This window comes from Segatella copri, from assembly GCF_949820605.1.
GTDB lineage: Bacteria > Bacteroidota > Bacteroidia > Bacteroidales > Bacteroidaceae > Prevotella.
The window spans coordinates 910,172-967,842 of the sequence record NZ_CATKVU010000006.1 but is presented as its reverse complement, the minus strand read 5'-3'; the positions used below and the strand labels follow the sequence as shown (position 1 = coordinate 967,842).

The 57,671-nt window shown below is 45.0% G+C and carries 52 protein-coding genes, 2 tRNA genes and 1 riboswitch (2 of these 55 running past the window's edge); of the genes, 25 read left to right on the top strand and 29 right to left on the bottom strand.

The features are described from left to right. From rsxC to RCO84_RS05055, 3 genes are all read right to left on the bottom strand, one after another. Window positions 1–1,248, bottom strand: partial view of an electron transport complex subunit RsxC gene (gene rsxC, locus RCO84_RS05065; protein ID WP_317584172.1) — the 5' portion only. It extends 105 nt beyond the left edge of the window; the window shows 1,248 of its 1,353 coding nt (coding positions 1–1,248); it begins with the start codon at window positions 1,246–1,248; its stop codon lies beyond the left edge, outside the window. 2 nt (window positions 1,249–1,250) lie between these two features. After that, window positions 1,251–2,093, bottom strand: a complete 843-nt coding sequence (locus RCO84_RS05060; protein WP_287837435.1) for a Fe-S cluster domain-containing protein — start codon at window positions 2,091–2,093, stop codon at window positions 1,251–1,253. An 84-nt stretch (window positions 2,094–2,177) separates the two neighbouring features. Continuing rightward, window positions 2,178–2,606 (bottom strand): SoxR reducing system RseC family protein, encoded by a 429-nt coding sequence (locus RCO84_RS05055; protein WP_317584170.1) that lies wholly within the window; start codon window positions 2,604–2,606, stop codon window positions 2,178–2,180. A 215-nt stretch (window positions 2,607–2,821) separates the two neighbouring features. Between RCO84_RS05055 and RCO84_RS05050 the strand changes: the two genes are divergently transcribed. Next, entirely contained in the window at window positions 2,822–3,271 is a 450-nt protein-coding gene (locus RCO84_RS05050) for a hypothetical protein (protein WP_117585988.1), read from the top strand. Window positions 3,272–3,399: 128 nt separating this feature from the next. Here RCO84_RS05050 and RCO84_RS05045 read toward each other — a convergent pair whose 3' ends face one another. From RCO84_RS05045 to RCO84_RS05035, 3 genes are all read right to left on the bottom strand, one after another. Further along, on the bottom strand, window positions 3,400–4,908 hold the full coding sequence (locus RCO84_RS05045) for a glycoside hydrolase family 10 protein (protein ID WP_317584168.1): 1,509 nt from the start codon (window positions 4,906–4,908) through the stop codon (window positions 3,400–3,402). Window positions 4,909–4,945: 37 nt separating this feature from the next. Next, a complete protein-coding gene (locus RCO84_RS05040) occupies window positions 4,946–5,593 on the bottom strand; it encodes a trimeric intracellular cation channel family protein (protein ID WP_144151588.1) in 648 nt (215 codons plus the stop codon). Window positions 5,594–5,661: 68 nt separating this feature from the next. Continuing rightward, complete coding sequence (locus RCO84_RS05035; RefSeq protein ID WP_287829012.1) at window positions 5,662–6,936, bottom strand: replication-associated recombination protein A; 1,275 nt, start codon at window positions 6,934–6,936, stop codon at window positions 5,662–5,664. A 130-nt stretch (window positions 6,937–7,066) separates the two neighbouring features. On the opposite strand from RCO84_RS05035, the gene RCO84_RS05030 reads away from it, so the two are divergent. From RCO84_RS05030 to RCO84_RS05020, 3 genes are all read left to right on the top strand, one after another. Beyond that, on the top strand, window positions 7,067–7,879 hold the full coding sequence (locus RCO84_RS05030; protein ID WP_144151505.1) for a hypothetical protein: 813 nt from the start codon (window positions 7,067–7,069) through the stop codon (window positions 7,877–7,879). 33 nt (window positions 7,880–7,912) lie between these two features. Beyond that, complete coding sequence (locus RCO84_RS05025) at window positions 7,913–8,134, top strand: hypothetical protein (protein WP_287819512.1); 222 nt, start codon at window positions 7,913–7,915, stop codon at window positions 8,132–8,134. A 416-nt stretch (window positions 8,135–8,550) separates the two neighbouring features. Further along, a tRNA-Cys gene (locus RCO84_RS05020) sits at window positions 8,551–8,621 on the top strand. 372 nt (window positions 8,622–8,993) lie between these two features. Here the strand turns inward: RCO84_RS05020 and RCO84_RS05015 are convergent. The 7 genes from RCO84_RS05015 to RCO84_RS04985 all read right to left on the bottom strand — a co-directional run bounded on the left by RCO84_RS05015 (window position 8,994) and on the right by RCO84_RS04985 (window position 15,477). Then, the gene (locus tag RCO84_RS05015) at window positions 8,994–9,986 is read right to left on the bottom strand and encodes a rhamnogalacturonan acetylesterase (protein WP_215652165.1); all 993 of its coding nucleotides are present in this window, start codon (window positions 9,984–9,986) and stop codon (window positions 8,994–8,996) included. 124 nt (window positions 9,987–10,110) lie between these two features. Next, window positions 10,111–11,475 (bottom strand): histidine--tRNA ligase, encoded by a 1,365-nt coding sequence (gene hisS, locus RCO84_RS05010; RefSeq protein WP_317584165.1) that lies wholly within the window; start codon window positions 11,473–11,475, stop codon window positions 10,111–10,113. A 98-nt stretch (window positions 11,476–11,573) separates the two neighbouring features. Next, the gene (locus tag RCO84_RS05005; RefSeq protein WP_317584162.1) at window positions 11,574–12,848 is read right to left on the bottom strand and encodes an adenylosuccinate synthase; all 1,275 of its coding nucleotides are present in this window, start codon (window positions 12,846–12,848) and stop codon (window positions 11,574–11,576) included. 23 nt (window positions 12,849–12,871) lie between these two features. Further along, the gene (locus RCO84_RS05000) at window positions 12,872–13,336 is read right to left on the bottom strand and encodes a Fur family transcriptional regulator (protein ID WP_022121879.1); all 465 of its coding nucleotides are present in this window, start codon (window positions 13,334–13,336) and stop codon (window positions 12,872–12,874) included. 76 nt (window positions 13,337–13,412) lie between these two features. Then, window positions 13,413–14,042: a Maf-like protein gene (locus RCO84_RS04995; RefSeq protein WP_117727678.1), complete on the bottom strand. Its 630-nt coding sequence runs from the start codon at window positions 14,040–14,042 to the stop codon at window positions 13,413–13,415. An 86-nt stretch (window positions 14,043–14,128) separates the two neighbouring features. Further along, window positions 14,129–14,647, bottom strand: a complete 519-nt coding sequence (locus tag RCO84_RS04990; protein WP_287893956.1) for a KdsC family phosphatase — start codon at window positions 14,645–14,647, stop codon at window positions 14,129–14,131. A 59-nt stretch (window positions 14,648–14,706) separates the two neighbouring features. After that, entirely contained in the window at window positions 14,707–15,477 is a 771-nt protein-coding gene (locus RCO84_RS04985; protein WP_287829021.1) for a Rossmann-like and DUF2520 domain-containing protein, read from the bottom strand. Window positions 15,478–16,073: 596 nt separating this feature from the next. Here RCO84_RS04985 and RCO84_RS04980 point away from each other — a divergent pair. Beyond that, window positions 16,074–16,559, top strand: coding sequence for a GNAT family N-acetyltransferase (locus tag RCO84_RS04980; protein ID WP_254973191.1), 486 nt, complete (start codon window positions 16,074–16,076; stop codon window positions 16,557–16,559). A gap of 113 nt (window positions 16,560–16,672) precedes the next feature. Here the strand turns inward: RCO84_RS04980 and RCO84_RS04975 are convergent, their stop codons facing one another. Further along, window positions 16,673–17,290 (bottom strand): TetR/AcrR family transcriptional regulator, encoded by a 618-nt coding sequence (locus RCO84_RS04975; protein WP_144151520.1) that lies wholly within the window; start codon window positions 17,288–17,290, stop codon window positions 16,673–16,675. Between the two features lie 159 nt (window positions 17,291–17,449). On the opposite strand from RCO84_RS04975, the gene RCO84_RS04970 reads away from it, so the two are divergent. The 5 genes from RCO84_RS04970 to RCO84_RS04950 all read left to right on the top strand — a co-directional run bounded on the left by RCO84_RS04970 (window position 17,450) and on the right by RCO84_RS04950 (window position 25,474). Continuing rightward, on the top strand, window positions 17,450–19,738 hold the full coding sequence (locus RCO84_RS04970) for an NADP-dependent malic enzyme (RefSeq protein WP_144151522.1): 2,289 nt from the start codon (window positions 17,450–17,452) through the stop codon (window positions 19,736–19,738). 1,006 nt (window positions 19,739–20,744) lie between these two features. Then, the gene (gene rplU / locus RCO84_RS04965; protein ID WP_006848683.1) at window positions 20,745–21,062 is read left to right on the top strand and encodes a 50S ribosomal protein L21; all 318 of its coding nucleotides are present in this window, start codon (window positions 20,745–20,747) and stop codon (window positions 21,060–21,062) included. 19 nt (window positions 21,063–21,081) lie between these two features. Beyond that, on the top strand, window positions 21,082–21,372 hold the full coding sequence (gene rpmA / locus RCO84_RS04960; RefSeq protein ID WP_006848684.1) for a 50S ribosomal protein L27: 291 nt from the start codon (window positions 21,082–21,084) through the stop codon (window positions 21,370–21,372). Between the two features lie 255 nt (window positions 21,373–21,627). Next, window positions 21,628–22,920, top strand: coding sequence for a serine--tRNA ligase (gene serS, locus RCO84_RS04955; RefSeq protein ID WP_006848685.1), 1,293 nt, complete (start codon window positions 21,628–21,630; stop codon window positions 22,918–22,920). Between the two features lie 205 nt (window positions 22,921–23,125). Beyond that, complete coding sequence (locus tag RCO84_RS04950) at window positions 23,126–25,474, top strand: bifunctional dihydroorotate dehydrogenase B NAD binding subunit/NADPH-dependent glutamate synthase (RefSeq protein ID WP_317584159.1); 2,349 nt, start codon at window positions 23,126–23,128, stop codon at window positions 25,472–25,474. A gap of 123 nt (window positions 25,475–25,597) precedes the next feature. Here the strand turns inward: RCO84_RS04950 and RCO84_RS04945 are convergent, their stop codons facing one another. The 5 genes from RCO84_RS04945 to mazG all read right to left on the bottom strand — a co-directional run bounded on the left by RCO84_RS04945 (window position 25,598) and on the right by mazG (window position 30,218). Next, window positions 25,598–26,956, bottom strand: coding sequence for a hypothetical protein (locus RCO84_RS04945; RefSeq protein ID WP_317584158.1), 1,359 nt, complete (start codon window positions 26,954–26,956; stop codon window positions 25,598–25,600). Then, the gene (locus RCO84_RS04940; RefSeq protein WP_186292210.1) at window positions 26,949–27,542 is read right to left on the bottom strand and encodes an RNA polymerase sigma factor; all 594 of its coding nucleotides are present in this window, start codon (window positions 27,540–27,542) and stop codon (window positions 26,949–26,951) included. Before RCO84_RS04940 ends, RCO84_RS04945 begins: the two co-directional genes overlap by 8 nt. 148 nt (window positions 27,543–27,690) lie before the next feature. Next, the gene (locus tag RCO84_RS04935; protein WP_144151528.1) at window positions 27,691–28,608 is read right to left on the bottom strand and encodes a ribonuclease Z; all 918 of its coding nucleotides are present in this window, start codon (window positions 28,606–28,608) and stop codon (window positions 27,691–27,693) included. Between the two features lie 36 nt (window positions 28,609–28,644). Then, a complete protein-coding gene (locus RCO84_RS04930; RefSeq protein ID WP_144151530.1) occupies window positions 28,645–29,205 on the bottom strand; it encodes a lipocalin family protein in 561 nt (186 codons plus the stop codon). Window positions 29,206–29,261: 56 nt separating this feature from the next. Next, window positions 29,262–30,218: a nucleoside triphosphate pyrophosphohydrolase gene (mazG, locus tag RCO84_RS04925; protein ID WP_264910138.1), complete on the bottom strand. Its 957-nt coding sequence runs from the start codon at window positions 30,216–30,218 to the stop codon at window positions 29,262–29,264. 120 nt (window positions 30,219–30,338) lie between these two features. Here mazG and RCO84_RS04920 point away from each other — a divergent pair, with 120 nt between their 5' ends. The 8 genes from RCO84_RS04920 to thiH all read left to right on the top strand — a co-directional run bounded on the left by RCO84_RS04920 (window position 30,339) and on the right by thiH (window position 40,992). Next, window positions 30,339–33,020 (top strand): valine--tRNA ligase, encoded by a 2,682-nt coding sequence (locus RCO84_RS04920; RefSeq protein ID WP_317584157.1) that lies wholly within the window; start codon window positions 30,339–30,341, stop codon window positions 33,018–33,020. Between the two features lie 112 nt (window positions 33,021–33,132). Continuing rightward, the gene (locus RCO84_RS04915; RefSeq protein WP_317584156.1) at window positions 33,133–34,416 is read left to right on the top strand and encodes a clostripain-related cysteine peptidase; all 1,284 of its coding nucleotides are present in this window, start codon (window positions 33,133–33,135) and stop codon (window positions 34,414–34,416) included. A gap of 65 nt (window positions 34,417–34,481) precedes the next feature. Further along, entirely contained in the window at window positions 34,482–35,492 is a 1,011-nt protein-coding gene (locus RCO84_RS04910; protein ID WP_317584154.1) for a GYF domain-containing protein, read from the top strand. 701 nt (window positions 35,493–36,193) lie between these two features. Next, window positions 36,194–36,619 (top strand): Fur family transcriptional regulator, encoded by a 426-nt coding sequence (locus tag RCO84_RS04905; protein WP_006848696.1) that lies wholly within the window; start codon window positions 36,194–36,196, stop codon window positions 36,617–36,619. An 83-nt stretch (window positions 36,620–36,702) separates the two neighbouring features. Then, a riboswitch (TPP riboswitch) is annotated at window positions 36,703–36,797 on the top strand. A gap of 197 nt (window positions 36,798–36,994) precedes the next feature. Then, the gene (gene thiS, locus RCO84_RS04900) at window positions 36,995–37,192 is read left to right on the top strand and encodes a sulfur carrier protein ThiS (protein WP_006848697.1); all 198 of its coding nucleotides are present in this window, start codon (window positions 36,995–36,997) and stop codon (window positions 37,190–37,192) included. Between the two features lie 87 nt (window positions 37,193–37,279). Next, window positions 37,280–38,053, top strand: a complete 774-nt coding sequence (locus RCO84_RS04895) for a thiazole synthase (protein WP_022121898.1) — start codon at window positions 37,280–37,282, stop codon at window positions 38,051–38,053. A gap of 100 nt (window positions 38,054–38,153) precedes the next feature. After that, window positions 38,154–39,848 carry a phosphomethylpyrimidine synthase ThiC gene (thiC, locus tag RCO84_RS04890; protein ID WP_264900076.1) on the top strand — a complete coding sequence of 565 codons (1,695 nt, stop codon included), beginning with the start codon at window positions 38,154–38,156 and terminating at the stop codon, window positions 39,846–39,848. Between the two features lie 4 nt (window positions 39,849–39,852). Continuing rightward, window positions 39,853–40,992 carry a 2-iminoacetate synthase ThiH gene (gene thiH / locus RCO84_RS04885; RefSeq protein WP_006848700.1) on the top strand — a complete coding sequence of 380 codons (1,140 nt, stop codon included), beginning with the start codon at window positions 39,853–39,855 and terminating at the stop codon, window positions 40,990–40,992. Between the two features lie 263 nt (window positions 40,993–41,255). Here thiH and RCO84_RS04880 read toward each other — a convergent pair whose 3' ends face one another. From RCO84_RS04880 to RCO84_RS04865, 4 genes are all read right to left on the bottom strand, one after another. After that, window positions 41,256–41,522: a hypothetical protein gene (locus RCO84_RS04880; RefSeq protein ID WP_317584153.1), complete on the bottom strand. Its 267-nt coding sequence runs from the start codon at window positions 41,520–41,522 to the stop codon at window positions 41,256–41,258. 97 nt (window positions 41,523–41,619) lie between these two features. After that, window positions 41,620–41,692 (bottom strand) — tRNA-Lys (locus RCO84_RS04875). A gap of 128 nt (window positions 41,693–41,820) precedes the next feature. Beyond that, complete coding sequence (locus RCO84_RS04870) at window positions 41,821–43,125, bottom strand: S28 family serine protease (protein WP_153082535.1); 1,305 nt, start codon at window positions 43,123–43,125, stop codon at window positions 41,821–41,823. 152 nt (window positions 43,126–43,277) lie between these two features. After that, complete coding sequence (locus RCO84_RS04865) at window positions 43,278–45,515, bottom strand: patatin-like phospholipase family protein (RefSeq protein ID WP_317584152.1); 2,238 nt, start codon at window positions 45,513–45,515, stop codon at window positions 43,278–43,280. Window positions 45,516–45,803: 288 nt separating this feature from the next. On the opposite strand from RCO84_RS04865, the gene RCO84_RS04860 reads away from it, so the two are divergent. After that, window positions 45,804–47,390 carry an ATP-binding protein gene (locus RCO84_RS04860; protein ID WP_317584150.1) on the top strand — a complete coding sequence of 529 codons (1,587 nt, stop codon included), beginning with the start codon at window positions 45,804–45,806 and terminating at the stop codon, window positions 47,388–47,390. Between the two features lie 91 nt (window positions 47,391–47,481). Here the strand turns inward: RCO84_RS04860 and RCO84_RS04855 are convergent, their stop codons facing one another. The 3 genes from RCO84_RS04855 to RCO84_RS04845 all read right to left on the bottom strand — a co-directional run bounded on the left by RCO84_RS04855 (window position 47,482) and on the right by RCO84_RS04845 (window position 50,807). Beyond that, window positions 47,482–47,823 carry a hypothetical protein gene (locus tag RCO84_RS04855; RefSeq protein WP_144151554.1) on the bottom strand — a complete coding sequence of 114 codons (342 nt, stop codon included), beginning with the start codon at window positions 47,821–47,823 and terminating at the stop codon, window positions 47,482–47,484. Continuing rightward, on the bottom strand, window positions 47,814–48,086 hold the full coding sequence (locus RCO84_RS04850) for a hypothetical protein (RefSeq protein WP_144151557.1): 273 nt from the start codon (window positions 48,084–48,086) through the stop codon (window positions 47,814–47,816). The genes RCO84_RS04855 and RCO84_RS04850 overlap by 10 nt, the downstream gene beginning before the upstream one ends. Before the next feature lie 207 nt (window positions 48,087–48,293). After that, window positions 48,294–50,807 carry a DEAD/DEAH box helicase family protein gene (locus RCO84_RS04845; protein WP_317584148.1) on the bottom strand — a complete coding sequence of 838 codons (2,514 nt, stop codon included), beginning with the start codon at window positions 50,805–50,807 and terminating at the stop codon, window positions 48,294–48,296. Window positions 50,808–50,991: 184 nt separating this feature from the next. Between RCO84_RS04845 and RCO84_RS04840 the strand changes: the two genes are divergently transcribed. Then, entirely contained in the window at window positions 50,992–51,216 is a 225-nt protein-coding gene (locus RCO84_RS04840; protein ID WP_117727701.1) for a dephospho-CoA kinase, read from the top strand. A 7-nt stretch (window positions 51,217–51,223) separates the two neighbouring features. After that, on the top strand, window positions 51,224–51,649 hold the full coding sequence (locus RCO84_RS04835) for a putative toxin-antitoxin system toxin component, PIN family (RefSeq protein ID WP_144151563.1): 426 nt from the start codon (window positions 51,224–51,226) through the stop codon (window positions 51,647–51,649). A 15-nt stretch (window positions 51,650–51,664) separates the two neighbouring features. Here RCO84_RS04835 and RCO84_RS04830 read toward each other — a convergent pair whose 3' ends face one another. Further along, window positions 51,665–51,853 (bottom strand): hypothetical protein, encoded by a 189-nt coding sequence (locus RCO84_RS04830; protein WP_317584146.1) that lies wholly within the window; start codon window positions 51,851–51,853, stop codon window positions 51,665–51,667. 471 nt (window positions 51,854–52,324) lie between these two features. Between RCO84_RS04830 and RCO84_RS04825 the strand changes: the two genes are divergently transcribed. After that, window positions 52,325–52,693 carry a DMT family protein gene (locus tag RCO84_RS04825; protein ID WP_040553814.1) on the top strand — a complete coding sequence of 123 codons (369 nt, stop codon included), beginning with the start codon at window positions 52,325–52,327 and terminating at the stop codon, window positions 52,691–52,693. Window positions 52,694–52,756: 63 nt separating this feature from the next. Here the strand turns inward: RCO84_RS04825 and RCO84_RS04820 are convergent, their stop codons facing one another. After that, a complete protein-coding gene (locus tag RCO84_RS04820; RefSeq protein WP_317584144.1) occupies window positions 52,757–53,560 on the bottom strand; it encodes an MBL fold metallo-hydrolase in 804 nt (267 codons plus the stop codon). 113 nt (window positions 53,561–53,673) lie between these two features. Between RCO84_RS04820 and RCO84_RS04815 the strand changes: the two genes are divergently transcribed. Then, window positions 53,674–54,129, top strand: a complete 456-nt coding sequence (locus RCO84_RS04815; protein ID WP_287796821.1) for a hypothetical protein — start codon at window positions 53,674–53,676, stop codon at window positions 54,127–54,129. A gap of 101 nt (window positions 54,130–54,230) precedes the next feature. On the opposite strand, the gene tamL is transcribed toward RCO84_RS04815, so the two are convergent. Next, complete coding sequence (tamL, locus tag RCO84_RS04810) at window positions 54,231–56,411, bottom strand: translocation and assembly module lipoprotein TamL (RefSeq protein WP_445081693.1); 2,181 nt, start codon at window positions 56,409–56,411, stop codon at window positions 54,231–54,233. A gap of 124 nt (window positions 56,412–56,535) precedes the next feature. Here tamL and RCO84_RS04805 point away from each other — a divergent pair, with 124 nt between their 5' ends. Then, window positions 56,536–57,285, top strand: coding sequence for an RNA methyltransferase (locus RCO84_RS04805; RefSeq protein WP_317584143.1), 750 nt, complete (start codon window positions 56,536–56,538; stop codon window positions 57,283–57,285). A 55-nt stretch (window positions 57,286–57,340) separates the two neighbouring features. Next, window positions 57,341–57,671 carry the 5' portion of a hypothetical protein gene (locus RCO84_RS04800; RefSeq protein ID WP_287618116.1) on the top strand. Its footprint extends 347 nt past the window's final position, so only the first 331 of its 678 coding nucleotides appear in the window; it begins with the start codon at window positions 57,341–57,343; the stop codon falls past the right edge of the window.

Genomic DNA, 57,671 nt, shown 5'->3' with positions numbered 1-57,671 from the left:
ACCGCAGGCGATGCAGGATGTTACCTCCTCTGCCTCCAGGCGCTCATAATCCTTCACTACGCTCAGGGTAGCGAGCAAGTATGGCTCCAGGCCCATTGGGCAGGCATCCACACACTTGGCACAGCGGATACATGGCTGAGCCTTCTTGCGATGAGCATCAGCATCGGTCAATACGGTGATGGAGTTGGTACCCTTGGTTACCGGTACATCGAGGCTGATTACAGCCTTACCCATCATCGGACCACCAGCCAGCACCTTGTTGTCACCCTCAGGCAAACCTCCGCAATTCTCAATCATCTGAGAGAATGGAGTACCCATACGTACGAGGAAGTTGCCTGGGTTCTTCACCTGCTTACCGGTTACGGTAGTATAGCGTTCGAAGAGAGGTTTATTCTTCATAACTGCCTGATAAACAGCGAAGGCAGTACCTACATTCTGAACAATTGCTCCAACGTTGACAGGAATAGCTGGAGGAGCAGGAACCTGACGGCGGATAACGGCATCCACCAACTGCTTCTCACCTCCCTGAGGGTACTTCTTAGCCAGAGGTACAATCTCGACACGAGCGTCATTAGCAGTCTTATCCTCGAAGAGTTTGATGGCAGCAGGTTTGTTATCCTCGATACCGATGTAGCCCTTCTCTACCTTAGCCGCCTTCATCAGGAGGTTCAAGCCAACGAGAATCTCATCGGCATGCTCCATCATCAGGCGATAGTCGGCTGTGATATAAGGCTCACACTCTACACCGTTGATGATGACGCACTCAGCCTTGGCTCCTGGAGGAGGACAAAGCTTGATGAAGGTAGGAAAACCGGCACCACCCATACCGGTGACACCAGCCACCTTGATGCGGTTTACGATTTCCTCTGGAGTAAGCTCAGTATGAGCCTCAAGCGTCTCGAGTTTATCAGAGCGTTCGATACTCTCCTCCCACTCATCGCCTTCTACATTAATAATGATGCAAGGCTTGCGATAACCGGTAGCATCAATAGATGTATCTACCTTGAACACAGTTCCTGATACGGAACTGTAAATAGGAGCACTCACAAAGCCACCAGCCTCAGCAATGAGTGTACCCACCTTCACCTTGTCGCCCTTGGCAACTACAGGCTTGGCAGGAGCACCGATGTGCTGACCAAGTGGGAAAATCGCCTGCTTAGGGAGAGGAGCTACCTGAGTAGCCATCTCGGCAGTAATTTTATTCTCTTCTGGGTGAACTCCACCAATTCTAAAAGTTCTCAAATTCATGATTATTCCTCCTTTTTCTTAACTGGGAAATTAACTTTTACGAGAGCACCTGTTGGGCATTCGTCAACACACTTGGTACACATGCGGCACTTATTGAAGTCAACATAAGCCACATTATTCTCAATGGTGATAGCATCAAACTTGCAGACCTTCTGACATTTACCGCATCCGATGCAAGCAACGCTACAAGCCTTCTTGGCAACAGCACCCTTGTCGTGGTTTACGCACTGAACGTAAACTCTACGGCCCTTAGGACCCTTCTTGCGGAGCTCGATGATATGACGTGGACAAGCGTTGGCGCAAGCACCACAACCCGTACACTTCTCTTCATCAACCTCAGGAATGCCAGTTTCAGGATTGATAGAGATTGCGCCAAACTGGCAGGCAGCCACGCAATCACCACAACCCAGACAGCCGAATCCGCAGCCTGTTTCGCCAGCGCCACATGAATTCATAGCTGCACAAGTGTGCAAACCATCATACTCGGCAATGCGAGGACGATTCTCGCAAGTACCATTACAACGAACCACAGCCACCTTTGGCTCGGTATTGGCTACTGCTATACCTAAAAGGTCGGCTACCTTGCCCATCACGTCGGCACCACCTACCGGACACATCAGTCCATCGATAGAACCGGCATCAGCACCCTTCACCAGAGCTGCAGCCATACCGGAACATCCGGCAAAACCGCAACCTCCACAGTTGGCACCTGGCAGAATCTCTCCTACCTGGCCCAAGCGAGGGTCTTCTTCGACGGCAAACTTCTTAGATACTCCGAAGAGAACCAGCGCTGCAATCAGCGCGATTGCTCCGAGAACCAAGACAGCAATCAAAATAAAATTCATAATTTTTTGTGTTTTGTTTTGTTATTTTTTCTTTGTTTTAAAACAAGAGTTCTCCATTAAAACTACAGAAGCACATCACGTACCCTATGATTCAATCGAGAAGCTCAGTTTGTTTTTAAGTTTGTTTCTGAATAAGTAGAGCACCACATAGTATGGAATGAGAATGCCCAATGCAGAGAGCGCTGCGGCTCCCTCTGAGTGAGTAGCTTTCAGTACACCCACCAAAGCGATCACCATCAGTATCAGCGGCAAGAGATAGCCATAGAAACTGGCTCTGAATCCTACAGCCGAATCAGCAGTCACCACCACGCTATCGCCTTTGTGGTAGAGAGACGCCTCTGAGGTAGAAACCTCAATCATCTTCTCTTTCGATTCAGATGCAGTACAATGAGCAGCCACCTTGCAAGCGCTGCAGGCTGACGACTGTACGATGCGAATGCACACACAACCTCCTTCTACGCTCTCTACGATGCCAGAATGTTTTATTTTGTTATTCATTTGTAATGTTGACATTGCATTTTTGCAATTCAAGTGCAAAGATACTACATTATTTAGAAATGGCAAACAAAATCGAAAAGAAAATATAAAAAAAGAAGCGTAAACGTTATCTATGCTCTGGAATCAGGCAGTTTGAAAACAAATTATAAGCAAAAATGCTTTTTTTTAGCAACTTCTTTTGGTGATATCAATTTTTTATGTATCTTTGCATGGATTATTAAAGAATTGATATGGAAACATTAGAGCAAACAATCATGCAAGTAGAGCGCTTTATCAGAAAAGTGGCTCAAAAGTTCCCTGCGCCAGAATCTGACGACGAGACTTCTCAAATGACCGACATCCACGTAAGGGTTTCGCAAGACAGTGGCGAACTCCTGGCCTTTGACGACGATGACAACGAGATTACCCGCTGCGTTGTCGAGCAATGGATAGAAAACAAGGATGAAGACTTCTACGACGAGGTAGCAAAGCTGCTTCGCGATGTATTGCGCAAACAGGCTGACATCATAGATCATCTCGGCATTCTCAAGCCATACAGCTTTGTGCTCGAAGATGAGGATAAAGAGCATATTGGCGAGCTCTATCTTGCTGACGATGATACAATCATCGTAGGTGGTGACTTGATGGAGAATCTGGACAACGACCTGGATAACTTTCTGAACGACCTGCTGAAAGAATAAAAAAATACAGGATGAAAGGACTACCCGCTCCCCCATCCCAACAAAATAAAAACCGTTGCACTCTCTCCTATCGAGTACAACGGTTTTTCTGGTTTTAACGGTCTTTCCGTTTATATCATCTAACCAATCTAGAAAGAAATTTTCTTTTTCTTACCTTTACTTTCGTTTCCTACACGGTCGAGAGCAGTTACTACATACACATATTTCTTGCCACTCACATAAGGGATGCGATAGAAATTATCATAAGTTACTGCCTGGAGTGCAGAAACATCATTGAGATTTACCTTAGCTCCTTTCTCAAAACGGTAGATAGCAAAACGGTTCACCTGATTGCCCCACTTTTTCTTGCTAGCCTTAGGAGCCTTCCATACCAGCAGCGGACCTTTCTCGGTCCACATCAGCTTGAGACCCTTTACCCCCTTTGGCGCCTTATTATCAAGGAAAGGCATAGAGGGTGGCAATGCTGGATACTTCCAATAATTGTTGCGGAGTGCATGTCCGATATTACCTACATTATCGGCAGCAGTCTGCGCATACCAGAGCACAGTGCCCTTCACATTATTCATCTGCTGATGCAAACGGTGCTTGGCTGGCAACTGATGACTGCGCGGATTGACTGGGTCAGCAAACTTGGCTGTACGCTCTATATCTTCACCTATATATAATGGGCGATTGCCAGCATGCTTATTCCACCAGGTTATGAGCGTCTTGTAATCGGCAGCACGATTGCCTATCTCCCAATATATCTGAGGCACACAATAGTCTATCCAACCATTATTCACCCAAAGCAATACATCTGCATAAAGATCATCATAATTCTGGAGGCCGAAAGTTTCTGAACCATTAGGATCAGTACGCTTGTTGCGGTAGATGCCGAATGGAGAAACACCAAACTTAACCCAAGGCTTAACGGCATGAATGGATTCGCTGAGCTGCTTTACAAACCGGCTCACGTTATCACGGCGCCAATCACCTATATTTCGCATGCCGCGCGACTGCTGGCGGAAGAACTGCTGATCAGGAATCTGACGTCCGGCCTCTGGATATGGATAGAAATAATCATCGATATGGAATCCATCAACATCATATCGGCTTACAATGTCCACAGCCACCTCGCAAATATAGTCGGCTGCAGCCTGCAACCCAGGATTCAACAGCGTCAGCTTGCCATACTGAAAACAGAGATCTGGACGCCTCTTCACGATATTCTTCGGCGAAACCTGCTCATAGGAAGTTACGCTATGCTTGGCACGATAAGGATTAATCCAGGCATGAAGCTCCATGCCACGATTATGACACTGCTCTATCATCCACTGCAACGGATCCCAATAAGGAGAAGGAGCCTTTCCCTGCACCCCCGTAAGAAACTTGCTCCAAGGCTCTAAATCACTCTTATACAGAGCATCACACTCGGCTCGAACCTGAAAGATTATCGCATTCACGCCATCCTTCTGCAGTTCATCAAGCTGTCTGGTAAGCATCGCCTGGATCTGCTGCGTACTCTTGCCCAGATACTGTCCGTTAACACACTGTATCCAGGCTCCACGAAACTCTCGTTTGTTCTGAGCCTTCATTGTTGCCGACGACATCAGCATCATTGCAACAACGAGCATCAAAATCGCTTTCAGTCTTTTCATCTGTTATCTGTTATTTATCACTTTCATTTTTTCCTTTTCATTCTACAGTTTGTTCTTCATCCCTCAGCTTCGGGAGTGAAATATGGTATCTTACAGCCAGCAATCGGATAGCGCAGACCACACTGAAAGCTACAATCACCGTAATATAGAGGCTCACACCCAGATAGCTCAATCCCCAATAAGCCAAACCACCGGCGACACAAGCCATCGCATAAATCTCCTTTCGGAAGATGACAGGCTCTTCATTAAGAAGCACATCGCGGATAACACCACCTGCAGCACCCGTGATACAGCCCATGATGATGGCTACCCAAAAAGAGAAACCACATTCGAGCGACTTCTGGATGCCCGCAATATTGAAAAGCGCCAAGCCCAAAGTATCAAACAGAAACCAGGTATTGTCAAGACGCTTGAGATAGCGGTGGCAAGCAATCACTACCAACTGCGCAAACAGCGTACAAATCAGGTAGATAGGACTCAACATCCAAAACGGACGCACACCAAGCATCACATCTCGTATGGTTCCACCACCTATGGCTACAGCCACACCACAAACAAAACCGCCCAGCCAATCATAGTGCTTACATGCTGCCAGACGAATGCCCGAAAGGGCAAAAGCAAATGTTCCGATGAATTCTATCACACTATGAAGCGTGAGCACGAATTCAGGATCGCCATGTATCATCATTTTCTCGTATCAGTTAGTTGTTCTAAATATCAATTCCTAATTATCTATATATCTATTCTAAATCACTAATTCTTGAATCTTTCTCCCCAACAGGTAACCATCCAGTTGTAGAGGCGCTCCTCGGAAGGCGAATGCTGCGCATGCCAGAAGCGGACATCCTTCAGTTCGTCTGGCAGATACTGCTGCTCAGTGAAATGTCCAGGATAATCGTGAGGATACTTATATCCGTCATGATAGCCCAAATCTTTCATCAGTTTGGTAGGAGCATTGCGGATGTGCAGCGGAACAGGCAGATTACCCGTTTGCCGTACAGTAGCCAGCGCATCATTAATGCCCAGATAAGCACTGTTGCTTTTCGGACTCGTTGCCAGATACACCACAGCCTCAGCAAGGGCTATACGCGCTTCGGGCCACCCTATCTTCATCACCGTATCGAAGGCAGCATTGGCAAGCAGGAGTGCATTCGGATTGGCAAGTCCCACATCCTCAGAGGCACTAATCACAACCCTACGGGCTATAAACTGCGGGTCTTCTCCTCCTTCTATCATCCTCGCCATCCAATAGAGCGCAGCATCGGGATCGCTTCCGCGAATACTCTTGATAAAGGCTGAGATAATATCATAATGCATCTCACCCTGTTTATCGTAAGCCAGCGGATTCTGTTGCAACTGCTCTTCTACCATCTTGTCGGTAATCACAATCTCTGAAGATCCGGCAGATTCTACCACCAGTTCCAAGATATTGAGCAGTTTGCGGGCATCTCCACCACTATATCGCAGCAGCGCGCCTGTCTCTTCCAACTTAATATTCTTTTCTCTGAGTTCTACATCCTGCGTAATGGCACGATGCAGAAGCCCTTCAAGATCAGCCTTTTCGAGCGGTTTGAGCACATAGAGCTGACACCTGGACAACAGCGGACGAATCACCTCGAACGAAGGATTCTCGGTAGTAGCACCTATCAGCGTAACAATACCCTTCTCTACCGCACCCAAAAGCGAATCCTGCTGACTCTTGGAGAAACGGTGAATCTCATCAATAAACAATATAGGAGAAGCCGAATTAAAGAATCTACCACTTTTTGCTCTTTCTATCACCTCGCGGACATCCTTTACGCCACTGGTCACCGCAGAGAGGGTGAAGAACGGCACCTTGATGGTTTGTGCCACGATTTGAGCAAGGGTAGTCTTGCCCACTCCAGGGGGGCCCCAGAGGATAAAAGAGGATATGCGCCCTGCGTCAATCATCTTGCGCAGCACGGCCCCCTCACCTACCAAATGCTGCTGTCCTACATAGTCAGCAAGCGTGTGAGGTCTCATTCTTTCAGCTAACGGTTCACTCATAGTACGTGCAAAGGTAATGAAAAAAATCGAATTCCAAATAAAAAAGTGACCAAAAACACAAAAAAACAGCAAGAAAATTTGGATATATAAAAAGAAGTACTTACTTTTGCACACACAAACACAATTGAAGATGAATAAAGATAAAATATTAACACTGAAGAATGTTACTAAAAGTAGCATTTGGGAATTGCAGGAGAACGATGTGTTCCGTCTTTGGGAAGCAGCAGAAAAGGATGCTGACCTCAAGGATTACCAGAACAAGTATATCGCAGTGATCCGCAGCGCATTCGAAATGGAACCAGTGACGGTAGACCGTCCTGAAGTGATTGACAAACTGATGGCACGCGGCTTTAAGATTGGCACTTTCCGTATCAACGACAAGAAAGAAAAGTATGCCATCAAAAAGCGTCCTATCATGCGTGTTACTGATCTTACTTACGAAAATGTAAGTCACATCACTGCCAATAAGCTCATCGAACTCTTGGAGCGCAACTTTGGCGGTGGCTGGGAGAGTCTGCCTCAGAGCATCCAGGACATCATCGAAAGTAATTTCGACATCAGCACAACTACTCTTCCTGCTGACCGTCTGAAAAAGCCGGGTGGTCTGTACGAGAAAAAGCTCGCTGATGACTACGAAGTGCTCGTGGTACCAAAAGGTACTTGGGTAGAAGCTATCTTTGCCAAGGAGAAGCCAAAGGTAGAAAAGGTTCGTATGAGATTCGATGATGAGAATGATTTGAAACGCAACGACGACCTGCTCGACCCAGACGAGGATGAAGACGAGGATGCACCAGAAATCGAGGATCACTACAACGATCCAGATGAGGATGACGATGCATTCGATGACGACAAGCTTACTGAGGAAAGCTACCGTACTACCTTCGAAGACCCGGAGAACCTTGGTCTTGATGATGCAGAAGACGTAGCCGACGATGATTATTAATTCAGTTTATACATTATTATAATATAAAGAGAAATGAACACATTAATTGGATTTGTTGCATTGATCGCTGTGGGTCTCGTAGGCTGGGCGATTGCAGAATTTAAGTACAAAGTTTTCACTTTCACCCGTTCAGAAAAGGACATCGAGGAAGAGAAAGAACTTGAAGAGCAGAAACGCGCAGAGGGTTTCAAGGAGATGAACATCCGCGACATCATGCGCAAAAACTCAACCAATGGTTATAACGCCGTAGGTTAGTATTATGTTAAATTACCTATGCTTATGATACAGTATATCATCATAGCAATCATATTGGCGGCATGTGTCACGTATGCCGCCATTTGTATTTACCGCTCCATCAAACAAACACGAGAGTGTAAAAACTATCAATGTTCAGGTTGCCCGTTCGTTGAGAAATGCCAAAAGAATAAAAAGAAAGAGGCTACTCAGCGGAAAGGACAAGAGTAGCTCTCATAAAAGAGCTGCTAAAACTACTTTTACTGTCATGCTACGAGGAAACCAGACAAAAAATAAAGCATTTCAGAACCCGTTCATTATGAGCAAGATACAAAAAAAGTGATTGTTTTAATTAAAAAAGTTGCATAAAAATTTGGTAGAACCAATAAAAAGTAGTACCTTTGCACTCGCAAATCAGAAATGATTGTTCTACACAAGGTGTCTTAACCGAGCGGTTAGGTAACGGTCTGCAAAACCGTGTAGAGCGGTTCGACTCCGCTAGACACCTCATAAAAAAGGAAGTTCTTCAATGAGGACTTCCTTTTTTCATATCTACTCTCCCCCATTTTCATTCCTCATTTCTAGGTATTCATCAAAACCCCCATTTTTAGGTATTGCACAATTATAAAAATCTTCGTACCTTTGCAACCGTAAATGATAAACATCAGAACTGAGGTTATCCTACAAGTAGGAATTGCCCCTTGCCAAAAGCAATTCTGGTGAACGTTTGAAACTTTTAGATAATTGAGACAAAGATAGAAATTAAAATCTTGTTCGCTAATAGAAATAATTCATAATGTTTTTGTATAATATGAAAAGGAGTGCTTGTGAAAGTACTCCTTTTATGTATATCTACAAAGTTATTGAGAAAAGCCTGTTACTATTTGATTTTAGCACCAAATGACTTGACAAACTTAATCTTCTTGCCTTTTGCAATGATTGGCTTCTTCCATTCACCACCCAAAATACGGATAACAGCCTTCTTGCCTACAGGAACCGCATCTACAGCCTTCTGTAAATCCATGAAATTGCCTCGACCTTCTGCAGAGACTACATAATCATAATGGCAGACATGAGACTTCAGCGCTGGCACCTGCTCAGCTACAGCATCAGCAAGCGCACCAGCAACCACACGTGCACCATATACATTATAATGGGTATTATCTTTCTTACCCTTAGGAACCTGCGGATTCTCGCCAGGCATAAACCACATATGTAATTTGCGGCTGCCTTCAATACCCATGCCCGTTTCTATGTCGTGAGTAATCTTGGTAGCATCAACAAACGGAACATTCAGCTGCTTTGCTACATTGCGGGGAGCTATCACATAAGCTCCGTGGGTATCGATAAGCGTATCGCTATTAATCTGTTCCTTTCCATCATATACTTTATTGCGAAGCTTCTCGTCATCATCATTCTTCAATTCTGCAGAATAATAGCAGCGACGAACTACCGCATTGAACAGTACAGGAATGCCACCCTTGGCACGGGTCTCATTTACATATCTGGCAAGGTTTGCATCAAAAGTAGATCCCGGATCAGTATGACGGTCAGGCATTGGCTTCTCATCGTTATGCCCAAACTGGATAAACACATAATCACCTGGCTTTATTCTATCCAAAACCTTTTTCCATCTTCCTTCATTGATAAAGCTCAAAGAAGAACGACCATTAACAGCATGATTGTCAACAATCACCTTGTCATCAAAAAAGCCTTGCAATACCATCCCCCATCCTCGCTCTGGATTATTTCTAAAACCACCTTTCTCGGCAGCAGTAGAATCACCTATTACAAAAATCGTTGTTGTCTTTGTGCTGGATGTCATCAGCAACGCCAGTATGAATACACATAAAATAGCTTTTATTTTTTTCATTTGTCTGTAGTTTTTAGAATTTACTAAAATTATAGTTAGACATACACGCTAACACATAAAAAGCTCTCGCCCTGCCGCACTGCATATTCACATATACGAGCACGAGAGGACGAGAAAGAGAGTATTATTTATTTACTTTGGCTATCAATTCCTCGGCAGTAACCAAGGTTTGTTCGCCAGTTTCCATATTCTTAAGCGTAACCTTGCCCTGAGCCATCTCATTCTCACCTGCAAGTACCACAAACGGAATATTCTTGGCATTGGCATAGCTCATCTGCTTCTTCATCTTCGCCTTATCAGGGAAGATTTCGGTACGGATACTGGCTGCACGAGCTGCACTTACTATAGGCAGGCAGTAAGCTGTCTCCTTTTCACCGAAGTTGATAAACAGCACCTGAGTAGCATTTACAGCCTCCTTCGGATAAAGGTCGAGCGCACCTAACACATCATAAATACGGTCAGCACCAAAACTGATACCAACACCGCTCAAACCTGGCAAACCGAAAATGCCGGTAAGGTTGTCGTAACGACCACCACCTGTAATACTTCCCATTGGAGTATCAAGCGCCTTCACCTCGAAGATTGCACCCGTATAATAGTTCAAGCCACGAGCCAGAGTGAGATCCAGTTCTATCTCGTTGTTCAAGCCAAGAGTCTTCAAGGTATCGAGGATAAACTTGGTTTCCTCTACACCCTTCAAACCAACTTCTGAACCTTCGAGAACCTTCGCTATCACTTCAAGTTTCTCATCATTAGTTCCTGACAATGAGATGATTGGCTGCAACTTCTCAATGGCATCTTCAGAAATGCCGTCATTGCGCAACTCTTCGTTTACATTGTCAAGTCCGATTTTATCAAGCTTATCGATGGCTACTGTGATATCTACAATCTTCTCAGCCTCGCCGATAACCTCTGCAATACCGGTAAGAATCTTGCGGTTATTAATCTTGATGCAAACACGAACACCAAACTTGGTAAACACGGTATCTACAATCTGCATCAACTCGACCTCGTTCAGGAGAGAATCAGAGCCAACCACATCAGCATCACACTGATAGAACTCACGGTAACGTCCCTTCTGAGGGCGGTCTGCACGCCATACTGGCTGAATCTGATAACGTTTGAAAGGCATCTGCAACTCCTCGCGGTGCTGCACTACGTAACGTGCGAAAGGAACGGTCAGGTCATAACGAAGACCCTTCTCACAAAGTTTCGCTGCTAATTTGAGTGATCCGAGAGAATGAATATCCTCATCGCTCACCTTATTCATATAGTCGCCTGAATTCAATATCTTAAAAAGCAGTTTATCACCCTCTTCACCATACTTGCCCATCAAAGTCTGAAGGGTTTCCATGGCTGGGGTTTCAATCTGCTGGAATCCATAAAGAGCATACACTTCCTTGATGGTGTTGAAGATGTAGTTGCGTTTCGCCATCTCAACAGGACCAAAATCTCTCGTGCCCTTTGGTATACTTGGTTTCTGAGCCATTTATTAATGTTTAATATGAATGTTAAATGTTTAATGTCTAGCGCAATGTAAACCCCTCAAAGTAAACATTAAACACTAAACATTAAACACTATATAATTTACTTGCGTACAATAGTCTGAGCACGGTCTGGACCGATAGAAATGATACCGATCTTAGTCTCAAGGAACTCTTCTACGAAAGCAATATAATCCTTGAACTCCTGTGGGAACTGATCTTCAGATGTAAACTTAGTCATATCTGTCTTCCAGCCCTTGAACTCCTTGTAAACAGGTTCTACATCATCGATTTCGTATGGGAAATCTGTTGTAACAGAACCATCCTTTAACTTATATGCCACGCATGCCTTGATGGTATCGAAGTCATCGAGCACGTCGCTCTTCATCATGATAAGCTCGGTAACACCATTCACCATGACAGAATACTTGAGCTGTACAAGATCGCACCAGCCACAACGACGCTCACGACCGGTAACAGCACCATACTCATGACCGAGGTCACGGATCTTGGCACCCGTCTCATCGAAAAGCTCTGTAGGGAATGGACCTGCACCAACACGTGTACAGTAAGCCTTCATGATACCATAAACATTGCCGATGCGGTTAGGGCCGACACCCAAACCTATGCAGGCACCTGCACAGATAGTATTAGAAGAAGTAACGAATGGATAAGAACCGAAATCAACATCGAGCATAGTACCCTGAGCACCCTCGCAGAGGATATCCTTGCCAGAACGGAGCACCTTATTGATTTCTACCTCGCTATCAATAAGTTTAAACTGCTTCAAGTATTCGATGCCCTCCATCCAGGTCTTCTCAACCTCTGTAATATCGAAGTCGGTATAACCGAGACTTGCGATGGTTTTGAGATGAGCAGCCTTGTGAGCAGCATACTTCTCCTCGAAATTGTCAAGGATATCGCCTACGCGAAGACCGGTACGGCTAACCTTGTCAGTATAAGTAGGACCGATACCCTTACCAGTAGTACCTACCTTGTTCTTTCCCTTGGAAGCCTCGATAGCAGCATCGAGTACACGGTGAGTAGGCATGATGAGATGTGCCTTCTTAGAGATGTAAAGACGGCTCTTCAAATCATGACCGCTCTTCTCAAGATCCTTAGCCTCACCCATAAAGAGGTCTGGAGCCAAAACCACACCATTGCCGATGATGTTCACCTTACCACCCTGGAAAATACCAGAAGGGATAGAGCGAAGCACATACTTCTCGCCCTCAAACTCCAATGTATGTCCAGCATTAGGACCACCCTGGAAACGAGCAATGACATCATACTTAGGGGTCAACACGTCAACCACCTTACCTTTACCTTCATCGCCCCACTGCAAACCCAGCAGGACATCTACTTTACCTGTGTTCATTTTTTATCTTTTTATCTTGATACTTATTCTTTTTTGCGTTTGCGAGTCATCTTGCTTTGACAGCCGCTGCATACGCCATAGATGTAAAGAGCATAAGCATCTTTACGAAAGCGCTGCATCCTGATATCCTTCACAGCAGCCGTAACCTGCGGTGCTACAATTTCGGTTACCTTGCCACAAATCGTGCAAACCTGATGCACATGATTGTCCTCGCTATAACTGGCCTCATACTTGGTGCCGTCTGCCAGACTGTGCTTTACCACAAGCCTTAATTCCAGGAACAGATGCAATGTGTTATAAAGCGTAGCCCTGCTAACGCGAAAATTCTTTTTCAGTAGCTCTCTGCCCAAATCTTCTATCGAGAAATGCTCTCCCATAGAATAAATGGTGTCGAGGATAGTGGAACGCTCCGGAGTGCGCCGGTGATGATTGCTCTCCATATAATTGTCCAAAACCTCATGAGCTTTTGCTAAAATTTCTTCACTCATAATCCTTGTTAGTTACATAAAACGCACAAAGATACTCATTATCTACGACATAAAGCAATATTTAATTTTAAAAAATCTAAATTCGCCTCAATTCCTCATAGATACGCTGAACCGGAAGCCCCATCACATTAAAATAACTCCCCTTCAACCCCGTACAACCTATGTAGCCAATCCATTCCTGAATACCATAGGCGCCAGCTTTGTCAAACGGCTGATAATGATTTATATAATAACTGATTTCATCATCAGAAAGCGGTTTGAACGTCACTTCTGTTGTTACTGAAAAGGAACGCTGCTTATGCTGGGTAGTAAGACAAACACCTGTAACTACATGATGCGTCTTTCCGCTCAACATCTTCAGCATTCGTCTGGCATCTTCTGCATCACGAGGCTTCCCGAGAATGACTCCCTTTCCTTCCTGGTCATTCTGTTCGCCAGCTGTTGGCGCAATCACAACCGTATCTGCTGTAAGAATCAAAGTTTCTGACTCGTCCAACTCTTCAACACTATTATTTCCGTTCAAAAGCGGACGGTAAGCCTCAGCCTTTTTCTTGCAGATGAATTCTGCCACCTGATAAGCATCGAGGTCAGCAGGATAACTTTCATCAATACCACTAATCACCTTCACCTCAAAAGGAATATCCAAACCTGCCAGAAGTTCCTTGCGACGAGGCGAATTACTCGCCAAAATGATCTTATAATTCATCTATTTTAAACCTTATTACTTTGAACTTTATGATTAAAATTCAGTTGCAAACTTTCAACTATAAACTTTCAACTATTAGCTAAATTCTACCAGCCAAACGCCTTAGCATCTGAAAGCCATAAGCCCTTGGCTCTCAGTACCTGTTCTACGACATCACGTCCCACACCATCACCTCCGTTACAAGCCGAGACATAAGTAGAAATTTCTTTAATATCGGAGCATGCATCTGCTGGGCAACATGGACATCCGCAACGACGCATTATCTCATAATCAGGAATATCATCACCTACATATATTATTTCCTCATCTGTAATTGAATATTTCTGTTTGAACTCCTCATAAGTCTTTATCTTTACAGAACACCCCATGAAGATATCCTCTACACCAAGATTTTCATAGCGTACCTGTATGGCATGAGAATTACCGCCTGTCAGAATTACGATACGAACACCTTTCTTCTGAGCCAGCTGAATTGCATAGCCATCTTTGATATTAACTGTACGCAAAGGTTCGCCGGCACTGGAAAGCGTGATGGTCTGTCTTGACAGAACTCCATCAACATCAAAGATGATTGCTTTTATTTTATTTAAATCGTAATTAATCATAATTGTTTCTGTTTTTAGTACTGAAAAATCCTAACTGCAAACTTAAACCGATAACAGTTTTATCTCTTGAACTTGAATATGCTTTTGCTCATCATTTCATAAATCTGCTGTAGTTCTGGCTGTTTTTCAAGAAGTTGCATTTGTTTTTCCATTACGTTCCGATCATCACGAATAGCCGGTCCTGTCTGCACTTCAGCTGCCGAATGCGAAGAAGCCTTGTCCATAGTTTCCATAACCAGAGGACGGAGAACACTGCCAGGAATGTGATGATTTTCGAGAATCTGCTGACCTATAGCTACGCAATGATTCGCAAAATTACAAGCAAAAACAGCTGACAGGTGCAGATACTTACGATTATCAGAATCCAATTCATAGACACTATGAGAAATCTGTTCTGCCAACCTCTTCAGGAAAGAAGTTTCGAAAGCACCACATCCCTCAATGAAAATAGGAATATTTTCGAATGCAACCTTTTTATCTTTCGTAAATGTCTGCATCGGATAAAATACGCCATAATGACGGGCATAATCTTTGAAAACATCCATCGGCATGGAACCAGCTGTATGAACAAACATCTTATCTTCTCTTCCTTTGCACAGTTCAGGAATAAGCATTTCAAGCGCATCATCCTTCACTGAAACGATGTACAAATCTGCATCACAGACCACCTTACTCATCTCATTGACAGGCTCACAATTCACCTTCTCAGCCAAAAGAGAGGCCGACTCCCTAGTTCTACTGAAAACTTGCACAATCTGATGTTCTGATTGCGATATTTCGAGCGCAAGATTGGTAGCAAGATTACCTGCCCCAATAAACACTATTTTCATACGTAATTTTGTTTAAAGTTCTACTTTTTATGCAAAAATACTAAAAAATAACGATAGAGGAGCCCTTTTTCTTGCTTTTTTATGATAAATTTATTATTTTTGCCTTCGTGAGAAAATATGAAGTAGAAATATATGGTAAACTGGAAGAAATGCCGCATTTATTGGAAGGCGACTTTTTTCATAGCTTGGAGCTTTTTCAGATTCTTGAAAAAACACCCGGCATAACCCCTTTTATGGCTGTCGCCACACAGGAGAACAAGGTGGTAGGACAAATGCTCGTCATCCTCTATCACCGCAAATCTTTATTCCCACCTTATTTATATACGCACGCACACGCGTACGGAGAGGGACTTTATGCACCCGATACTGAACAGAATGCTATTTTCCCATTGTTACTCCGCAGCATAACTATCCACTTACACAAACGACTCTGCTTTTACATCGAGTTCTCCCGAATAAGCAAAAAGATGCTGGGTTACCGGGAATTCAGAAAATTGGGCTATGTACCTATTGCCTGGCAAGAGATACATAACTCCCTACACAGCAAACTTCCCCAAGAGCGACTCTCAGACAAACAAATTGCTATGATTGAAAGAATGAAGAAAAAGGGAATAAGTTGTAGAGAGGCAACTTCACCCGAAGACATCCATCGTTATCACCAGTTGCTCAAAAATTATTATCGGCTGAAAATTCGCCGTTTTGTTCCTGACGAAACATTCTTTCAGAAACTGAGTACAAGTAGTAATGCCAGAAACGTCATCATCACCTATAAGGACAAAGTGATTGGCGGCTATACCTGCATCTACAACCAAGGCAATGCCTTTCTTTGGTTTTCTGCATTCAAGAGAAAGACTTACATCCATCTGCATCCGGACACAATGACCATCTGGCAAGCACTCTCTGATGCACAGGAGCAGGATGCCCAACACCTCCACTTTATGGACGCAGGACTTCCGCTTAAGAGTAATCTCTACCGTGAATTCATTCTCGGTTTCGGAGGCAAACCTGTTACCAAGTTTCGCTGGTTCCGCTTCTATCCAAAAGTTATAAACCTGCTCCTCCACTGGCTATACAAGGATTAAGGAAAAGAGGTTCCGTGAGCCTATATAAAACATCTCCGAAACCTCTTTCTCTTTTTAAAGCGTAATTACACATACGCTCAAAAAGCACATTTTGACTATTAAAGCCAACGCCTCTACTCTTTCAAAGCACGGTCAAGCTGCTCCAAGCCGCGCTCTGTACAGAATCCACGAATCAGGCACAAAATATAATTGTCGTATATCTCCTGCATCGAATGAACACGATAGAGCTGATGGTGCATGATTTCCTCCATCATCACATGTCCTACGTCCATAACAACATTGAAGTCTACATCCTTACGGAAAAGCCCCTCCTTTACGCCAGCCTCAAAGAAACGTACACTCTCCTCCCGTTCATGAGCATGATTTTCCTGAAAGAATTTCACTACACGAGGCATCTTATGAACCTCCTCATAAAAAAGAACGCCCACCATCCCATTGCGCTCCATCTGCAATTTATAGACATAACTGATAATATCTATCACATTCTTCGCTTGGGTCTTGGCGAAGTCCTCTAACTTCGAACGATTTTCTTCTAGCTGACGCATCATACCAGCAAGCAACAATTCTTCTTTGTCACCGAAAATCTCGTACACAGTTCTCTTAGATACATGAAGTCCCTGTGAGATTTCATCCATCTTAACAGCTTTTACACCACGCTTATAGAATTCAGGCATCGCATAAGAGATGATTCTATCTTTCAGTTCTTGTCTATATTGATTGATTTCTGTCATTTTACTTGTTTGAAGACTATTTTTGTGCAAAGATACAAAAAAAAACAAAAAACCATTCTTTTTTACTAAGTTTTTTTGTACCTTTGCATAAACTTTTAAATTTCGTGCAAAAAATCCACGAATATGAAAGAAAAATAAACTTTAAACCAATATATTGTTATGGTAAAAATTACAAAAGAGGCGGCTTTAAGTTATCACGAGACTGGCCGTCCTGGCAAGATTGAGGTTAAGCCAACAAAACCTTATCACACACAAACTGATCTGAGCCTTGCTTATTCTCCTGGCGTGGCATTCCCATGTCTTGAGATCCAGCAGAACCCAGACGATGCATACAAGTATACTGACAAGGGTAACCTGGTTGCTGTTATCAGTAATGGTACAGCAGTGCTCGGACTTGGCGATATCGGTGCCATGAGCGGAAAGCCAGTGATGGAAGGTAAGGGATTGCTTTTCAAGATTTACGGTGGTGTGGATGTCTTCGATATTGAAATCGATGAAAAAGACCCAGAAAAGTTCTGTGAAGCCGTAGAGAAAATAGCTCCTACATTCGGTGGAATCAACTTGGAGGACATCAAGGCACCTCAATGTTTCTACATCGAGGAGCGTCTGAAAAGAACTCTCGATATCCCTGTTATGCACGATGACCAGCATGGTACTGCTATCATCTCTGCAGCAGGTTTGAAGAACGCTCTTGAGGTAGCAGGAAAGAACATTGCCGATGTAAAGATTGTCGTAAATGGTGCTGGTGCAGCTGCTATCAGCTGTACAAAACTCTACGTAGCACTTGGTGCACAGGTAAAGAACATCGTTATGCTCGACTCTAAGGGTGTCATTACCAACGACCGCGAAAATCTGACAGAGCAGAAAAAGCTCTTTGCAACAGACCGCCGCGATGTCCATACACTCGAAGAGGCTGTGAAAGGCGCCGATGTATTCGTAGGACTCAGCAAGGGTAACGTGCTCTCCAAGGATATGATTCGCTCTATGGCAGACAACCCTATCGTTTTCGCTCTTGCCAATCCAGTACCTGAGATCAGCTACGAGGACGCTATGGACAGCCGCCCTGACGTATTGATGTCAACTGGCCGTTCAGATTATCCTAACCAGATTAACAATGTAATCGGTTTCCCATACATCTTCCGTGGTGCACTCGATGTTCACGCCCGTGCTATCAACGAAGAAATGAAGATGGCTGCTGTTCATGCAATTGCCGATTTGGCTAAGCAGCCGGTTCCTGATGTAGTAAACGATGTTTACCACGTTAACGATCTTACATTCGGTCCTAAATACTTCATTCCGAAGCCTGTAGATCCACGTTTGATTACAGAAGTTTCTGCTGCCGTAGCTAAGGCTGCAATGGAAAGTGGTGTGGCTCGCACCCCTATCACAGACTGGGAGAAGTACAAGCAGGATTTGCGCCAGCTGCTTGGTCAGGAGACCAAACTGACCCGCAAGCTCCACGATACAGCGCGCCTTCACCCACAGCGTGTAGTATTCGCAGAAGGTGGCAACCCAACTATGCTGAAGGCTGCAGTCCAGGCAAAACAAGAGGGCATCTGCCAGCCAATCCTGTTGGGTAACCCAGACCGCTTGAACCGTGTTGCTAGCCGTTTGAAACTTGACCTTTCAGATATTGAGATTGTAGATATGCGTGCCGATAACGAACAGGGCCGCCGTGCTAAGTTTGCCAAGCATCTGGCAGAGAAGCGTGCTCGCGAGGGCTACAGCTTCGAGGAAGCTTATGATAAAATGTACGAGCGCAACTACTTCGGTATGTCAATGGTAGAACAGGGTGATGCTGACGCATTCATCACTGGTCTTTACACAAAGTACAGCAATACTATTAAGGTGGCAAAAGATGTAATTGGAATCCGTGAGCCATATAAGACTTTCGGTACCATGCATATCCTTAACACCCAGAAGGGTATTTATTATATCGCAGATACGCTCATCAACCGTCACCCAGACGAAGATGTGCTGATCGATGTTGCTAAGCTGTCTGCAGGTACAGTGAAGTTCTTCAATGAAGAGCCGGTTATGGCCATGTTAAGCTACTCTAACTTCGGTACAGATAACATTGGCTCACCTGTTAAGGTAAAGAAAGCCGTTGCTGAGATGCAGAAGGAGTTCCCAGAACTCGCTATCGATGGTGAGATGCAGGTAAACTATGCACTCAACAGGGATCTGCGCGACGAGAAGTACCCATTCTCCCGCCTCAAGGGCAAAGACGTCAACACTTTGGTGTTCCCTAACTTGAGTAGCGCCAATGGTGCATACAAACTTCTCCAGGGTTTGAATCCTGAAGCTGAGATTATCGGTCCTATCCAGATGGGATTGAATAAACCTATCCACTTCACTGACTCAGAAAGTAGTGTACAGGATATCGTAAACATCACAGCAGTAGCTGTCATTGATGCTTACGTAGAGAAAATCAAGAAGCAGAAGTAATCACTTTTTTCCTGATTCGAACAAACAGAATAAGATAATAGTATTTTCCATAAACAGGTTAGCGCTTCTGCGCCAACCTGTTTTTATTTTCTCTACTTCACTACTCATCTCAAAAGTTCGTCTCTTTATACTTTTGAAGATATCCAAACAAAAACAAAAAACAACAAAAATGCAATCGATTACGCAGTCTTTCTTATTAAAATAAGTTAATTAATACTCTTGTGCGCCCACACAATAGAATCACTACAAAAATAATCAAATAAATATTTGGTGATTTGAAAAATATCGTGTATCTTTGCAACCAGTTATCCTGAAAACAATCTTTTTTACCTTAATGGAAACTAATACCTATTGAAGATTTGGAGCGGTAGCCTGTGAAGGTCATCGCTTTTTTCTTTTTATACACCTCCTCCATCAAATAGCATATAGCATATATTGTTCCCAAGAAGAAAGTATACAATTAAAAGGTAATATCACTTGAGTCGGAAGACCTGCTGACTGCAGTCAGCAGACCTGCCGACTATAGTGAGCAGACCTGCTGACTAGGCTCAGCAGAGCTGCTGACACTAGTCATAACTTTAACGAAGGTATCTTCTTGAACCAGAGAAGTCGTGTCCTTGAACCTAAGGAGACATCTCCTTGAACCAGAGAAGACATATCATTGAACCTAAGGAAGTATATCATTGAACCAGAGGAGACATATCATTGAACCTAAGGAAGTATATTATTGAACCCAATAAAGAACATTATACTATTCACGAGTCCCTTATCTGGTAGCAAATAATCGGTATTCTTATAAAAAACAGGCTTTTCTGTTAAATATTTCTAAAAAGCAATCTTTATTTCCCCAACATTTTGTTCATATCAAAGATAATTTGTAATTTTGCACCCCGAATGCTCATGGATTGGGCAAATGTTACAGAAAAGTTTAGTTCGAAGGGGCTCAAAGAAGATCCGGCACAATGCAGGACGCCTCCCGAAGAAACCCGTTTATATAATTAATTTAATGTACGCAATTGTAGAAATTAACGGTCAGCAGTTCAAGGCTGAGGAGGGCAAGAAGCTCTTTGTACATCACATCAAGGATGTTGAGGCAGGTCAGACTGTTGAGTTCGACAAGGTTTTGCTCGTTGACAAAGACGGCTCAATCACTGTCGGTGCACCAGCTGTAGAGGGTGCAAAAGTAGTAGTAGAAGTAGTGAACCCACTCGTAAAGGGTGACAAGGTAATCGTCTTCAAGATGAAGCGCCGCAAGGACTATCGCAAGAAGAATGGTCATCGTGCTCAGTTCACTGAAGTATCAATCAAATCTGTAATCGCTTAAAATTAGGAGGAATTAGAAAATGGCACATAAGAAAGGTGTTGGTAGTTCTAAGAACGGCCGTGAATCAGCTTCACAAAGATTAGGCGTTAAGATCTGGGGTGGTCAGAGCATCATCGCAGGTAACATCATCGTTCGTCAGCGTGGTAACAAGCACTTCCCAGGTGAGAATGTAGCTCAGGGTAAGGATGATACATTGTATGCTTTGGCAGATGGTATCGTTTACTTCCACAAGGGTCGCAAGGACAAGAGTACAGTTTCTGTTCTCTCTCCAGAGGTTTACGCTGAGAAGACCAAAAAAGCTGACGCTTAATTTTTAAAGTTTTAGAAAAAACTATTCCAAACAAACAACATAGAAGCCTGCTCATACCTAGAGCAGGCTTTCTTCGTTTATATAAGTTTTTAGGCACGGATTACACCCCCTTCTAAGCTCCTTAACCCTGTAAAACCACAAAAAAACTTTAATTCTACCCTTCCCTGTAAAAAAGTCAGCAATTTTTTACGCTATCACAATTTTTTTTTGTACTTTTGCCTACAAATAGTAAATTATTTAATTAAAAGACATTTTATGCTTACACTTAAACTTATCAGTGAGGAAACTGAACGTGTAGTTAAGGGTCTCGAAAAGAAGCATTTTCCAAATGCTCGTGAGGCCGTAGAGAAAGTTTTGGAGTACGACAAGATTCGTCGTGAAGCTCAACAGAAGTTGGATAACAACAAGCAGCAGGCTAACCAGTTTGCTAAGCAGATTGGTGCCCTTATGAAGGAAGGTAAGAAAGAGGAAGCTGAGAGCGCAAAGGCTCAGGTAGCTATGCTCAAGGCAGACGCTAAGGCTCTTGAAGAGATCATGGAGAAAGCACAGAACGATATGACCAACCAGTTGCTCGAAATTCCTAACATCCCTTGCGAGCAGGTTCCTGAAGGTAAGGACGCAGCCGACAACGTTGTTGTGAAAGAAGGCGGCGAAAAGCCAAACCTCGGCGAGGATGCTCTCTGCCATTGGGATCTCTTGAAGAAATACAATCTTGTTGACTTCGACCTCGGCGTTAAGATTACTGGCGCAGGTTTCCCTGTATATATCGGCAAGATGGCTCGTTTCCAGCGTGCGCTTGAGGCATTCTTCCTCGATGAGGCTCGCAAGAGCGGATATCTGGAGATTCAGCCTCCTTACGTAGTAAACGAGGACTCTGGTCGTGGTACCGGTCAGTTGCCAGACAAGGAAGGTCAGATGTATCATGCTAATCTGGATAATCTCTTCCTCATCCCTACTGCTGAGGTTCCTGTAACCAACATCTTCCGCGATGTTATTCTTGATGAGAAAGATCTCCCTATCAAGCGTTGTGCTTACTCAGCTTGTTTCCGTCGTGAAGCAGGTAGCTATGGTAAGGACGTTCGCGGTTTGAACCGCCTGCACCAGTTCGACAAGGTAGAGATTGTTCGCATCGATAAGCCAGGTCACTCTTACGAGAGTTTGAACGAGATGCTCGACCATGTTGAAGGTCTTTTGAAGAAGTTGGAATTGCCATACCATATCCTCCGTCTCTGCGGTGGTGATATGAGCTTCACCTCTTCTATCTGCTACGACTTCGAAACATGGAGTGCTGCACAGGGTCGCTGGTTGGAAGTTTCATCAGTATCTAACTTCGAGAGCTATCAGGCTAACCGTCTCCACTGCCGCTATCGCCATACAGATGACAAGAAGATTGAACTTTGCCACACATTGAATGGTTCAGCACTTGCCTTGCCACGTATAGTAGCAACCATCTTGGAGAACAATCAGACCCCAGAAGGAATCCGCGTACCTAAGGTATTGGTTCCATACTGCGGTTTCGAGATGCTTGATGACAAAAATTTCGATTAATTTGAAGTATCGGTAAGACTTTCTGTTTTTCTCGATTACACAAAACATTCGAAAAAAACAAAAATAACATATATTGTACGAGGATAACTTCGACTGCCACAAAGGTAGCCGATGTTATCCTTTTGCATTTTTATGTACCATGAAGCAAACTCTAAACAGCTAACCAGAAATATTAATATATCAGCATTAAGAATTTTAATAGCCCATGAACAAGATTATCAAGAAAGTACAATACTCAGAGAAAGTATTCCGCTTCGATGTAGAAGCACCACTTATTGCCAAGAGCCGAAAGGCAGGTAACTTTGTTATCATCCGTGTAGACAACAACAGCGAGCGTATGCCGCTGACCATTGCTGATGCTGACATTGAGAAAGGAACCATCACACTGGTTGTGCAGAAGGTAGGTCTTTCATCTACCAAACTCTGTGCATTGAATGAAGGCGATAAGATTCACGATGTGGTGGGACCACTTGGAAATCCTACACATATCGAGAACTTCGGAACAGTCATTTGTGCCGGAGGTGGTGTAGGCGTAGCTCCTATGCTCCCTATCATCAAGGCACTGAAAGCCGCAGGAAACAGAGTACTTTCCGTAATTGCGGGTAGGAACAAAGAACTCGTGATTATGGAAGATGAAGTGCGTGCATCCAGCGATGAACTCATCATCATGACCGATGACGGAAGTTACGGCGAGAAGGGTGTTGTAACCGTAGGAATCGAGAAGTTTATCAATCAGGAGCATATCGATAAGGTTTTCGCCATCGGTCCTCCTATCATGATGAAGTTCTGCTGTCTCCTGACCCAGAAATATAATCTTTCCACAGACGTTTCGCTCAATACCATCATGGTGGATGGAACCGGTATGTGCGGTGCCTGCCGCCTGACCATCGGTGGCAAGACCAAGTTTGTCTGCATCGACGGTCCTGAGTTTGACGGCGCCCTGGTAGATTGGGACGAGATGTTCAAGCGCATGGGCACTTTCAAGAATGTTGAACGCGAAGAGATGGAACACTTCGAAGAGCACCTTGCAACTGTAAACGCAGAAAAGAAGAAAGAAACTACGGATGTAACCATGGACGTAGAACCTACAGGTGCGAGCATCGAAGAGTTAACCGACCGTAACGCTAAGTGGCGCAAGGAGTTACGCGCTTCGATGAAAGCAAAAGAACGCACAGCTATAGAGCGCATAAAGATGCCAGAACTTGACCCTCTTTATCGTGCCACAACCCGTACGGAAGAGGTAAATATCGGTTTAACCAAGGAAATGGCTTTGACCGAAGCCAAGCGCTGTCTCGACTGTCCTAAGCCTACCTGTATGGAAGGGTGTCCGGTAAGTATCAACATTCCTTCCTTCATCAAGAATATAGAGCGGGGCCAGTTCCTTGCCGCAGCCAAGGTTTTAAAGAACACCTCTGCCCTACCTGCCGTTTGCGGACGAGTTTGTCCACAGGAAAAGCAATGCGAAAGCAAGTGTGTACATCTCAAGATGAACAAGCCTGCTGTAGCTATCGGATACCTGGAGCGTTTTGCTGCCGATTACGAACGCCAGAGTGGAAACATCTCTGTACCAAAGTGCGATGAACCTAATGGCATCAAGATAGGTGTAGTTGGTTCAGGACCTTCCGGATTGAGTTTTGCAGGCGATATGGCAAAGAAGGGATTCGACGTTACCGTCTTTGAAGCATTACACGAGATTGGCGGTGTATTGAAATATGGTATTCCTGAATTCCGTTTGCCTAATGCTATTGTAGATGTAGAGATTGAGAATCTTCAGAAGATGGGCGTAAAGTTTATTACAGACTGCATCGTAGGCAAGACCATTTCCGTAAAAGATCTGGAAGAACAAGGATTCAAGGGAATCTTCGTTGGCTCAGGTGCGGGTCTGCCAAACTTCATGAATATTCCTGGAGAGAATGCCTTGAACATCATGTCTTCTAACGAATATCTTACCCGTGTAAACCTGATGGATGCAGCCAATCCTCATAGCGACACCCCTATCAACTTGGGTAAGAAGGTGGTTGTTGTAGGCGGCGGAAATACAGCTATGGACAGTTGCCGTACTGCAAAACGACTCGGAGCAGACGTAACCTTGGTATATCGCCGTTCAGAGGCAGAAATGCCTGCTCGACTCGAAGAGGTGAAGCATGCCAAGGAAGAAGGAATCAATTTCTTTACATTACACAATCCTAAAGAATATGAGGCAGACGAGAAGGGCGCAGTAAAGGCTGTAGTCCTCGATGTGATGAAGCTTGGCGAACCAGATGCCAGCGGCCGTCGTCGTCCAGAAGCTACAGGAGAGACCATTAAGTTGGAGTGCGACCAGGTAATTGTTGCCGTAGGAGTAAGTCCTAATCCACTCGTTCCACAGAGTATCGAAGGACTGGAACTCGGCCGAAAGAACACCATTGCCGTAAACGACCAGATGCAGAGTTCCATCGAAGAAATCTACGCTGGCGGAGATATCGTACGAGGGGGAGCCACAGTAATCCTTGCCATGGGAGACGGCAGAAAGGCCGCTCTCAATATGAGCGAAAAATTATTGAATAAGAAATAAGAAAACGGGAAACAATAAAGGGCAGTCATGCATCACGCAGACTGCCCTTTCCTTTTCTCGTATGTAATGTTATAAAATGAAATGTAGTTCGTACATATATTTATTAATAATTGGACTCAAACACTATTTCAGATTAATACGAAGTCCGAACTGGAGATTAAAATTCCACTTCTTATCTTTAAACGTATTTTCTATTTCGCTGCCATTATCAAAATAATATTTTGCACCTGGCTCAATATAGAAGCCCACTTGTGGTGTAACATCATACTGTGCACCCAGCGAAGCCTTACCCGAGAACTGAACGCCATCACGTTTCACGTCCTCTTTATGACCAGAAACCTTTGTATCATTCTTTACGTTGAAATCGGCTTCTCCACCCACCATTACGTACGCATGAAAGCCTCCCGTGCTCCAAACCTCATAGTTTAAACCAAGTGGAACACCCACATAATGCAAAACCTGATGTGTATCAAATTCTGAAACACCATAAGATTTGAAATCAGAAGCAACACGCGTATAAACGACACCGGTACTCAAAGACAAACGAGGCGCAAGTCCGATACCAACCTGAGCACCTATAGCCAAAGGAGCATGATGTTTCGCTTCAACATATTTCGGTATTGCATATCTTAAAGGAGAAGCAGCAGCCAGGAAAACACCATGATCAGCAAAGCCGTCACCAGCAAGAGGATCTGAAGACGCATACATACCGTTTGACATTCCTTCACTGCCAGAGCCCAGACTTACATTCTCTGCATACAGGTTCATGGTCCAGTTCTGTTCATACTTGTCCTTATAACTGCGTTCAAAATGACCATCCTGCGCCCTGCCTGCATAAAGCTTTTGCCCCCCATCTGCTTCCAACGGCTTGGTTGCATGATTAGAAGAAACGGCCATCTGTCTTTCAGAATCCTCATTTTGCTTTTGCAAAACAGATAATTCCCGACTATTTACCTCTGCATTAACAGACTGTTCTGGCATTTCTACCTCTGCTGCAAGCATTACTTCATTATCAGCAGCAACAGTCCTCTCCTGGAAAGAGACAGAAGATTTTCTATGGTTCAATTGACACCCCGATGAATGGCGATTCACCTGATGTGCAGATGCATTGTTTTCAGCAAGCAAGATTGCATTTTTACTTCCTGCCGATTGTGCTTCTGCACGGACAGCAGAAGAAGTCCTGCTTGAACCTGGTGCTGTAGAGAAAGAACTCTGAACAGCTAAGTTAGCCTGTACCGGTTCATCATCATGCAGATAAACATAACTGCCTCCTACTCCCAATAAAGCAATCGCTGCAGCTACTGACCATCTTTTCAAGACAACATAACGAGCCTGTGGTCTCTTTTTTACATCAGTTTCCTCATCACCAACCTTTTTTGACTGAGCAAGCGATTGTTCTATCTCAGCCCACAAGTCGTGGCTAACAGGCTCTTGGTAGTCTGCCAACTGATCTCGAAGTTTATTTGTCCAATCGTTACTCATTACTTTTCTCGTTTATATGATTCAACTCTTTATTATCACTACAATCTGCCTGGCTCAGATAATCTTTCACCTTTTTGCCCAACAGTTTTTTCGCCCGCAAATATTGTGAAGCAGAACTGCTTTCTTTGATGCCTAACAGCTGTGCAATTTCTTTATGGCTTTTCTGTTCAAAAACAAACATGTTAAGAACCAGTCTGTACCCATCAGGCAATTCTCCTATCATTCTTGTCAGTTCTGCAGGCGGAACTCTTTCTACTTCAGGCTCTTCATCCTCAATAGCATCGGGAACTTCGTCCAAGATAGTGAAGCGCTTTTGCTGCCTTACAAAGTTGACAGCTTCATTTGTCACTATCCGCAAGAGCCAAGCCTGAAGAGCGCCCTCACCCCGATATTCAAACTTTGAAATGCCGGAAAAGACTTTTATAAAACTATCTTGCACTACATCTTCAGCATCATCGCGCATAGGGACATACCTCAGCGCTACGGCCATGGCATACCCCACATAGCGTTCGTACAATCTGTGCATGGCTGCCCGACTGCCGCTATTGATGTCGTCTAAGAGTTCCTTTTCCGATTCCAATTTCAAATTCTTTTTAATGATTAAACGATACAAAGAGAAAACCTTGCATCAAAAATGAACTTTTTTTTGATGCAAGGCACTTTTTTATATTTTTATATAGATTGAAGGCTATTCGGCACCTTGTTTCCCGGCGCATTCAAGCCCTGTTTCTATATTATTCTATAGAGAACACTTTACCTTCCTGAGTAAGATAACTTTCCGTAAACACCTCTTTAGCTTCATTCAACAATACCTCTTCATTATTATATCGTGCACTATAATGTCCCAGAAGAAGTTTGCCTACACCCGCATTTCTGGCTATAGTTGCAGCCTGTCGAGCCGTACTGTGATAATAGAGTTTAGCCCTATCCCCATTCTCTGAAGTATAAGTGCTCTCATGATAAAGCACCGTAACCCCCTTTACCTTTTCTGCCAACCCCGGAACAAACCGGGTATCACTGCAATAAGCATAACTGCGGGGAGTAGCGGCAGGCATTACCAATCTGGCATTAGGTATTACATCCCCCTCTTTCGTTGTCCAGTCAGCTCCATTCTTGATGTTATTAATCTGGCTTACAGGAATCTCGTAATAATCTATCATATCACGACGGATATGAGGCAATGTCGGTTTCTCTCTGAAAATGTAACCACAACAAGGCACACGATGCTGCAGAGGAACGGTTTCTACGGTTACAGAATGATCTTCATAAACTACTTGCGACTTTTCGGTATCTACAGGAACAAAATCGATTTGATATTCCATTCCCTGCAGGAAGAAATCAATCTGACGCTTAAACAAATCTCCGTAACTTTCTGGTGCATAAACTTTTAACTTAGCCGTTCTGCCCAGCATACCTAAGGTAGAAAGAAGTCCCAGCAAGCCAAAGCAATGGTCACCATGAAGATGCGAAATAAAGATAGCATTTATCTTAGCAAAGTGAACATGAGTACGACGGAACTGCATCTGGGCACCCTCTCCACAATCCATCATAAAGCATTTGCCACGCATCTCAATAATCTGGGCCGAGGCACTATGCTGAAGAGTGGGCAAAGCACTGCCACACCCCAATATATGTACTTTAAATGGTTCCAAAACTAAATCATAAATTACAGGTTCAACATGATGACCTTACTCTTGGCGCTTGAAAACAAAGATGCCCTGAGTGTTCTCCAACATAAGACTGTCAGAACCTAATTTGTCAATGGCAAAAGTATCCTTATTCAGCAAAAGTTTACCATTGAGTATCTTCCAGCTAGTCCAAGGATTAGTTTCAGCCTTCACATTGTTCTTCACCTGTCCACCTTCCAAGATATCAAAATTCTTATCCAGAGAAGTCCATTTACCCAAGAGGGATGTCAGATTGATAATCTTCTGGGCCATCATCTCTCCATCCTCTGCCTTATAACCGATAAGAGCAATACGGTCGCCAGCCAGCAATCCTCCCTGAACAACATCAGGATTCTCATCGTCAATAAACACCGAAAGGGTGTCACCACCATCAGAAATCAGCTCCAGATTATGCATAGAGGTTCCCTCACCGCATACACCATAGATGGTAGAATCGTTCATCGCATCCTCTACCGCTACCGAATCTGCTGCACTGATAACAGGAACATTATTTTTGTTTTTACAACTGTTGGCTGCGAAAAGCGCCACCAAAGCTATTGTTACATAAACTAATTTCTTCATAACACTTTAGTTTTTATTATTATATTGATGAGTCGATAAGATTATCTGATTCACCGTTATTTATCATCCTTTTTCTCCTGAAGTTTTGCTTCATCCCATAGTTTATCCATTTCTTCCAAGCTCATATCTTTCAAGTTTTTACCTTGCTTTAAGCTATGATCTTCTACGTAGTTGAAACGGCGGATAAATTTCTGGTTGGTTTTCTCCAGCGCATTATCCGGATTGAGTTTATAGAGACGTGCTGCATTGATTACTGAGAAGATGAAATCGCCCAATTCCTGGGTAGAATTCTCTTTGTCGCCTTTAGCCAGTTCCACCTTGAGTTCTTCCAGTTCCTCCTGCACTTTGTCCCACACATCTTCTTTTTCTTTCCAGTCGAAGCCTACATTTCTAGCCTTGTCCTGAATGCGATAAGCCTTGATAAGAGACGGAAGAGAATTAGGGACACCGCTTAACACCCGCTCATTTCCATCCTTCTCCTGCTGCTTGATCTGTTCCCAGGTTTTCTCAACAGAAGTAGCAGTTTTCGGCTTACTGGCGCCAAGAGCCAAGGTTTCTTCCGAACTGGCAGTTCCAGCCTTCCCGGTTTCTGCTTCTTCAGACTCTCTATATACCACCTGTCCCTCATCGTTGATATACATATCAGGATTCGAAACCGTCCAATTTCCTTCCTCCTTCCAGTTGATGAAAGGATGGCGGAACATCAATTTATCTGCCTCCTGATTGCAGACATCGCAAATATCGAACTCACCGTCTTCTCTGCCGATGATGCTATAGAACATCACGTGCTCCAACACATCGCCCAACTCCTTCTTGATATCCTTGTAATCGTGCTTCATCAAGGCGTCACAAAGTTCGAAAGTCTCCTCGATCGTATTCGGACGAAGACTCTCGAATGTCTGCTTTTTATCCCATGGACACTGCAGGCGCAAACGGTCCTGCACATCCAGCAAGCGGCTGAACGCCGCCATTTTTTCTTCTTTCGTATGTCCTTTTCCTGTATTACTAACCATCGTTTTGTGCAAAAATTAATAATTTTGATGCAAAGATAGTATTTTTCGCCCAAAAATTAGTATCTTTGCACCGTTTTTTAAAGAAAAAGACAGAAAAAGAATAAAAATTAGATATAAACAATGGAATTAGCAAGTAAATACGATCCACAAGCAGTGGAAAGTAAATGGTATCAGTACTGGCTCGACAACAAGCTTTTCAGCTCTAAGCCAGATGGTCGTGAACCTTATACAGTGGTTATCCCTCCACCAAACGTAACGGGTGTGCTCCACATGGGACACATGCTCAACAATACTATCCAGGATATTCTCGTTCGCCGTGCTCGCATGGAGGGCAAGAACGCATGTTGGGTACCAGGTACCGACCATGCCAGTATCGCTACCGAGGCAAAGGTTGTAAACCGCCTCGCTCAGCAGGGCATAAAGAAGACCGACCTTACCCGCGAGGAGTTCCTCAAGCACGCTTGGGACTGGACTCACGAGCATGGTGGCATCATCCTCAAGCAGCTCCGCAAACTCGGTGCCAGCTGCGATTGGGACCGCACAGCATTCACCATGGACGAGACCCGCTCTCGTGCCGTCATCCACGTATTCTGCGACCTTTACCAGAAGGGACTCATCTATCGTGGCGTGCGCATGGTTAACTGGGACCCTAAGGCTCAGACTGCGCTCTCTGACGAGGAGGTTATCTACAAGGACGAGCACTCTAAGCTCTACCACTTGAAGTATTATGTAGTAGAGCAGGACTGCCAGCAGGTGGATGAGGAGAATGCGATACACAAGGATGAGAAGGGATACTATGCAGTAGTAGCAACCACCCGTCCTGAGACCATCATGGGTGACTCTGCCATGTGTATCAACCCAGAGGATAAGAAGAATACCTGGCTGAAGGGCAAGCACGTAATCGTGCCTCTCGTAAACCGCGAGATTCCTGTCATCGAGGATACATACGTAGATATCGAGTTCGGTACCGGTTGCTTGAAGGTAACTCCAGCTCACGATATCAACGACCACGCACTCGGTTTGAAGCACGGTTTGGAAACCATCGATATCTTCAACGACAATGGTACCATCAGCGAGGCAGCAGGTCTCTATGTAGGTATGGACCGCATGGACGTGCGCAAGCAGATTTCCATCGACCTTCAGAACGCCGGTCTGATGGAGAAGATTGAGGACTATAATAATAAGGTGGGCTTCTCTGAACGTACCAATGTGCCTATCGAGCCAAAGCTCTCTACACAGTGGTTCCTCAAGATGCAGCACTTTGCCGACATCGCCCTTCCTCCAGTAATGGACGATGATATCGAGTTCTATCCTAAGAAGTACAAGAACACCTATCGCCACTGGTTGGAGAACATCAAGGACTGGTGTATCAGCCGTCAGCTCTGGTGGGGTCACCGCATCCCTGCCTACTACTTCGACAATGCCGGCAAGAAGGATTTCGTGGTAGCTGAGACTGCAGAGGAGGCTCTGAAGCTCGCTCAGGAGAAGAATGCCAACATCAAGGCTGAGGATCTTGAGCAGGAGAGCGACTGCCTCGACACCTGGTTCTCTTCATGGTTGTGGCCTATCTCTCTGTTTGATGGTATCGAGCATCCTGACAATGAGGAGATCAACTACTACTACCCTACTTCCGACCTCGTAACTGGTCCGGATATCATCTTCTTCTGGGTAGCACGTATGATCATGGCTGGCTACGAGTATCGTGGCAAGATGCCATTCAAGCACGTATATTTCACAGGTATCGTTCGCGATAAGCTCGGCCGCAAGATGAGCAAGAGTCTCGGTAACTCACCAGACCCATTGGTTCTGATTGACAAGTTTGGTGCCGACGGCGTTCGTATGGGTATGATGCTCAGTGCTCCAGCGGGCAACGACATCCTCTTCGACGAGAGCCTCTGCGAGCAGGGACGTAACTTCAACAATAAGATCTGGAATGCCTTCCGCCTCGTCAAGGGTTGGGAGACTGCAGATATCGAGCAGCCTAAGAGTGCAGAAATCGCCGTGAAGTGGTTTGACGCCAAGCTCAAGGAGGTGAACGAAGAGATGCAGAAGCAGTTTAAGGACTACCGTATCTCTGAGGCATTGATGACTGTATATAAGCTGTTCTGGGATGAGTTCTCATCCTGGTATCTGGAGATGGTTAAGCCAGCTTACGGCCAGCCTATCGACCAGAATAGCTACGATGCTACCCTCCGTTTCTTCGATGCCCTCCTGAAGATGTTGCATCCATTCATGCCATTCATCACCGAGGAGTTGTGGCAGCACATCTACGACCGCAAGGATGGCGAGAGCATCATGCGCGAGAAGCTGGATATTCCAGCACCTACAGCCGAGGAGCAGAAGTTGGCAGCCGACATCGAGGCAGTGAAGCAGATTATCGCCGGCGTTCGTACCGTGCGCAACCAGAAGAACATTGCCCAAAAGGAGCAGTTGTCTCTGCAGGTAGTAGGCAAGAACGATTTCGAGGCTTACAACGACGTAACGCTGAAGATGGCTAACCTCGACAAGATTGAGGTCATCGCCGAGAAGAGTGCCGATGCATCCAGCTTCATGGTAGGTACCGACGAGTTTGCCGTTCCATTGGGCGACCTCATCGACGTAGCTGCCGAGATTGAGAAGGCAGAGGCTCAGCTCAAGCACTTGGAAGGCTTCCTGATGGGCGTACGCAAGAAGCTCAGCAACGAGAACTTCGTAGCTCACGCACCTGAGAAGGTAGTAGCCCTGGAGCGCAAGAAGGAAAGCGACTCTGTTGAGAAGATTGCTGCCCTCAAGGCAACCATCGAGGAACTCAAGAAGAAGTAATAGTATTATATTTAATGTTGAATGTTGAGTGTAGAATGTTGAATTAGTCAAGCTGATTCGTTAGCAAGATTGCAACTCAACATTCAACATTCAACATTCAACATTTTTAATTATGATCAAGAAGCTTTTCACCTTATTTATATGTACGCTATCTCTAGCAGCAACTTTCACCAGTTGTGGCGATGAAGCTATTGATGTAGAAAGCGTCAATAAGCAGACTATCTTCGTCTTCTATCCTTGGACGGGTGGAACCAACACTTCCGGTCTCACAAGTTTTTTGGAAAACAACGTTGACAGTATCTGCGAAGGTATTGTTGCCAAGAAAGGCTTGAATAATTCGCGTGTAATGGTCTTCATAAGCCAGAATTACAGGAAGAGCTATCTCATTGATCTTCAGTATGACGGCAATACGAAAACCGTAATTCGCGACACTTTGAAAACATACGATGAAGCTACATATACTACAGCAGAAGGATTTGCAGAGATTCTGAATGAGGTGAAACGCCGTGCTGAAGCCCTGAATTATTCGCTCATTATCGGAGCTCATGGCTGCGGATGGACCTACAAGAGCGATTGGGTTCACTATCCCTATATGGCAAGACCTAATGCTGGTTTTGCTCAGAAAGGAAACACCAGCTACCCTACAGCTACCTGTAATTTCAGCGGAATACAGTTTGGACCCGATCCCAACAAACCTGTCACCCGTTTCTTCGGAAGTGTGAGTTTAGAAGAAAACGCTCTCGACGTTCCTACCCTGGCCGAAGGAATCAAACTCAGCGGCACCAAGATGCAATACATTCTCTTCGATGCATGCTATATGGGCAATGTAGAGACTGCATACGAACTGAAAGATGTTACCAATTTCATGATCAGTTCAAGTAGCGAAGTAATGGGAGCCGGCTATCCATACAAAACCATATGGAGTTACCTCAACAGTTCAGCACCCAACTACTCAGGATTAGTCAACGGAACTGTCAATTTCTACAAGAATAGTAGCGTTCCATTCTGCAACATGGCGGCCATCGACTGCAGACAGATGGATAATCTAGCCCAAGTGATGAAGGAAATCAATAGCAAATATACCCTCTCATCATCCGTTCCGCTCGATTCCATACAGCCTTTGGATGGTTTCTCTCCCAACCTCTTCTACGACATGAGCGTATACGTAGATAGTCTTGTTCCAAGCGGCTCTCTGAAAGACAAATTTAATTCACAGATGAAACTCACAATCAAAGCTGCTGCTCATACCGAACAGGCTTATACAGGGTTAATGAGTTATAAAGGTACAACCTTTAAAGTGAAAAATTATTGCGGTCTTTCTATCTCCGACCCTAGCCAGCACAGCGTAGCTATCAAGGGCAGAGAGAAAACCGGTTGGTGGAAAGCTACACACTAATAAGCTATGAAGAGCGAAAGAAACTCCTTATTGGCTTTTAAGAAAAATATTATATAAAAGAATACATGATGGAATATTTTATCATTGAGAATAACGGACAGCAAGCGGGTCCATTCAGCCTGGAGCAACTCGTCCAGAAGGCTATCACACCCGAAACCCTTGTTTGGGCACAAGGCATGAAAGACTGGACTCCTGCTTGGAAAATAGCAGAACTGAAGACTGTTCTTGAAACTGTAGAAGCAATCAAAGCTAATACAGCCAACAAAGAAAATGCAGAAGGAACATCAGCAGATGCAGCCGGCAACAACGGGACAGAAGCAGCAAACTTTCAGGCTGCAAACCAGCAGGGTTTCCAGCATGCACAGCAGGAAGCATACCAGCAAGGCTTTCAGCACGGCGCAGCAATGAACCAGGGCTACAGACAGGAACCGGAAAAGAAAAAATCGAGCAAGACCCTCTGGAAAATCATCTTAGGTCTTATCGTACTTCTCTTTCTGGTTTTCGCCATAACCAATCCAGGACCTGATGCCCACAAAGAAAAGGTAAAGACTGAGGCAGCCAAGGCTATCGACAAGGCTACAGAAACCAGTGATAACAACTTCTTCACCCAAAGCATCCGTTCCATTGCCAAAATGATGGCAGGAAGCGCTATTGATGAAGTGATGAACCAGCTCTTTGAATACCACAACTATATCGTATGCTCTAAGGGAACCGTTGAGTTTAATGGCAAGCAGCACATCGTAAGCTTCGGAATCCTTGGCAGCGTTTACACGATGAATGCTGATGATATGGTGAAGGCGCTGGAAGGTGCCGACAATCTGCAGATAGAAGAAACCACCAGCTCATCAACCGATGAATCCCCTTCGGTAAGCGATAATAACAGCGATGGTTCAGAAGAAGACGGACTGGGCACTTCCGTTCAGAAGAAACTGGAAGACAAGGCAAACCAGGCCATGGATCAGGCAGCCGACAAGGTAAGCAAGAAACTGGAAGAGAAAATCAACCAGAAACTCGATGAAGCAACCGATTCTTCAACCGTAGAAAAGATTCTCGACAAGATTCTGGAACTGATCTAGCATCAGAAATCCGAAGAAACATAAGAAATATGACACATTTCTCAATATGACAGCATGGCGGCTTGACGTATATCAAGCCGCCATTGCTGTTTAGTTGACGTGTATCAAAAAAAGCCCCTTTTTCATCATTTTGTCATGTCTTTGTGACAGATATTCAAGAAAAAGGCATTACCTTTGCACCAGAAAACAATGAGATTGTAATAAGGATAATGTAAAACAGGAGACCTCACATGGAGGCTCCACAAAGAAAGAAAGGAAACAAATTATGATGACGACAGTAATGATTCTTGCAGTTGTGGCAGCTATGATTGCCAAGGCTGTAAATGTAAACAGCAACATGGAGATGGGCAAGTAAAATTGACCACCGTTCATGAACAAAAGAAAATGGCAGAAATGCCGAGTATTAATTTTTTAAAAAAGGATAACGATTATGAAAACAATGTATGCAAACATCAAGAAGGCCTTGAAGGCTATTCTTGCAGATTACATGACCGCAATGGAATTGTATGGTGAGGCTTTGAACAGAAGCCGTGGTTGTGCTTGCGCATAAGGGTTCCAATCCCTTCATGCTGCGGCATAAACTATATTGAAAGCAAAAAGTAATTACGTTTAAATAAAGAAAAAGCGTGTAAGTTACCATACTTACACGCTTTTTTTGTATCTTTGCAACCGGTTAGTAAAAATTTTAAAAAGAAGAAACGATGAACTCACAAGATATGATCAGCAGGCTGGAATCGAAAGGCATCCGACCAACCGCCAACCGCATACTCGTAATGAAGACCCTGATGGGCGAACAGAACCCACAGAGTCTGAGCAATCTGGAACGAAAGATGGTTTCGATGGACAAGTCGAGCATCTTCCGTACCCTTACCCTCTTTCTGGAACATGATGTGGTACATGCCTTCGAAGATGGGCGAGGCGTACTCTGCTACGAACTCTGCGAAGAAAAAGGGGCTTGCGATCATCACGACGGGCATATTCATTTCTACTGCGAATCTTGCCAGCGTTCCTTCTGTATGGAGGATATCCATATTCCAAGTTTCGAGCTGCCCGAAGGCTTTTACCCTCACTCTATTTCCTTTGTCATCAAAGGCGAATGCCCGGATTGCAGAAAGAAACACCAGTAAAGCGAAAGGTGCATTCTGAGTTAATTTAGCATAAATATTTCTGAAATTCTATTGTTTTTCCGATATTATCATTACTTTTGCAAGCAATTATCACGGGGTGCTGAAAGATTCGGCTGAGATGATACCCATAGAACCTGATGCAGGTAATGCTGTCGCAGGGATATTTGATAGCGCTTATCGCATAAAGCCCCTATTCCATCGGTTAAGGAACATCGAGTAATTCGATACCTGAACTGGGATTAGGGGCTTTATTCTTTCTCTTAAGGCTTTCATCTGGAAGTTCACCGTGTTTGATTACATATTATCATATCGTCGCTTTCGGGCGATAGAAAAGCGTAAACAAACGGATTATTCATCATATAAAACGAACAGAATATGAAAGTAACTATCAACAACAAAGAGACCGAGACACAGGCTAAAACCATCAGGGAGTTAGCTCAGGAACTCGATTTGCCAGCTACAGGAGTTGCAGTAGCTATCAGTAACGAAATGGTGCCTCGTGATGAATGGGAAAACACAATCATCGCAGAAGGAGCAGACATCGTTATCGTAAAAGCGTTCTGCGGAGGATAACGGTCCCAGAATACTGCGGAAAAGAATCACCCAAAAGTACTTTTCCTACAGAAATGAAAACAAAAATAACAACTCTATTATAAAACAATGGAAAAATTAGTAATCGCAGGCAGAGAATTTAACTCACGCCTCTTCTTGGGCACAGGAAAGTTTAACAACAATGCCCTCATGGCTGAAGCCATCAAAGCATCAGAAACAGAAATGGTTACTGTTGCTATGAAACGTATCGAACTCGAAGACAAGCAGGACGACCTGCTCTCTCATATTGTGCAGAACCCAAATATCCAGCTCCTTCCAAACACCAGTGGCGTGCGCAACGCCGAGGAGGCTGTCTTCGCAGCACAGATGGCTCGAGAGGCTTTCGGAACCAACTGGCTCAAGCTCGAAATCCACCCAGACCCTCGCTATCTTCTTCCAGACTCTATCGAGACGCTGAAGGCTACCGAGAAACTGGTAAAGCTCGGTTTCGTGGTATTGCCATATTGCCAGGCAGACCCTACCCTCTGCAAGCACCTCGAAGAGGCTGGTGCTGCTACCGTGATGCCACTTGCTGCACCTATCGGTACCAACAAAGGATTGAGAATGAAGGACTTCCTGCAGATCATCATCGAGCAGGCTACTGTTCCAGTTGTAGTAGATGCAGGTATCGGTGCACCTAGCCACGCTGCCGAAGCTATGGAGATGGGTGCCAGTGCTTGCTTGGTTAACACAGCTATCGCTGTTGCAGGTGATCCTGTAGAGATGGCTAAGGCATTCAAGGAGGCAGTGGTATGCGGTCGCCGTGCTTACGAGGCAGGTCTCGGAGCCATCAGCGATTGTGCCGAGGCAAGTTCTCCTCTCACCGCATTCCTCAACGACTAATTATAATATAGATAATACAAAGGCATGAAGGATGAAGGCAAAGAAGCAAGAACGCTCTTTTTACCTTTTTACCCTTTTACCTTTTTACCTTTAAAAAATTATGCCAAACGATAAGAAAGCTTACGCCCAGAGAGAAAAGGCGTATATGCAGGGAAAACTCTTCCCACAGATCAAGGTTGGAATGACCAAGGTAAACCTCACTCCTACTGTTGTAAAGGATGAGCGCGGCATTCCACATACAGAACCAAACGCTCCGGTTTATATCTATGATACCAGCGGTCCTTACAGCGACCCTAACTATCAGGTAGATCTGAAGAAGGGCTTGCCAAGAATGCGCGAGCAGTGGATTCTCGACCGCAACGATACCGAGCTGCTCAAGGAGGTTACCAGCGAGTATGGCAAGCAGCGCCTTGCTGACCATAGCCTCGACCATCTCCGCTTCGAGCACATCCAGTTGCCTCGCCGTGCACAGGCTGGCAAGCATATCACCCAGATGGCTTATGCCAAGGCTGGCATCATCACTCCAGAGATGGAGTATGTGGCTATCCGCGAGAACATGAACTGCCAGGAGTTGGGCATCGATACCCATATCACCCCTGAGTATGTGCGCGATGAGATTGCCCGCGGACGTGCCGTTCTTCCTGCCAACATCAATCACCCGGAGAGCGAACCGATGATCATCGGCCGCAACTTCCTCGTGAAGATCAATACCAACATCGGTAACTCTGCCACTACCTCCAGCATCGAGGAAGAGGTGGATAAGGCTGTATGGTCTTGCAAGTGGGGAGGCGATACATTGATGGACCTCTCAACCGGCGACAACATCCACGAAACCCGTGAATGGATTGTGCGCAACTGCCCTGTGCCAGTAGGAACCGTACCTATCTACCAGGCTTTGGAGAAGGTAAATGGCAAGGTAGAGGATTTGAACTGGGAGGTATTCCGTGATACCCTCATCGAGCAGTGCGAGCAGGGTGTTGACTACTTCACCATCCATGCCGGCATCCGTCGCCACAACGTGCATCTCGCCGACAGCCGTCTCTGCGGTATCGTGAGCCGTGGCGGTAGTATCATGAGCAAGTGGTGTCTCTACCACGACCAGGAAAGTTTCCTCTATGAACACTTCGACGATATCTGCGACATCGTGGCACAGTATGACGTTGCCCTCTCTTTGGGTGATGGTCTGCGCCCAGGCTGTATAGCCGATGCCAACGATGCAGCCCAGTTTGCCGAGTTGGATACCATGGGCGAGCTTGTTACCCGTGCCTGGGACAAGAACGTGCAGGCATTCATCGAGGGTCCTGGCCACGTGCCATTGCAGAAGATCAAAGAGAACATGGAGCGCCAGCTCGACCACTGTCACGAGGCACCATTCTACACCCTCGGCCCATTGGTTACTGATATCGCTCCAGGTTACGACCACATCACATCAGCCATCGGTGGCGCCCAGATAGCATGGCTCGGCACCGCAATGCTCTGCTATGTAACACCAAAGGAGCACCTCGCCTTGCCTAACAAGGAAGATGTGCGCACAGGTGTGGTAACCTATAAGATTGCCGCTCATGCAGCCGACTTGGCAAAGGGTCATCCAGGTGCAACCATCCGCGACAACGCCCTCTCCAAGGCTCGCTTCGAGTTCCGCTGGAGAGACCAGTTCCACCTCTCCCTCGACCCAGAGCTCGCCTTAAAGTATTTCGAGGAGGCAGGTCATACAGACGGTGAGTACTGCACCATGTGTGGTCCAAACTTCTGCGCCGCCAAGTTGACACACGATTTGAGAAAGTTTAAAAAGTAAGAAAATGTTTTCAGACGAATTAAAGAATATCAGTTGGGAGGAGACCACGGAGCGCATAGCTCGAATGACCGACAATGATGTGCGTCGTGCCCTTGCCAAGGACCATTGCGATGTGAACGACTTCATGGCGCTGATTTCACCGGCAGCCGAGCCATACCTGGAGGTAATGGCGCGTCTTTCCCGCAAATATACCGAGGAGCGCTTCGGCAAGACCATGTCGATGTTCATTCCTCTCTACATCACCAATTCATGCTCTAACTCTTGCGTGTATTGCGGTTTCCATCGTGAGAATCCGATGGCTCGTACCATCCTCACCCCAGAGCAGATTGAGAACGAGTACAAGGCTATCAAGCAGTTGGCTCCATTCGAGAACATCCTTCTCGTTACGGGCGAGAACCCAGCCAAGGCTGGCACCCCTTATCTTGCCAAGGCAATCGACATCGCCAAGAAGTATTTCTCTAACGTGAAGATTGAGGTGATGCCGCTCTCTACTGAGGATTACAAGACCCTCGCCGACCACGGCATGAACGGCGTAATCTGTTTCCAGGAAACCTACAACCACGAGCACTACAAGCTCTACCACCCACGTGGCATGAAGAGTAAGTTTGAGTGGCGCTGCGATGGTTTCGACCGCATGGGTATGGCAGGTGTCCATTCCATCGGTATGGGTGTGCTCATCGGCTTGGAGAAGGAATGGCGCACGGATGTTGTGATGATGGCTCATCACCTGCGCTACCTGCAGAAGCATTACTGGAAGACCAAGTACAGCGTGAACTTCCCTCGTATGCGCCCTGCACAGAACGAAGGTTTCCAGCCAAACTGCTTCATGACCGATAAGCAGTTGGCACAGGCTACTTTCGCCATGCGTATTTTCGACCACGATGTAGATATCTCCTACTCTACCCGTGAGCCAGCCTACATCCGTGACAACATGGCAACACTGGGTGTCACCACCATGTCGGCAGAATCAAAGGTAAATCCTGGCGGTTATCATACCTATCCTCAGGCATTGGAGCAGTTCACCGTAAGCGATGAGCGTACCGCCAAGGTAATCAATGCGAGATTGAAGGAATTGGGCAGAGAGCCAGTCTGGAAGGATTGGGATGCCTCATTCGATTTCTTCGGAAATATCGCAAACGGATAAAGAAGATGTAATTAAACAGAATAAAAAAAAGAGTGTATCATAAATTCATGACACACTCTTTTTTGTTAATATTCTCAGACTGACGCCCCTATATCGCCCCCAGCCCATCAGCAACTTATCAGCCAATTCCCCCAAAATCATCAGTAAACAGCAACCTATAAACTATTAACTATTAATTGTAAATTACTAAAGTTTCGCAAGTGAATAAATATCAACTTGCTTGTTTATAAATATACATATTACGTAGCGTATGGGCAACAGGATTACTTTCGATGAAATCTGCCAGCAACTCTGTAGCATCTATAGAGTAACGCTCTGCTGCTTCCAGAACGAAGTCCAAAATGATAGCCCATAATTACCTGCGCACCATTAGATACAGCCGTAGTACTATCTACACCACAATATCTACCTATCACGAAAAGATCGGTCAAAACATAGAGAATCTGTAGGAAATAAGCCAGAATATAAGGTAACAGAAAGGTCGTGATATTCCCCCAAATGCTACCTTGTGTCAAGTCTGTTCTATTCATCGGTTGCAAAGATACGATAAAAAACAGAGTTACTCCATGCCGGGCATAGATACAAAAAAACTCCGGAGAACCAAGATTGATTCTTCGGAGTTTTTTGTACACCCTTAGGGATTCGAACCCTAGACCCACTGATTAAGAGTCAGTTGCTCTACCAACTGAGCTAAGGGTGCCTCTGCTAAAAGCTTTGTTTTCAAAAGCGAGTGCAAAGGTAATACATTTTTCTGAAACCACCAAACTTTTATGGATATTTTTTGATAAAAACTTTCATTTTATCCATCATGGTTGGTTGATGAAAGCATTATTCCTTCAGCCAACCACCTATCAGACTGATGATTTCCTGTCTTGTAGGCTCTGGGAACGACAAGATGCGAGTTTTGTGCGAACCACCATGACACATATAAACATGCAGGTTCTTCTTGTTCTTGGTGAAAGGCAAGCCATAAATGCCCGAAGCTCCCCAAGGATCGATATCGCCATAAATATAAACCATCTTCGGATCATTCTTGGTCAGGAACTCTACCGTATGATTATAGAGTGCTGGCGAGAACTTCACGTTTTCTGCCCCCTTTGGCACCATCAGTTTCTTCAGATAGCCCTTAGCAGTCTTGATACTGAGATATTTCTTGAATGGTTTGGTATAATAGCCGTAATAACCCAACTCCCGGGCTGCCTGCACATCAAATGAGGCTGTGGCATTATAGTTGGTGAAATAGTCAGGTTCACACATGTTGATCCAGTAATCAAACACCGTCTTGTCATCTGCCTCTCTTGCAGGAATCTTGTTGATGTCTTCTCCCCACTGCCAGAAAGCAAAGGCGTATTCGAATACAGAGTAATCAAAAATCTCTGCCAGCGGAGCATTGAATACATATTTCTTATCGTTGCAATATTTCTCGAACATTGGCAGCAACGCAGCCTTTCGCTTGAAGAGGAGCAACTGGAAATCGAGCACCTTCTGTCGGTTTTCCTTGGTTGATACCTGATATTGCAGAAACTTCTCATGTCGTCCATCCTCCACACCCTTGTTGAGCGGAGCTACGTATGGCACAGAAATATCTACATCATCAGGGAAGTAAGAACGGTAGAACATCGTAGTCTGTCCGCCCTTGCTGATGCCGGTAGCAATCCATTTTCCCTTGTACATCGCATGCAGGGTCTGGTTTACATGATGCAGATCATAGAGCGAATTCTCAACGGTAAGATAATCCCAGTTGCAAGGACTAGGCATCGACTTGTCGAAATAACGGTACTCTACGGTAATGATATTCGTATCGAAGAGTTTGGAAAGTTCTTCAATATATCCTTCACGCAGCGCATAGTTGGCATTATATCCTTCTGTCACGAGCACGGTAGGACGGTCGAATCCTCTATGGCAGAGCACCACCCTCTGTTCGAAATAGCCCTTGGATGCATCCTTGGCATCGAGCTGTTGCTTGATAAAGAACACATACTTTTCCGGGAAATGCGTACTTTTCAGCGTTTCCACGTTACTTACTCCAGGCAATGCAGCCAGTTGCTTACCAGCCACGCCCAGTTCTGCCGCCAGCATCTGCAATGGCAGGATGAAGAGCAGCAGCATCAATTTCAAAAATCTCAGTTTCATCTTATTCTCTCTTTTTATTTATTATATTCTAAAATTCAAGATTGCAAAATACATTCTATATGTTTTCTAAACCTCTGCAAAGGTAATGATTTATTCTTGTTCGGCAAAGAGAAACCCCACCTTATTTATTATATGGGCAGCAATTAAGGAAATCAGAACAAGAATCCTGCGTTGATATAGAATCCTACATTCTTACCCAAGCTAGAATAATTAGCCTGAATGCTTACCGGACCCAATACGAAATCATAGGATGCCCGCAAGGCTCCTCCCCACAAATCATCACCGATGAGAATATGGGAAAACTTGCGGGCTTCCTTGCCATACTCTCCCAAAGCGGTAAGGTAGAACTTTCCTTTCACCCGATAGCGGAAACCGAGCTGACCTGTCACCACATTGCGCTCCAGCAGATGGACATGCTGCGCACTCTCCCATGCCATCTGCCAAGGCAGATAGTAACCGTCAGCTACTCCACCTGCATAATTCTGATAAATGGCTGGTACGGAACTGCCAAACAAGAAGCGGCTCTTGAGCTTAGGAAGCAGATAGAATCTGGAATTGAGACGTACGGCACATTCTCCTTGAAAAACAGCTTCACCGAAAGGATTATCATCAGCATAATGTATTCCGTCATCCGTATGCAGAATGCCCTGAACCTGAATGCGGGTGCCACGGGTCGGGAAATAGCGGCGGTCGTAAGTATCCATCACAACAGATGCAAAGTAGTTCAGAAAATGGTCTGACGAACGTGTCTGGATGCTTCCGTCGCGTTCGAACATATCAGAATGATAATGATAATAATCAAACTGCACTCCCGATTTCAATCTGAAATTACCGATATCGCGGGTATAGAATCCAGCGAAAGAATGCGAAAGAAACTCTAGGGCATCCAACTTATGCTTGTCCGCATAAAGGTCGAAATCATAATGAGTCATACGATAGGAAATGCCAATTTTTGCTCCGAAAAGGTTACCATAGGCATATTTCATTTCCAGATATGGATTACGGGAAATGCGTCCTGTAAAGGCATAATGATGACGGGTAGAAAACTGCTGGTTATTGGATATCTGAGCTATGACGCTCGCCAGATCCTGCGTATCAAAACGTGCACCTACACTGATTCTTCTCGATTCGTTTGGTTCCAGCATGAACACCAGGTCATAAGGTTCCTCGTTAGACTGTCTGTATTCTACACGCGAAAAGATATTCAGTCCCCTGAGCATGGCAAGTGTGCCATCTATCTCCTCAGGACTGACTTCCGAATTCTCCCGTAAAGCTATTTTCTTTCTAATCCACTTTTCCTCCTCTCCGCTGATGCCTTCTATCCGGATGCTTCCTATATGATAAGCTTCCGTCTGAGAAGGTTTCTGCAGTTTGAGACGTTTATCCTGCAATGTATCATCAGAGGCTACAGAATCACAAGCACCAGCATAGATATACTTTCTCAGAGCCATCAGCTCATCCCACTTCTGGCGGGCAGCCTGTTCTCCCCGCTGTATCATCGTATCAATGGCTTCAGATTGGAAACTGGCAGCCGAATAACCTTTCAGAGAAGGATTGATATAAAGATCGGCTTCAGCCATATTCTTCCGGTATTTGTTCTGCCCCATCATACTTATGAGCTGTTCTACAACAGAAGAAGCCGATTTCAGCTCTTCCTTCTTCTTCCAACCGGTACTCAAATCTACACAGATAATCACATCCGCTCCCATTTCCTTTGCCACATCAACCGGCAGATTGTTCAAGGCGCCGCCATCCACCAGCATCTTCCCTTTCCATTCTACCGGAGCAAACACGCCCGGTATCGACATGCTGGCACGCATCGCCAATGGCAACGAGCCCGAAGAAAACACCACCTCCTTGCCTTCTACCAAATCTACCGCCACGCAACGGAAAGGGATGGGTAAACGAGAGAAATCATCTACCTGATGATACCCCACGGTAAGTTTAGAGAAAAGGTTAAAGATATTCTGCCCCTTCACATAACCGGTAGGCAACGAAACCTTTCTCTCTTTAGAAAGAGGAATATGAACGATATATTTCTCCCTTTCTTCTTTAGAGAGAAAAGTCTCCGATTCGCGTTTCACCTGGTCGCTCAAAAGGAAAAGCCAGTTCTGGTTACGGTAGAGGCTATCAATATCCGCAGCATCGTAGCCGATGGCATAGAGTCCGCCCACGATGGCACCGATACTGGTTCCGGCAATATAATCTACAGGAATATCAGCCTCTTCCAGCACCTTGAGCACACCTACTTCAGCCGCACCCTTGGCACCACCTCCACCCAACACGAGCCCCACCTTCTTGCGTGGCTGCTGGGCTTGTAGAGGAGTATGAGCAAAGAAGCAGCAGAATAAAACCAAAAAACATAATATCTTATCTCGATGTACCATCATATTGCTCCTTTTTAAAATGAATAACTGGCACGGCAAAGATACGAAGAAAGATTGGAACTCGCAAGAAAATCTGAAAGAAAATGGCAGAGGACACTGAAATTTAAAGGATTATGCGAATCAATCCAGATGCTGCAAAAATCAAAGATAACAAAAAGATTCACCACCTTTTTTATATTATCCTCCATTTTTCTTGCAAAATCAAAATATTCATCGTATCTTTGCAAATAGAATTTGTAGCAAGGCGAATAGCTCACAAAAAGCTATCCTGAAAACATAGGAGATTAGATTATGACAGAAATGAACGATAGAAGATTGCCCGTAGGTATCCAGTCTTTTGAAAAAATTAGAAAGGAAGGATACCTATATGTTGACAAGACAGATATCATCTGGCAACTTGCCAACAGAAATAAAACGTATAATTACCTAAGCCGCCCACGCCGCTTTGGCAAGTCGATTCTCGTGGATACACTCCAGGCTTACTTCGAGGGGAAAAAGGAACTCTTCGAAGGATTGAAGGTGATGAAGCTAGAGAAAGACTGGACCTGCTATCCCGTAATTCGACTCGACATGAGTTGCGGAGGAGCTACCCCCGAAGAACTCAACTCCTATCTCGACGATGCCTTCTATAAACTCGAACAGAAGTATGAAGTTGCGGTACGTCCGGAGGTTTCCCTTGCCGTACGTTTCCAGAACATCATCGAAACGATGTTTCAAAAGACCGGAAAACAGGCGGTTATTCTTATCGACGAGTATGATTCTCCATTGCAGCACTCCTGGAAGACTCCTCAGCATGATGCCTGCACAGCTATCTATAAATCCGTATTTGCCGTCTTGAAAAAAGAAGACGAACACGAGCGCTTCGTCTTCATCACGGGCATCACCAAGTTCACACAAATCTCCCTCTTCTCCGTGCTCAACAACCTGAGCAACATCAGTTTTGATGCACCCTACGCCACTATCTGCGGCATTTCGAAACAGGAAGCTGCCGACAACTTCATACCTGAGATTGAGGCGATGGGAGAAGAAAACGGATGGACTCCTGAGGAGACACTGAAGCAGCTCACTGCCTATTACGACGGATATCATTTCTGCCGCAAAAATATGGTGGATATTTTCAATCCGTTCAGCCTCATCAATGCCCTAGATGATAGGGAATTGAGAAATTACTGGGCTTCATCAGGGGCCACTTCCCTATTGCCAAAGTTTGTGGATGACATGGAGATGAAGATGGAATATTTTGACCATTGCTTCATCGAGCGCGACACCCTGGAAACATCGGATGTGGTGAATGGCGGAGCCGAACTCTTCCTCTATCAGTCGGGGTATCTCACCATCAAGGGTTACGACGATGGCGTTTACATTCTGGGCTTCCCTAACTTTGAAGTTCGCAAGGCATTATACAGCGTAGTGGTTCCAGCCTTGACCATGAAGTCGAATTCGGAAGTGGTTTCTGCGCAGAGCTTCCTCAGAAAAATGATGCAGGACGGCAACACCGCAGAAGCCAAGAAGGCATTAAAGGCTCTAATCGCCGATGTTCCATACAGCAACAAGAAAATGGCGAGTATGGATATGGAGGAGCGTTACCGGCTGATAATGAGCACGATATTCAGAGCCTTGGGATTTAGGGTGGAAGTAGAGAGAATGCTAGCCACTGGCAGAATTGATATGATTGTAGAGGTTCCATCCTTCATCTATGCCCTGGAACTGAAGCTATCTAACAATGGCGGCATTTCTGCAGCCGAGAGCCAGATAAAGGAAAAGAGCTACACAGAACCATTCAAGGCCGACAAGCGCAAGGGCATCGCCCTGGCAGTGGAACTTGATGAAACAGGCAAGGGATTGATAGATTGGAAAGAAGTGGATGAGTCTTTGTAAAATACAACTCCAAACAAACATCCCGCCAGGTGTCCTACCGGATTCAAAATCCGTTGGGACACCTGGCGGGTTCTTTTGTTTATCATAAAGACTAATGATAATCCTTTCTTTCTATCCTCCTGGCTCGCATGTTCAGCTTACGAGGATCTTGGCGCAAATCCCAGAGATCCACCAGCCAGATGATATCTTTCTCTTCATTATAGAAATAGATAATCTTGAAGTTCTTCATGATGATGGCACCACGAAACTCCATAGTTTCATTACGGAAATGAGCTACTATAGGATAACGCTTAGGCATAAATTCTAATAAACGCTTAATTTCCTTATATTGTGTTTGCCACTTACGAGCAGTTTTTAATCCAAACTCTTGCAAGGCATACTCAATACACTTTTTTATCTCCTTCTTGAAAAGGGCATCAGTTTTTATTTCCATTCTGCAATCATCTTTTCTATCTCAGCATCCAAAACGGAAATTGGCTCTCCATAATTAGGATCATCCAACTTATCCAAAATGCTCTCGCAATGCTCCATCACCTGCTCCAGCGAGCGCCCCATAGGATAGGAATCGGTGTCGTAAGCCTCATCCCATGATACTGATGCTGCTGATGATGCAGCCGAACGATAAGCAGGCGATGGCTCACAAACCTTATCCCCTGCTACCTTAGATTCATCGATATGATATTTCTTTTCCTCCATATTTCTTTCGTTTTTAAAGTTCCACGTTACTTATTGGTGCAAAAATACGAAGAAAGATTGGAAACCGCAAGAAAATCTACAAGAAAATGGCAGAGAACGCTGAAATTTAATGGATTATGCGGATAATCTTTCCACGCAAAGAACAACAAAGCCAGCCTCCTCTTGCGAAAAAGCTGGCTTTCTTTATCATTATTACAGCAAATACTCTTACATATCAAACAGATTACCTGTTGCCACAGAATACGATACCTTACACTGGTTGCAGATATCAGTAATCGTAGCGCCACTTCCACTCAACGAGTAGAACACGCTCTCGCCTATTAAAACATACTCCCAGGTGCGGTTCATTCTATCCTTAGACTCCAACGCGTTGATTTTCTTTATCCACTCGATGGTTGCCGTCTGTTTCTGACGCACGTTCACGTCATCTACCTTATCGTCGCCCTTGGTTTCTATCAGATAAACTTTATCAGCTGTAGCCACGATGAAATCTGGATGATACGTTGCCATCAAGCCATCCTTCCTTACATAGAAGATGATGGCGAAGGAATGGCCACTCTCATTAATCTTCAGAAATCTTTCTACCTCGGCATCCCTATTCAGAAACTCAATGAATGCCTTTTCCAAACCTCCACCATGAGATGGATAACCTAGTCGGGGATAGATGCACTTCTGTACCTCCATGGAATAAGACTCTCTCATCTTGATGGCTTTGAGCGAAGAGAAATCTGTATGGCTCACCTCAGCATCTACCGTAGTCAGGCGGTTCTGCATTTTATAGATTGCCACTGCAAACTGCTCTACGATATGCTTCGTCACGATGCCATCCTTCGCCAGTAATATCTTCCAGTCGCTTCCCTGGAACGGGTCGAAAGGTATTGCGAAAAGTTTCACCCTGATGTACCAGTCCATCACCTGCACCGTTTGAGCCCCATTGATCTGAATGGTAGGGAACCCCTGACGGCGACAGTTCTCAAAGCGCAACGTTACTACCTTCAGCAACTTCTGTAGATATTCATTATATCCATTAGCATTAAAGAGATTGGCCGTCACCTTATACTTGCCAAAGGTTGTCTTTGTCAAAGATTCCTGCGATACGAAGGTCTCCCCCTCCTTTGCCAGGAACTTACGGAGCAAAGACAGCGGATACATCGTGAATGGCTGTAAATCATCTAAATCTATTTCTGCATCTTCCAACTCTTCTAAGGAATCATGCAGAATAACCGGCCATTGGAAATCATACTTTTCGTAATCATCACGAAGTCCTACGGTCAGAATATCTCCAGTGGCACCTCCGGTACCCACGTCGCCTTCATCCACAGCCACCAAGCCCTGATCCTGCAAATCATCATAAAACTTGATGAAAGCCGGATGTTCCACGATGGACAGGGTGTCAATATAGGTGCGGGGAGACTGATGGTTCTTCAACACCCTGAGGCGGTCTTCACGCTTGATGTCGATATAATCAGACTCTCGCCACATCAGTCGCAAACCTCTGCCCACCAACTGCTCTAGCAGGATTGGCGCCTGCGAAGAACGCAGCGGTACGAGCACACAGATGTTGTTGACGTCGAAGCCCTCACGGAGCATCAGTACCGAGATGACCACCTTCGGACTCTTATACCTATCTATATCGAAGAGCTTCTTCTTGATTTCCAGCCATTCCTCATCCTTCACCTCGCCCTGCTTGTTGCTGTCGATGGTAACGATGTCTTCATCTTCCAGACCTTCCGACTTCAGAAACTCTTCTACAAAAGGAGATACCGTGGTGTCCTGGCAGACGATGAGCATCTTCGGGTTCTTAGACGCATCATTCTTCAGAAATTCTTCTTCCAGTTTGTTCAGCTTGGTCAATCCGGCACGGAGCATCATGCGCTGACCTTCGCTCAGCCCTACTACCTTTCCCTGCTCATCACGCTCGGCGTTGTAATCCAGGTTCTCCAGGTCGGTGAGTTCCTGGCGGCGGTCGAGCAGCAACAGTTTCACCAGTCCCTGCTTCATCGCCATAGGCAAGTCGAAGTCAACAATGATATGAGGGAAGAAGAGTTTCACCTGCTTCTCTCCGGCACCCTTCGTATCAAAAGGAGTAGCAGAGAAGTCCACCTGTATGAATTTTGTACCCTTGGTGGCACTGATGGCATTCAGGCCTCTTTGCCATTCCACCTCCTCGGTTTCGCCATTACGCTTGATTTCGTGAATATGATGAGCCTCATCATTGATTACCATCAAATCCTTTAAGCCCGCCAGATATTCCAGTTCGGTGCCACCCAGGGCACGGCGGTCGAGCATGCCGAGGTCGTTGCCCGCCGACTTGCCCGGACGGATAGGCAACAGGTCGCTGATGATTTCAGAAGGTGTCACCGTGCTGGAATCGTCCATGTCCTCATCCTGTTCCTTCTCTTCCATCTGATTTTCAAACAGATGCCAGTTGGTCAGGGCAATCAGTCCCTCGCCGGTGGTCTTCCTGCCGATGCCATCTTCCTTGGTCACCACATTGTTCTGTATGAACGAAAACACCTCGTCACGATAACGCTCGGGGATGAACACCTCCAGGTTCATGTAGTAGTCGTTGGTCTGAGGGTCACGATATTCCTCATCGCGCTTCTTTCTGCCGCAGAAGGCATCCAGCAGACGGTCGTAAACAATCAGACCCGGAGCCACAACCAGGAACTTCTGCGTAAATCGTCCGCTCTCCACATCCTCGTGCCGGGCATTTTTCAAATTGCCGAGTGCAGCTTTGCATTTGCAAAGATACTGCAAAAATAAGAGATAACAAAAAGATTCGCCACCTTTTTTATATTATCCCCCATTTTTTCTTGCGAAATCAAAATATTCTTCTCAAAATCTTTGGAGTATCAATAATTATCTGTATCTTTGCAGAGTGAAATGTTTAAAAATTACAATTATGGCAACACAAGTATTACAATTCAATCAGGCTCAACAGGCGGTGCTCAATGTTATCTCTTGTTTACAGTCAGAACAGGACTTGGCAGACTTGAAACGAACATTAGTTAAGTTCATGAATGATCGCTTGCAGCGAGAAATGGATAAGCTTTGGGAATCTGGCGAAATGAGCAATGAAAAGTTGCAGGAAATGCAGTCAGAACATTTGCGCACGGCTTATAAATAAACTGACTATGCAGAGAAACATCGTCTTAGATACCAACTGTCTCTTGCAGATAATTGCAAGGAAAAGCAAGAATTATTTCTTATGGGAAGGATTCTTGAATGGGGACTATTGTCTCTGCTTTACAACTGAAATTCTAGAAGAATACGAAGAAATACTTTGTTTAAAAACGAATCGATTAATAGCAACTATGGTATTAGAGATTATAACTCAAGCTCCAAATACCCAAAGAGTTGATGCTCATTATCATTGGAATCTTATCACACAGGATCCCGATGATAATAAGTTTGTGGATTGTGCAGTCTTTGCTAATGCCGATTTCATTGTATCAGATGATAAACATTTCAAAGATTTAGAAAACATCGATTTTCCAAGAGTACTAGTAGTTAGATTAGAAGAGTTTGCCAGATTATACCGAAATCTTGATGCCAACTAATTAAAACTCTTTTCATCATTGAATTGACACATAGTTCGAGAGATAAATTGACACATATTTCGAGAGATAATATGTAAAAGAGCAGAAGCAAACACGGAAATACTCTTCACTCTTCACCAAACCCTCCGGAATACCGATAAACAGGGCGATTGCAGGGGTGAAGAGTTCGCAGCAGCTCTTCACCCACTCTTCACCACTCTTCACCCATATACTTCAACACATCAATGCATAAAGGTGGATACACATCTACCTATCGATTTTGAGTCCAGGTGAATAGTGGTGAAGAGCGGGTGAAGAGTTGCTGATGACTCTTCACCTCCCAGAATGCCGATAAACACAGGGGATTTGGGAAGAAAGGTGAAGAGTGAAGAGATTTTTGCAGAATGCTAAACATAAATCATATTAATAGGATTGGGAAATCTGCTTTCCCTATCTGAGATGACTGTCTTATAGGAACAGCCGACTGTTCCCTATTCCGCTAGTCGGCTGTTCGCCCCAAACAGCCTACTAGCCATACGCAAACAGCACACTTATCTTTCGGAGATAAATATCAGAACATCGGAGATTTATCTGCCAAAAACAACCATATCAAAACAAAAACGAAATGAAACTTCCCTGAAATTTGGAGGGTTAAAAAAAATATATTACCTTTGCATTCGCAAAAAAGATAAGATTATGAACGGATTGTATACTATATTATTATTGGTGCTGAGCAACATCTTCATGACGCTGGCTTGGTACGGACACCTCAAGTTGCAACAAACGGGCGTGAGCAGCAACTGGCCTCTTATCGGTGTCATCGCCTTCAGTTGGGCCATCGCCTTCTTCGAATATTGCTGTCAGGTACCAGCCAACCGCATCGGTTTCGTGGATAATGGAGGACCGTTTAATCTGGTCCAGCTCAAGGTGATACAGGAATGCGTATCGCTTATCGTCTTCGCCATCATCGCCAATATCCTCTTCCAGGGACAGGGATTGCACTGGAATCATTTCGCAGCCTTCTGCTGCCTGATTGCAGCCGTTTATTTCGTATTCATGAAATAGCCGGATAAGGAGTAAACCCAATATAACTCCTTATCCGGCTACCTTTTTAGTTTTACACCTGCCCTACACCAGGTTATAGATTTCGCTCGGTGTCTTGCGCTTCAATACTTCCAGCTGGAAGTCCTTGCCGACTATGATGCCTTTGCTGCGCAGGATCTGCTCCACGGTTTTGCGTGCCAGCTCAGGATGGTTGTTCTCCTCGCTGAGATGACAGAGCCAGACGTGATGAAGCTCCGGTGTAGCATAATTGGCAAGCGCCTCGCCACAATCGTCGTTGCTCAGATGACCGTTATCTCCCAAAATGCGATCCTTCAGATACTGGGGATAATGACCCTGTTGGAGCATCTCTACACTATGGTTCGCCTCGAGTACAAGATAGTTGGCACGCCCGATAAAGTCGTGCATCTCTTCGGTAATATGGCCCACATCGGTGATGAGGCAGAAGTTCACACCTCCGCACTCCACGAAATAGCCAACATTGTCGGTACTGTCATGGGGTACGCCGAACGGAGTAATCTTAAACTCGCCCAGTGTGAAAGTTACGTTCTTCTCTATCACACGAGCATGGTTAGGCTCTATCTTCTTTCGAACACAATAGTTGCGCTCGATGCCTTGATGTACTTTACGGGTCGTATATACCGGTAGATGATAGTCAGTACTCAGACTCCCCACCGACTTTACATGGTCGGCGTGGTCATGCGTGATGAGGACGTGATGCACATCCTCGAAGCGAAGTCCATAGTTATGGAAATGCTTCTTCAATATTCTTATTCCTACTCCTACGTCTATCAGTATCGAATCCGTATCAGTGTAAAGATAATAGCAATTGCCACTACTTCCACTGCCAAAGGATATAAATTTCAGCATTTTAATTGTTATTTTCCATGCAAAGTTAGCAAAAAAGATTCTTATTACAAAGTTTTTTACTATCTTTGTGCCGAAATATCGCAAAAAAATAGAAATTTTAAGATTTGAGAATCATGATAAAGAAGTCGATGATAGGTTTATGCATAGCTGTGGCATGCATGACCGCAAGTATATTCAGCCTTTCGGGCTGTGAACCTCACGAAGGCAGCGAGGACCAGCTGAAGGCTGATGTTGATTCGTTTGCCAACTCTTATTTCAACTGGCATTTCCCGAAAGCCGTGAAGTATTGCACCCAGGAATCGGAGCGCTGGCTGCGCTATGCTGCAAGTAATGTGAACGAGACCGACGTGGAACTGCTGCGCCAGAAACCGGAGGATGCCAGCATCGAGATTACGGATATTGATTTCGGTGACGATGAAACAAGTGCCACCGTTACCCTTACTGTTCATAATTTTCTGCAAATGGACAGTATCGGGCAGGATCCGCAGCTCGTAGAACAGGCCGATTTCCAACTGCCGATGTGTATGGAAAAGGGGCTCTGGAAGATTAAGTTGGATAAATTGCCTTGAAAAAAGTAAGGAGTTTCTGAGAGGATCATAATCCAAAAGATGCCCTACAGAAACTCCTGGCTATAAACTGTTAACTATAAACTATTAACTATTAGCTGCATTTAGAACGGCAGACCAACTGCGAAATGGAAGGCGAAATCGCGGTCTAGTTTCGGGTGGATAATCGCCCAATGCTCTTCCTTCGTTCCGTAGGCTGGATTGATCGCCTTCATACCCATATCCAGACGGAGGATGAAGTAATCGAAATTCAACCTGAGACCTAAGCCATAGGCTACAGCTATCTGTTTGTAGAATTCATCTATCTTGAACTGGCCGCCAGGCTGATCCTCATAATTGCGAAGTGTCCAGATATTACCGGCATCGATAAACGCTGCACCCTCAAACTTCCAGAAGAGCGAAGTGCGGTATTCTGCATTCAAGTCGAGCTTCACATCACCCGTCTGGTTGATGAAATCTATTCTGCCGTCAGTTCCCTTAAACTTGCCCGGACCTAATTCTCTAACGCCCCAACCTCTTACCGAGTTGGCACCACCCGAGAAATAACGCTTTTCGAAAGGCAACACCGTACTGTTGCCGTAAGGATAAGCCACACCGATACCCGCATGTAGCGCCAGAGCATTGCGCTTATCAAACTGCATCAGATGGGTATAATCTACATCAAACTTGGCATACTGGGCATAAGCTATATTAAATAATGTACGCTGCCCCTGGCTGTTCACCTTGAAACCGAATGCCTTGGAAACACCGCTCAGCAGATTGCCCGAACTCTCTACATTCATTCGCACAGCATCTACCCCATCGCTATAACTCAAACCGAAACCCATCTTCATGATAAACAGGTCTTCGTAATTGTAGCGGAGGATGGCATTTCTGTTTTCTGCATTATCGAGATAGTCTCTCTTGAATGTCTCGGATATCCATGGCATATATACATAGTTAAGATCGAGCAGGTCGAAACGCCAGGCCAGATGATGACGCGGTTCTGTCCAGCGATAACGCCAGGCAGTAGAGAATACGCGGCGATGAAACTCCGGACGGTTCTGAAGATTCCAACTTGCCGACAACTCGCTGTTTGCCGTCTGTCTTCTTCTGAAATTTCTTGAAAGGAAAGGCGCCACGAAACGAGGGAAAACCAGTTTGCCTTCAACCGAATATTCAGTATAGTTCTGGTCCTGATACCCCTCCAGACCGGTAATAGCCTCGTAAGCTCCACGAAGTTCGATGCTCAGCTGCTCACTACCTCTGAAGAGATTTCGGTTGGTATAAGTGAGCGATGCAGCAGCTCCCAAGTCGCCCGCCGTATTGGTTCCCTCCGGCTGGAAGGCGATGGTAGAAGGCTTGTTGGTACTGATCTGGATATTACAATCCATCTGCCGGCTGATGCTGTCCCTCTCCATTCCGTTCTCCGTAACCTGATTGCTGTCAGGAACTTCAGAGAAACTGATGTTGGTATACTTCACCGCCTGCAGACGGGCAAAGTTGTTATAGGTGCGCTGCAAGGCGGCGGCACTGTAGGGACGACCTTCGCTGAGGGCAGTGGCATTGAGCAAAACCTGATGGCGCAGATGGATTCGGTCGCTGTCATTACTCAGATAGTTGATGTTTCTGATTTCATATCGGGTATGATCAACCTCAGGAGCATTACTGTTTGCCTTATACTTCATCAGGTGGAGCGTCAGGGCGATATCCTTCTGTCCCGCAATCGTATCTGCAGAAAACTGGATAAAATCTTTATGAAAGCGGAAATAGCCATCATTGGTCAGAAGGCTGGAGATGCGCCTGCGCTCATTATCCAATGTTTCTACCGTAAATCTCATACCCGGCTTAATCTGCTGATTATCGGGGTTATCGAGATGCAGAAGTTGCTGGATATGTTCATCTTCCACTTCATATTTCACCTTACCTATCACAAAAGGTTCTCCGGGATGCAACAGATAGGTAGCATCCAGTTTCTTTCCTTTCTTGGTGGTATAGAGCGACACCCCGGCATGCATGAAGCCCTGGTTCTGCATGGCGGTAAGCAGATCCTGACAGGAGAGCCGCGCCTGCAAAGTATCGTAGATGACAGGCTTCTTGCTGAAAGGATTCTTGAAGAGCGAGAAGAGTTTCGGCTTCTCTTTCTGGCGCACATACTGCTTGAGCGCCCCGGCATTATACCCTGCCGAGTCGCTCTTCACTTCCACCTTATTTAATATATACTCCCCTTCCGGCACCATTTTGCTTGAAGAACAAGATGCTATGAGCAGCGGCAAGGCAAGTAATGAAATCGTTTCTTTTTTCAAAATATCTATCGTTTTTGATATGCAAAGATAATGCAAAACAAATTAAATACAAAATATTTAGCACTTTTTATTTTGAAATGTCTATATTTTATGTTACCTTTGCACACATATAGACAAAAAATAAATGATTAGCAAGAATAAAATAAAGTACATACGTTCGCTCGAACTGAAGAAGAACAGAAATAAAGAAGGAAAGTTCGTGGCAGAAGGTTTCAAGGTGGTAGACGATCTGCTCGCTCTGCAACCTGCCGACCTGATTGTGGCTACCGGCGAATGGCTCCGGGGCAAACACTTCGGGGCTGCAACCGAAGTGATAGAGGTTACTGATGAAGAACTGAAGAAGGTAAGTTTCCTGCAACATCCGCAGCAGGTGCTTGCCGTATTCAGACAGGCAACATCAGGAGATTACTCTATTAATACCAGCGAACTGAGTCTGGCGCTCGACGGCGTTCAGGACCCAGGCAACCTGGGCACCATCATCCGCATCGCCGACTGGTTTGGCATCACCCATATCTACTGCAGTCAGGATACTGCCGACGTATACAATCCGAAGGTGGTGCAGGCTACGATGGGCAGCATAGCAAGAGTGAAGGTTGAATACGGCGACCTGCTGGGACTGGTAGAATCACTTCCTGTCGACGTTCCCGTTTACGGCACCCTGCTCGATGGCGACAACATCTATCAGCAAAAGCTAGAAAACCGTGGACTCATCGTGATGGGAAACGAAGGAAAAGGCATCTCGCCAGAACTGGCAAAGAAGGTGAACCACAAGCTGCTCATCCCTAACTTTCCGGAAGGTAGAGCTACCGCCGACAGTCTGAATGTAGCTATCGCTACCGCCATTACCTGCTCAGAATTCAGAAGAAACTTTTAAAGGTAAAAAGGTAAAAAATACAAAAGCGATAATTAGAAATTAAAACAAGATAGTTATGGAAGTAAATGAATTATTTAAGCACCGCAGTATAACTGCCTGCATGAGAGCATCATACGATACCATAACAAGTGACTTCAGATCACTCGTAAAACAGACATGGACTACCCATGTTCCATTTGCTGTATTGCTGGCTATCGTACTCTATTTCCTCCTCCCCAACAAACCGCTTCACGATTGGGGAGCTGTGAATCCGATGGCTTCGTTCATCCTGCAAACCATCATTTACGGAGCCACTATCGTGATGGCTATCGTATCATTCTGGCATCTTCTGCCAAGAAAGCAACTGTGTCCTAAGGGCGAAAAGCGCAAGATAGGGAAATCCCTCC

Coding starts and splice junctions, on each gene's coding strand:
- RCO84_RS04915 (WP_317584156.1), top strand. CDS start 33,133: ATGATCAAGAAGCTTTTCACCTTATTTATATGTACGCTATCTCTAGCA.
- RCO84_RS04860 (WP_317584150.1), top strand. CDS start 45,804: ATGACAGAAATGAACGATAGAAGATTGCCCGTAGGTATCCAGTCTTTT.
- RCO84_RS04980 (WP_254973191.1), top strand. CDS start 16,074: ATGAAGAAAAAGGGAATAAGTTGTAGAGAGGCAACTTCACCCGAAGAC.
- RCO84_RS04850 (WP_144151557.1), bottom strand. CDS start 48,086: ATGGAGGAAAAGAAATATCATATCGATGAATCTAAGGTAGCAGGGGAT.
- RCO84_RS05000 (WP_022121879.1), bottom strand. CDS start 13,336: ATGAGTGAAGAAATTTTAGCAAAAGCTCATGAGGTTTTGGACAATTAT.
- RCO84_RS04880 (WP_317584153.1), bottom strand. CDS start 41,522: ATGAATAGAACAGACTTGACACAAGGTAGCATTTGGGGGAATATCACG.
- RCO84_RS04985 (WP_287829021.1), bottom strand. CDS start 15,477: ATGAAAATAGTGTTTATTGGGGCAGGTAATCTTGCTACCAATCTTGCG.
- RCO84_RS04950 (WP_317584159.1), top strand. CDS start 23,126: ATGAACAAGATTATCAAGAAAGTACAATACTCAGAGAAAGTATTCCGC.
- RCO84_RS04865 (WP_317584152.1), bottom strand. CDS start 45,515: ATGATGGTACATCGAGATAAGATATTATGTTTTTTGGTTTTATTCTGC.
- RCO84_RS04895 (WP_022121898.1), top strand. CDS start 37,280: ATGGAAAAATTAGTAATCGCAGGCAGAGAATTTAACTCACGCCTCTTC.
- RCO84_RS04930 (WP_144151530.1), bottom strand. CDS start 29,205: ATGAAGAAATTAGTTTATGTAACAATAGCTTTGGTGGCGCTTTTCGCA.
- RCO84_RS04990 (WP_287893956.1), bottom strand. CDS start 14,647: ATGATTAATTACGATTTAAATAAAATAAAAGCAATCATCTTTGATGTT.
- RCO84_RS04870 (WP_153082535.1), bottom strand. CDS start 43,125: ATGAAACTGAGATTTTTGAAATTGATGCTGCTGCTCTTCATCCTGCCA.
- RCO84_RS04970 (WP_144151522.1), top strand. CDS start 17,450: ATGGTAAAAATTACAAAAGAGGCGGCTTTAAGTTATCACGAGACTGGC.
- RCO84_RS05045 (WP_317584168.1), bottom strand. CDS start 4,908: ATGAAAAGACTGAAAGCGATTTTGATGCTCGTTGTTGCAATGATGCTG.
- RCO84_RS05030 (WP_144151505.1), top strand. CDS start 7,067: ATGAATAAAGATAAAATATTAACACTGAAGAATGTTACTAAAAGTAGC.
- thiC (WP_264900076.1), top strand. CDS start 38,154: ATGCCAAACGATAAGAAAGCTTACGCCCAGAGAGAAAAGGCGTATATG.
- RCO84_RS04995 (WP_117727678.1), bottom strand. CDS start 14,042: ATGAATTATAAGATCATTTTGGCGAGTAATTCGCCTCGTCGCAAGGAA.
- mazG (WP_264910138.1), bottom strand. CDS start 30,218: ATGGTTAGTAATACAGGAAAAGGACATACGAAAGAAGAAAAAATGGCG.
- RCO84_RS04855 (WP_144151554.1), bottom strand. CDS start 47,823: ATGGAAATAAAAACTGATGCCCTTTTCAAGAAGGAGATAAAAAAGTGT.
- RCO84_RS04910 (WP_317584154.1), top strand. CDS start 34,482: ATGATGGAATATTTTATCATTGAGAATAACGGACAGCAAGCGGGTCCA.
- RCO84_RS05055 (WP_317584170.1), bottom strand. CDS start 2,606: ATGTCAACATTACAAATGAATAACAAAATAAAACATTCTGGCATCGTA.
- thiH (WP_006848700.1), top strand. CDS start 39,853: ATGTTTTCAGACGAATTAAAGAATATCAGTTGGGAGGAGACCACGGAG.
- RCO84_RS04820 (WP_317584144.1), bottom strand. CDS start 53,560: ATGCTGAAATTTATATCCTTTGGCAGTGGAAGTAGTGGCAATTGCTAT.
- RCO84_RS04825 (WP_040553814.1), top strand. CDS start 52,325: ATGAACGGATTGTATACTATATTATTATTGGTGCTGAGCAACATCTTC.
- rpmA (WP_006848684.1), top strand. CDS start 21,082: ATGGCACATAAGAAAGGTGTTGGTAGTTCTAAGAACGGCCGTGAATCA.
- RCO84_RS04805 (WP_317584143.1), top strand. CDS start 56,536: ATGATTAGCAAGAATAAAATAAAGTACATACGTTCGCTCGAACTGAAG.
- RCO84_RS04905 (WP_006848696.1), top strand. CDS start 36,194: ATGAACTCACAAGATATGATCAGCAGGCTGGAATCGAAAGGCATCCGA.
- rplU (WP_006848683.1), top strand. CDS start 20,745: ATGTACGCAATTGTAGAAATTAACGGTCAGCAGTTCAAGGCTGAGGAG.
- RCO84_RS05015 (WP_215652165.1), bottom strand. CDS start 9,986: ATGAAAAAAATAAAAGCTATTTTATGTGTATTCATACTGGCGTTGCTG.
- RCO84_RS05060 (WP_287837435.1), bottom strand. CDS start 2,093: ATGAATTTTATTTTGATTGCTGTCTTGGTTCTCGGAGCAATCGCGCTG.
- RCO84_RS05040 (WP_144151588.1), bottom strand. CDS start 5,593: ATGATACATGGCGATCCTGAATTCGTGCTCACGCTTCATAGTGTGATA.
- RCO84_RS04920 (WP_317584157.1), top strand. CDS start 30,339: ATGGAATTAGCAAGTAAATACGATCCACAAGCAGTGGAAAGTAAATGG.
- RCO84_RS05025 (WP_287819512.1), top strand. CDS start 7,913: ATGAACACATTAATTGGATTTGTTGCATTGATCGCTGTGGGTCTCGTA.
- RCO84_RS05005 (WP_317584162.1), bottom strand. CDS start 12,848: ATGAACACAGGTAAAGTAGATGTCCTGCTGGGTTTGCAGTGGGGCGAT.
- RCO84_RS05050 (WP_117585988.1), top strand. CDS start 2,822: ATGGAAACATTAGAGCAAACAATCATGCAAGTAGAGCGCTTTATCAGA.
- RCO84_RS04815 (WP_287796821.1), top strand. CDS start 53,674: ATGATAAAGAAGTCGATGATAGGTTTATGCATAGCTGTGGCATGCATG.
- thiS (WP_006848697.1), top strand. CDS start 36,995: ATGAAAGTAACTATCAACAACAAAGAGACCGAGACACAGGCTAAAACC.
- serS (WP_006848685.1), top strand. CDS start 21,628: ATGCTTACACTTAAACTTATCAGTGAGGAAACTGAACGTGTAGTTAAG.
- RCO84_RS04840 (WP_117727701.1), top strand. CDS start 50,992: ATGGCAACACAAGTATTACAATTCAATCAGGCTCAACAGGCGGTGCTC.
- RCO84_RS04835 (WP_144151563.1), top strand. CDS start 51,224: ATGCAGAGAAACATCGTCTTAGATACCAACTGTCTCTTGCAGATAATT.
- hisS (WP_317584165.1), bottom strand. CDS start 11,475: ATGGCTCAGAAACCAAGTATACCAAAGGGCACGAGAGATTTTGGTCCT.
- RCO84_RS05035 (WP_287829012.1), bottom strand. CDS start 6,936: ATGAGTGAACCGTTAGCTGAAAGAATGAGACCTCACACGCTTGCTGAC.
- RCO84_RS04945 (WP_317584158.1), bottom strand. CDS start 26,956: ATGAGTAACGATTGGACAAATAAACTTCGAGATCAGTTGGCAGACTAC.
- RCO84_RS04975 (WP_144151520.1), bottom strand. CDS start 17,290: ATGACAGAAATCAATCAATATAGACAAGAACTGAAAGATAGAATCATC.